Here is a 57671-nt window from a genome sequence, read left to right on the forward strand (position 1 = left end):
TCGAGCGTATGGGCTCGATGCTGCCGATTACGATTACCGATATGCGCGCAGTTGGTCACGACTGGCGCATTACTGCAACAACCGATATCGAGCGCTGATGTTTACCGGAATTATTGAAGCCTTAGGCGAGATTGCAGAGTTAAAACCCCAGGGCGGCGACCTGCGTGTGCGTGTGCGCAGCGGTAAGCTGGATCTGGGTGATGTGCAACTGGGGGACAGTATTGCCACCAATGGTGTTTGTCTCACGGTTGTTGACCTGCCCGGTGATGGTTACTGGGCGGATGTCTCTGCGGAAACCCTGGATGTGACAACGGTGGGCCGCTGGAAAAAAGGCGACCGGGTCAATCTGGAAAAAGCACTGACACCCCAGACCCGCCTGGGTGGACACATTGTCAGCGGCCATGTGGATGGTATTGGCGAGGTGGTATGGCGCAAGTCCGAGGCTCGCGCCGAGCGGTTCCGCCTGCGCGCACCGGAAAATCTGGCTCGCTATATTGCCCATAAAGGGTCTATCACCGTCGACGGCACCAGCCTCACGGTCAATGCCGTGGATGGGGCTGAGTTTGAACTCACCATAGTGCCACACACGTTGCAGGAAACGATTATGGCCGGCTATACCGCCGGTACTCGGGTCAACCTGGAAGTGGACCTGATTGCGCGCTACTTGGAGCGGCTACTCCTCGGTGATGAGGCAGCCAAGCCTAGTGGTGGGGGCATGACCCTCGAATTTTTGGCCCAGAACGGGTTTTACAAGCGCTAAAGATGGGCCGTGCACCACGGCGAAAACAGCAGCGATAGCCGCTCTATTTGCAATTGATAAATTTATCCAGAGTTAACCATGGAACTAAATACGGTTGAAGAACTGATCGACGATATCCGCCAGGGCAAAATGGTAATCCTGATGGATGATGAAGATCGCGAGAACGAGGGCGACCTGGTGATGGCTGCGGAGCAGATTCGCGCTGAAGACATCAACTTTATGGCCACTCATGCCCGTGGCCTGATTTGTATGCCCATGTCCAAAGAGCGCTGTGAGCAGTTGGACCTGCCGCTGATGTCGCGGGACAACGGAGCCCAGTTCAGCACCAACTTCACCGTATCCATTGAGGCGGCAGAGGGTGTCACCACCGGTATTTCCGCCGCCGATCGCGCGCGCACGGTTCGCGCCGCTGTGGCCAGAAATGCCAAGCCCAGCGATATTGTACAGCCCGGCCATATCTTCCCCATTATGGCCCAGCCCGGAGGTGTATTAAGCCGCGCAGGCCACACCGAAGCCGGTTGCGACCTGGCCCGCCTGGCGGGTTTTGAGGCGGCTGCGGTGATTGTTGAGATCATGAATGAAGACGGCACCATGTCCCGCCGCCCGGACCTGGAAAAGTTCGCGAAAGAGCACAACCTGAAGATCGGCACAATCGCCGACCTGATTACCTATCGCGCCCTGAATGAGAAAACCGTTGAGTGCGTTAATGAGCGCAAGGTGCGCACCGAGTTCGGTGAGTTCAAACTGCGCACTTATCTCGATAAGGCCCGCCGCGAACGCCACTTTGCCTTTGTTAAAGGCGACCCCACCCCAGAAGAACCGACCCTGGTTCGTGTGCATGTAGGAAATACTCTGCGCGATGTGCTTACGATTCAGCGCGGCGATGAAAAATTCACCCCGTGGACCTTCCGCCGCGCGATGCAGCGTATTGAAGAAGAGGGCAAGGGTGTTGTGGTACTGATCTGCCACAACGAAACCACCGAAGAAATCGAAGAGAGTATTGATTGGCTGATCAGCGGCAAGCAACAGCGCCCCAGCCAGGACCTGGTGTACAAACAGGTAGGTACCGGTTCGCAAATTCTGCGGGATCTCAAGGTGCGCAAAATGCGCCTGATGAGCGCACCGTTCAAATTCAGTGCTATTTCCGGGTTTGACCTGGAGGTAGAGGAATACCTGAACGTGGAAGCGCCGCAACCCTAGTAAAAGAGTAACAATACTGAAGCGCCGCTACTGTCCTGATAGCGGCGGCGATGGACAAGAAATACGGATTGAAAATTATGAGCAATATTCAAGTGATCGAAGGGGACTTTGTCGGCAGTACGGGCAAATACGCACTGTTGGTGAGCCGCTGGAACAGCTTTGTGGTTGAAAGCCTAAAGGATGGTGCACTGGACACCCTGCGCCGCAAGGGTATCAAGGATGAAGATATCACTATCTACTACGCCCCGGGCGCATTCGAATTTCCCCTGGCGGCACAGAAGTTGGCTGAGACTAAAAAGTTCGATGCCATTATTGCCCTGGGTGCGGTTATCCGTGGTGGCACCCCGCACTTTGAGTATGTGGCTGGCGAGTGCACCAAAGGCCTGGCTCAGGTATCCATGAATACTGGTATTCCCGTCACCTTTGGCGTGCTGACAGTGGACTCCATTGAGCAGGCTATTGAACGCTCAGGCACCAAGGCTGGCAACAAAGGTTGTGAAGCCGCCGAAACCGCCCTGGAAATGGTTTCCCTACTCGGCAAGATTTAATTGCCGGCGCGCCGGCACAAAAGGTGTGTCGGTGCAGCCCATTCTGTGAAGTATCTACCGGAAAAGACAATGACCGTAACTGCATCCGCCCGCCGTAAGGCACGTCACTACGCCATGCAGGCGCTCTATCAGTGGCAGATGGCCGGCGCCAGCCTTAATTCCATTGAGGCCGAGTTTCACGCCGATAATGATATGAGCAAAACCGACGTGGAATATTTTCGTGATATTTTCCACGGCGTAGCGAAAAACCTTGATGAGGTAGAGGGCGCTTACACGTCGCACCTGGATCGCAAAGTGGAAGATCTGGACCCTGTATCCCGCGCGCTGTTGCGCATGGCCACTTACGAGCTGAAAAACCGTATCGATGTGCCTTACAAGGTTGTCATTAATGAGGCGGTGGCACTGGCGAAAAAATTTGGTCCCACCGATGCCTTCAAGTTTATCAATGGCATTTTGGATAAGACCGCTGCGGACCTGCGCTCGGCAGAGGTAGCCGCAGACAAGAAGGGCTGAGCCAGCAATTATGTCTAAAGCGCCGGGGGAGTTTGAGATCATCCGCGATTACTTCGCCCGCGCTCCCCAGGGCGAAGGTGTAGCCCTGGGGATTGGCGATGACTGCGCGCTATTGCAAGCACCTGTCAGCGGGCAGTTGGCCACTTCTATGGACACCCTGGTAGCAGGCCGTCACTTCCCCGCAGGTGCTGACCCATTCATGGTTGCGAGCCGTGCACTGCGTGTGAATATCAGTGATCTGGCGGCAATGAATGCCCGCCCCCTCTGGTTTACCCTTGCCCTGACCTTACCCGATAGCGACTCCGTTTGGCTGGAGAAATTCGCCAGTGGCCTGCTGGAAACTGCTGGCAAGTTTGGGGTTTCCCTTGTGGGTGGTGACACCACCGCAGGCCCCTTGTCCATTACGATTCAGGTGATCGGCCATACCGAAAAGCCCCTCCGGCGGGACGGCGCTTCTGTCGGCGACAATATTTATGTGAGCGGCCCACTGGGCGCTGCCGCGGCAGCCCTGCCCGTTGTTTTGGCAGAGCGGAATGTGACTGAGTCAGTGCGGCGGGAAGCGGAGCAGGCTTTCTATTTTCCCGAGCCGCAATTAGAAACTGCCAACGCGATTGCAGGCATTGCTACCAGTGCGTTGGATATTTCCGACGGATTATTGGGGGATCTGGGCCATATCTGCAAAGCGAGCGGTGTGGCAGCAGAAATAAACCTGGAATCTCTGCCCATAGCACCCCTGGCCAATCGATTGGCAGCTGATACTGCCGTAGAGCTGGCGGCCTGTGGAGGGGATGACTACCAGCTCTGTTTTACTGCTCCGGCAGCCGCTGTTGAGCAAGTTCGTCAGCTGGGTTTCACTCCCATAGGGAAGCTCGTTGAGGGGGAGCCGCAGGTACGCTGCTCCTATCACGGGAACCCCTGGGTTGCTCAATCGCCAGGCTATAGGCACTTTTAATACCTTGTGTAAACCATAGTGCCTTTGTGAGAATTCAATAACATGAGCATTAACAACCCGACATTTTCCCAGCTGTTGCGCGATCCCACTCTTCTGTTGGCGTTTGGATTCGGCTCCGGGCTGGCACCGAAAGCGCCGGGCACTTTTGGTACCCTGGCAGCGATTCCTTTTTGGTGGCTGATGAAGGATTTGCCTCCATTCTGGTATCTGGCCATTGTGTTTGTTACCGGTGTGGTAGGTTGCTATCTATGTGGTGCAGCTGCCAAGAAAATGGGAGTTCACGATCACGGCGGTATTGTTTGGGATGAAATGGTGGGCTACTGGCTCACCATGTTTATGGCTCCTGCAGGTTGGGCTTGGGCGCTATACGGCTTTGTCCTCTTCCGGATATTTGATATTGCCAAGCCCCCGCCCATTGGTTGGGCTGATCGCAAGGTGCAAGGTGGCGTTGGAATTATGCTCGACGATATACTGGCCGCCGTTTACGCGTCACTGGTGCTGCAATTAACCGCATGGGTACTGGGTGTCTAGGTTGGATAGGGAAGATCAATGCGTAGCTATTTTGTATTTATAGTTAGCTTTTTATTTGCACTGAATGTCAATGCACAGCAGGTGCAGCTAAAAGGCCTGTTTGGTGATAGCGCCATGCTGGAGATTGATGGCCGCCAGAAAATCCTTAAGGCGGGACAAAAATCCCCAGAGGGCGTCACCCTACTGGAAGCAACTACTCGTTATGCGCGGATCAGTGTTGCCGGGCAGGAGCAAAAGCTGACCTTGGCGGCTCCTATCGCAACCAGTTTTGCCAAGGCGGCAAAAGCTGAAGTACGGCTTTCCGCTGATAGCCGGGGTCATTACATGACGGATGCCTGGGTTAACGGTATGAGAGTGCCGATGATGGTGGATACCGGTGCTACCAGCATTGCCTTCAATTATCCCACCGCTCGCCGTCTCGGTTTGAATTTGGATACTGCACAAGAAATACGGGTTTCCACTGCCAATGGAGTTACCAGGGCTTACAAAGTGAGCTTGAACAGTGTAACCATTGGCGGAATCAAGCTTCACAATGTTGACGCGACCGTACACTCAGATGATTTTCCCAGCGTAGTGCTTCTCGGCAATAGTTTTCTCAGTCGGGTTGATATGGAACAGCAGGGCGGCGTGCTGCTACTGCGCGCTCGACACTGATTTAAAGAGGTATTAAGTTGACCATTCGTTTTGTGGAATCCTCAAAACTGCCCACCTCTTGGGGTATGTTTGAGATGCACGGTTTCGAGGAAGTGGAAACCGGAAAAGAGCACGTGGTACTCACCATGGGCGACTTCGATACCGAAGAGCCTCTGTTGGCCCGTATTCATTCTGAGTGCCTGACCGGAGATGCACTATTCTCCCTGCGCTGTGATTGTGGTGCCCAGCTACAACATGCTATGCATCGTATTGCGATGGAGGGGCGTGGAGCTATTTTCTATCTCCGCCAGGAGGGCCGCGGTATCGGTCTGTTAAATAAGATTCGCGCTTACCACTTGCAGGATTGTGGTGCGGATACGGTGGAAGCCAATGAGCAGTTGGGCTTTGGCGCGGACATGCGGGATTACTCGATTCTGAAAGCAATGATCGAACACCTGGGTATCCATGCCATTCGCTTGATGACCAATAACCCGCGCAAAGTTAAAGCGCTGGAGGACTTGGGCATCAATGTGACTGAGCGCCTGCCGCACCAGTCTGGGCGCAATCCCCACAATGCCAAGTATTTGTCCACTAAAAAAGGCAAACTTGGTCACCTGATCGAAAATGAGGATGAAGAAGGAAAAGAGGAAAACTAACTTTCACTTTTCTTTAAGCACCCCAATAAAAAAGGCCGGAGTTATCCGGCCTTTTTTATTTTGTAGAAATTAATTAAAACTGGGTTCGAATATTTTAATTTCGCTATTAAACTATTCAGAGGCTTTTAATTCTTAAAGACCTTGCCCCCTTTCATCACAAAATCCACATCTAAAAGTTCATCGATATTATCCAGTGGCGAGCCATCGGTGGCGATAATATCGGCGTACTTACCGGACTCAATGGTGCCCAGTGAATCGCTCATATCGATCAGGTCGGCGGCGTTAACGGTAGCGGATTGCAGGATGGCCATATTGTCCATACCGGCTTCACTCATCAGTACCGCCTCGCGGGCATTGATGCCGTGCTTGGATACACCTGAGTCGGTACCGAAAGCAATTTTTACTCCGGCATTGACCGCTTTACGGAAATTGCCGCGCATGTCTGTGCCAACACGAATGGCTTTTTCCTTCTGAGCCTCAGATAAGACATCGGTATTTTTTGCCAGCTGTACCACAGTATCGCCGGCGAGAAGTGTCGGAACCAGATAAGCGCCGGTTTCTTTAAATAACTTATGGGCGCGGGGACCTGCGTAGGTGCCGTGCTCAATACTGTCTACACCAGCCTCCAGTGCGGCGATAATGCCTTCTTCCTGATGCGCATGACTGGCCACCTTGCGGCCCATACGTTTGGCTGCAAGGACCACCTCTTTTAACTCATCCATTTCCATCTGCTGACCAGTTCCGGTAGCGCGATCGGTGAGCACACCACCGGTAGAGGTAATCTTGATAAAGTCAGCACCATATTTGATCGCATGGCGGGTCGCGCGTCGGCACTCGTAGGGGCCGTCGCATACAGTTTTGGTCTTGTCATCATGCAGCTCCATTAGCTCTGGACTGACCCCGCTGATATCTGCGTGGCCACCAGTTATTCCCACCCTGCCGGCTGCAACAATTCGCGGGCCATCTACCCAACCTTTATTGATCGCATCGCGCATCGCATACATTTCTTCACCACTGTTACCAGCATCGCGCACAGTGGTAAAACCAGACTCCAGGGTTCGCATGGCAAACATTTGCGAGCGCATCTGGGTCAGCGGCATGGACATCTTGAGAGCCTCGGTATCATTTTTAGGGCCCAGCTCACCTTGTAAATGCACGTGCATATCCATTAAGCCCGGCATTACGAAACTATTCTTAAGATCAATGACTTCAGCGTTATCCGGGCTTACATAACCGGATCTGACAGCACTGATCTTGCCGTCCTCGATAATTACACTTTGCTCTTGCAAAGGTTTCTCACCGGGAACGGCGAGGAGTGTGCCTGCATGGATAACAGTAGTTTTTGCCAGTGTCGCGGATGAGAGAAGAGTTGCGATGCCGCAGAGAAGGAGACGCTTCATGATTTGTACACCTATTTATTATTTAGGTACACGCTAAATCAATCTGCGGAATATGACAATTGCGAGTTGATTACTTGGTGAGAGCCGGGAAATAGTTTCTAAAAAATGAAAAAAAGGCCGGAAAATCCGGCCTTTTAAAATTTATGAAGAATTAATATCTACGGCGTGGCTGCACAAATACTGCGGTAGTTCGGCCGGGCAGAGTAAAGGTGCCGCTGCTCCTATCAAATTTTACTTTGTGCAGGCGTGAGTCTACTGATCGGCGCTGACGTGGGTGCTTGAACAGGTACTCACCAATAAGGTTTTCGCTGGTAAATTCCAATGATTCGTCATCGCCATTAAACAGCACCACAATACGTTCAAAGCGGCGATCGATGCTGCCACTGGAATCGGATAACTCCATCACAATCAGCCCAGGAATCTGGTCGGGTCCGGTGTTGAGGAAATTGAGATGTGCTTCTACGGACTCTGCATCAGACAAGCGGAACAGGGGAGAGCTGTTGCGAATCGCCAGCTGCTCGCGGAATAGAGCAGAGCTCCACAAGCGGTGCCGGCGCTCGGGAGCCAATTCCGGGTTTGCCAGTAAAGGTTGCATCAGGGACCAGTTATCTTCGTTTTTATCTGCGATAGGTAAACCCGCACCCCAATTATCGGTGGCGAGGCTGAAGTCCAGTGCATTAAACCAGTCACCGGAGTTGTAACTGTCCCGATCCATCGACTTTGAGCGCAGGAAATCCTGGCCTGCGTGGATAAACGGCACTCCCTGGGCGAACAGAACCAGGGAATTACTGAGTGCCTGGATACGCACTCGTTCAGCCAAGTCGGCGCTGTCGCTGGCTTTGATCTGTACTCCGTCGAACAGCGTCTCGTTGTCGTGGGCGGCAATATAATTAATGGATTCCTGCGGGTCGGCGGTATAGCCGGTGGGCTGGCCGTTATAGACTAGCTCGCTGCCGGTAATGATATTGCCGTTGGCATCTTCAAAAGGATAATCCGCCAGGTTGCCGGCGAGGGAAACGCGGACTTTATCTGCTAGGGTTAGCAGTGTGGCACGCTCATCTTCTCCCTCAAATTTACCGTTGCTGTCGGTGAACAGACCGGTACCAAAGCCCTGCTCCTCAAAGCCTCCGAAGGGGTTGCCACCACGCACGGAATCGCGCAGGCGATCGTTAAAGGTGCCGATACCGCTGCCGGCCATATTGCCCTGGCGGGCCTGTACAAAGCGAGCATCGTCAGCCACCTCGCCAAAATTCCAGCCCTCGCCGTACAGATAGATAGCGTTGCCATCGACACCATCGGCTGCCGGGGTCAGTGATTGCAGTGCCGCTTGCGCTTTGAGGATATTGTCGAGGCTGTGATGTCCCATCAGGTCGAAACGGAAGCTGTCCACCTTATAGGCCCGGGCCCAGGTGACCAGGGAATCGATCATCAGCTTTTCCATCATGGCGTGCTCACTGGCGGTATTGGCGCAGCAGCTGCTCATTTCCACACCGCCCTCCAGATTGCGGCGATGGTAATAGCCGGGGACGATTTTATCGAGTACGGAGTTGTCGTATTGGCCATAGGAGCTGGTGTGGTTGTAAACCACATCCATCACCAGTCGCAGGCCGGAGTGAGATAACCCTTGCACCATTTGACGGAATTCGCGAATGCGCGCAGGTCCATCGGGAGCGCCGCTATAGCTGCCTTCGGGGACCGTGTAGTGCAATGGATCGTAGCCCCAGTTAAAGCCATCGGTATCGCGAATAGCATCTACCTGGGCCTGCTGCTCGCTGCTGTCCGGCGCGTAGTCTGAGAGGTCCGGGGTTTGCTGCTGCTGGGTGCGATCCTCATTGACTGTGGCAAAGTCAAAGGCCGGCAGCAGGTGGATATGGGTGAGGCCGGCGTGGGCCAGTTTATTGAGGTGGCGCATGCCGTCGCTGTGCTTGCGGGTGAAAGCCTTGAAGGTGCCGCGCTCTGCTTCGGGGACAGTTTGATCCGCAATACTGAAATCGCGCACATGCAGCTCGTAGATACTGATGTCTTCCGGCTGGGTTAACTTGGGCTTGCGCAGACGATCCCAACCGCGCGGCTTCAGGTCCCGGTCATTCAGGTTAATGATCTGGCTTTTGCTACTATTGATGGAGAGACTCAGGGAATAGGGGTCGGTGACCAGGTTGGTTTCAATCTGGCGGCTGAAGTAGGAGTACACCTCGACCTCATAGAGATAAAAACTGCGGTCCCACTGCTTGTCGATATCGGCACTCCACACCCCGGTAGATTCATCGCGCAGCATGGATACCACCTGATCGGCGCTATCGCTGCTGGAGTTTGTAAACAGGTGCAGCTTTACTGCCCGTGCGGTGGGAGCCCAAAGATCGAGCTGGATATTCTCCTCGCCGACACGGGCACCGAGTTCACCGTCGTAGTAGAAGCGATCATCGAGCGCGCCTGCCATCTGCACACCAGTCGCATCCAGTAACGTGCCCTCCGCATCGTAAGCGGCGAGGGCGAGTTGCTGGGTTACCAGATCACTAGTGGAAGCCTGCCCCGGCAATTGCCAGGCACTGAAACTGGCCAGGTGCGGGAATTTTTGTTGGGCGCTGTCGGGCAGGGTGGCGAGAGGGGTGAGATCGATGGTGCCACCGGAACGGATATCACCGTCCTCCAGTTTTAGCTCGGCGCTGTTGCTGTAGTGCAATTTAACCTTGGTGCCTTCCTGTACCTGGATATCCCAGGCAAAGCTGCTGGTATCCACCCAGTGAGCTTTATCGCTGCTCAGGTCACCCTTGGCGAAGCCGTCACTGCTGACGGTGACTTCTTTACTATTCGAGTCAAAAGCAAAGTAGATTTCGTCGTAATCGGCGACCACGGTAAAGCTGACGTTGGCTCCATTGTTGCCGTAGCTCTCCTCCCAGCCTTCGTGAAGTGCTACTTTGAATTCATAGGAACCGGCAGGCAGCGCTGAGGTGATAAAGGTGTAGGTGCCATCTCCATCGGCATCCTGCATCCAGCTGCGCAGGCAACTGGGTTGCCAGTTTCCCGGACACCCCAGCAGGGATTGGAAGTTGCCGGCTACAGCGGCGACCACGCTACTGTGGTTGTCGGTGATCCAGTGAGTCTCGTGGTCGTAGATAAATTTAACTTCGCGGGCCTCATCCAGGCTGAGGGAAATATTACCGCCGTCCCGCTGGCCGCCCCACCCATAATTTTCATCCCAGCTGTTGTTGAGAGCGGCTTTGTACTCCCAGTTGCCGGCGGGTATCCAAAAGCTGCCTTGCCATTTGTCGTCTTCGCTGTCATAGCTGAGCAGGGTGGCGACACAACCTGGTTGCCAGTCGCCATCGCAGCCCAGTTGGCTTTGTAGGTTGCCGGGAATATTGACCTCTGTGGGGTCTGGTGTGTCAGATGCCCACACCGGTATTTGGATGGAGCAGAAGACTGCCCCCAGAATCAGCCCGGCCTTTGTGCCGGGCCCTGTAAATTTTGTTGTTGGCATAGCGCTTCCCATTTTTTGTTGTACTTGTTGCGGTTCTCTCAGTTGGTATTGAATCGCAGTCACGCATTGACGGCCTCCCACCCCGAGGAGGTGGAGGTCTGGGGGAGGTGGTTGGGGGTGTCATAAAACCTTTATAGATTCGTCACTTGGTGGAAATACCCGCAGGAGAAGATGCTTCTCGAGTAAACGCGATGGCGAAAGAAAAAGCCGGATCTATACTCAGCTGATCGGGTTATGGTGAGTCGAGAAAGGTGATGCACTCGCTGTAATCGGATTCGAAGGCCGGCTTTTGCCGGCTTTGCTTTTTATGGCGGGGCAATTACTAAGAGGCTTCCCGGGATTATCCTTGCTCCTATCCCCGGGTAGTGCTAATTTGCCCATAACCCGCCAGGTACTTTGGCGGAATCCAGAACTCAATGACTGCGGAGGATGATTGATGATTGTTGCAACCCTCCGTCGGGTCCAGTAGCAGCCTCCAGCTGCCCACGCCCGGCGATAGATTCCTAGACGTCGGGCTTTCCCTGAGAAAGCTCTGTTGGCCGCGCATGTGCGGTCGCTTGGTGCTTTATTGCGCCCAGAGGGTTTCAATCTTGAGTAAATCTCGCTTTACCCGCCGGTCTGTTAATAGATTCGGCACTAAATCCCCATCTATCAAAATTGAGCGGGAAGCTTCTCCGCTGCAAAAACTCGGTTGGAAGCCTTTTTTCCAACAGCAGCTGACGCTCGAAGAACTCGAGCAGTGTTTGCCGCTGCGGGTTATGGCTGTACACCGCAGTCGCCTGGAGTTGGCCGGCGAGCAGGGGGCTGTGTCCCTTCCGCTAACCGGGAGTCTTGTGGCTAATTTGCCCGCAGTGGGGGATTGGCTGTTGTTAGAGAAGAGCAGTGGATATTTCGTGCGTTTGTTGAGCCGCAGCAGCCAGTTTGAGCGCATGGCACCTGGGGGGCATCAGGTGCAGATGATCGCCGCCAATGTCGATAGTGTTTTTATTGTTTCCTCCCTGAATGATGACTTTAACCTCTCACGTATTGAGCGCTATTTGGCTCTGGCTCGGGAGTCTGGTTGCAGCCCACACCTGATACTGACTAAGACCGATCTGTGTGAAGATACAGCCCCTTTTCTTCAGGCATTGCGTCCATTCGGCGAATTACCCGCTGCAATGGTAAATAGCCTGGATCGAGAAAGCGTGGCACAGCTGCGCCAGTGGTGCTTACCTGGGGAAACTATCGCGCTGTTAGGTTCTTCTGGAGTGGGTAAATCCACTTTGCTAAATGCGCTGTCTGGCGAACCCCTGGCTGAGACTGGGACCATTCGCGAAGCCGATAGTAAAGGGCGTCACACTACACGGAAACGCTCTCTTCACTCCCTGAGTTGGGGAGCGCTGTTACTCGATAGCCCTGGAATGCGGGAGCTGGGGTTGGTGCATGTTGAAGATGGCGTGGCGGAGACTTTTTCTGATATTGAGGCCTTGTCCAGAGAGTGTCGCTTCTCTGACTGCCAGCACCAGTCAGAGCCAGGCTGTGCGGTACAAGAGGCAATAACGGGCGGTTCGTTGGATGATCGGCGCTTGCGCAATTGGCAAAAACTGCAACAGGAACTAAGCCGTAACGGTCAAACTCTCGCGCAGAAACGGGCAGGGGAGAGAGCGCTATCCCAGATGTATCGATCTGTGCAAAACCAGGCACGTAAACCCAAATATTCAGAGGATTAATAGAACTGGCGCCCGGGAATTTTCCCGGGTGCTTCTCAATTAATGAGAGAGTTTTAACGTGACAACGCCTAAGATAATGAGCAAAACTCCCAGGTAGCGTCCAAGGCTGGTGGAGTCTCCAAAGAACAGCACTCCTACCGCAAAGGCTCCGGCGGCACCAATTCCTGTCCAGACCGCATAGGAAGTACCAATAGGTATCTCTCGCTGCGCCAGCCACAGAAGAAATCCACTGACCCCAATAAATACCACAGCCATAACCACACCCAGAAGGCGGGTGTTACTGCCCTGTGAAATTTTCAGTCCCAGCACCCAACCAATTTCGCATAGTCCGGCGAGTATTAAGTAGAACCAGGCCATGATATTCCTTTAAAGAGACTCGGCGATTTGCTTCTAGCGGAGAAATCAATGTTGACATGTCAGTAAACAAGTCTTTCCCGTATTAGAACAGATATAGTTGAGAATAGCTGAGATAGCTTTATTGAAAGTCAGGTGGATAGCTGTGCCTCGCTCCCATCCAGTAATTAATCTCAAAGTGCAGTCGGACCTGTTTGAGCTCTTAAAACGCAATCTATTAGTTACATTGCCAAGTGCATTGTTTCGGAGGAAGTTGGAGCATGCTAAATAAATAAAATCTTTACTGAGAGGGCTTTGCATTGTTTTCCAGATGAAATCAGGAAAACGATAAAACTGTGCGAAAGTCTATTTAAATCCGAGCCCAAACTTGCGCGAAATGAATTTTTCTATATTATTGTAATGATAATTATTATCATTTGGTGCTAGTTCAATACCCCTGTAAATTTAAAATAACTATCAGATAAAGTAATTAAAACTTATGTCAAATAGATTGCCACCTGAATGGGCAAAGCAAGATGCAATAATGCTCACTTGGCCTCATGCGGATACTGATTGGAGACCGATACTAAGCGAAGTAGAAGCGGTTTATGTTTCTATTTGCGAAGCTATAACTGCTCGACAAAAACTGGTAGTCGTTTGTCATGATGAGGTTTTAAAAAAACATATTAGCCAGCTATTACATGTGGCTAATGTAATAATTCAAAATATTCAGTTTGTTGTTGTTGCCACAAATGATAGTTGGGCGAGAGATCATGGCCCAATTTCAGTAGTGAACAGCCAAGGAGAAGTTGTTGCTCTCGATTTTACGTTTAATGGATGGGGAAGCAAATACCCGGCTGATTTAGACAATCAGATTAACCAGGAAATGTTTAAGCAATTGGGTATCTGTAATTGGCGGAAAATTGACGTCGTTCTTGAAGGTGGAGCAATAGATATTGATGAAAAGGGCAATCTTTTAACGACTGAGCGCTGTCTGCTAAATAAAAATCGTAACCACCGCATGACAAGAGCGGATATCGAGGGACTGCTAAAAACTGAGTTAGGTGCAAAGAATATTCTATGGCTGGATCATGGCGCATTAGAGGGCGATGATACAGATAGTCATATCGACACTCTTGCACGGTTCGCACCTGGCCAAACTATTGTCTATCAGGGCTGTAATGAAAGTGGTTATCGTTTTTTTGATGAACTTGAGAAAATGAAGCAGAGTTTAGTACAAATGCGCTCGCTTGATGGGAAACCATTTAATTTGCTGGAATTACCATGGCCTAGCGGACAAGCAAATGCAAGTGGCGAGCGTTTACCTGCCACTTATGCCAACTTTCTAATTATCAATGATGCGGTACTAGCTCCTGTATATGATGTTGAAGAAGATACTGAGGCGTTACAAACTCTCCAGATGGCATTTCCGGAGCATCAGATAGTTGCGGTTAATTGCCGGCCCATTATCGAACAGTTCGGTAGTTTGCATTGTTTAACTATGCAGCTGCCGAAAAACCTCTTGGCTAATTAGGCGTTAAAAAAATTTTTTGCATCTAATCTAAAATTAAACAATCTAGCGAATTTATTAATGAGTAACATAGTTAAAGTGGCACTTGTTCAGCAAGATAACACTGTTGATTGCCAACAAAATATTGATAGGTCAACTCAGGGAATACGTGCCGCAGCGAGTGAAGGTGCTGATTTGGTAGTGCTGCAGGAGTTGCATCGTAGTCTGTATTTTTGTCAGTCAGAAGATGTGAGTTTATTCGATTTAGCTGAGACGATCCCTGGACCCAGTACGGATTATTTTGGAAGGCTTGCAAAAGAACTCGGCGTGGTCATAGTGACCTCTTTATTTGAAAAGCGTGCTGCAGGTATTTATCACAATACTGCAGTGGTATTGGATAAAAATGGCTCTATTGCCGGAAAGTATCGAAAAATGCATATTCCGGACGATCCGGGATTTTACGAAAAATTTTATTTCACGCCTGGTGATTTGGGCTTTGAAGTTATAGATACGAGTATTGGCAAGTTGGGCATATTGGTTTGTTGGGATCAATGGTTTCCTGAAGCTGCCCGACTGATGGCAATGGCTGGAGCAGAATTACTGATTTACCCAACCGCAATTGGATGGGACCCGCGCGATGATGCGGCTGAGCAGCAACGGCAACTTGAAGCCTGGAAAATTGTACAAAGGTCCCACGCGGTAGCGAATGGCGTACCAGTTATTAGTTGTAATCGTGTGGGCCATGAAAGTGATTCCAGTGGAAGTTCTGCCGGCATTGATTTCTGGGGTAATAGCTTTATCTGTGGTCCACAGGGCGAGCTACTTGCCTGTGCAAGTGAAAGTGATGGTGAGATACTAATTGCGAATATAGATATGGAGAAAAGTGAACAAGTACGTCGTATTTGGCCATACTTGCGAGATAGACGTGTCGATCATTACCAAGACTTAACGAAAATTTACCGTGATTAAGAGTTGATAGTTTGGGTCTGCCAGATTTCCTAGAAATTAGCAGACCCAATTTACTAAATGGCTAGTGGTTCGCGACACTGCTGAAGTTGTTGAATTAGGTATCTATCTCTAGCTAGTGTTTCTTTACAGTCATCACCAAACCATTCCAGTGAAGCTTCAATGTTGCGGACTCTCTTGTCTGGATGTTGACTAATATGACTTACGAATTCCTGATAGTTAACAGCGCCATCAAACAGCGGGACAATACCTTCCCGCGAGCCAGAAGCAGAATATACATTAGCAGGCGAGAACACATTCAGGAATTCTGCAGAACTTACATTTTTTAAGTGGATATGATTAATATTATCTTTTAAAGCCTCAAAAGCTGGGATCACTTCAGTTTTTGATTCCCAGACATGGAGTACGTCAAAATTGATTTGAAGGTTGTCACAAGCAACGCTCTGTAATAAATGCTTTGTTGCTGGGACGGAATCCGCATATGTATTGGGATGTGTTTCAATAATCAAGTTGAGATCATGTCGGGACATCCATTGACAGACCTTGCGCAACGTCTTTGTTAATCGTGCAAAGCCATGCTCAGATGTGTTTGCGCTTGCCTCGGAGCCGGCAAAAGTCCTAATTTTCTTAGCACCCCAATGTTTTGCTAAGTAACATAAATGTTCTACTTGTTTATGTAACTCAGCTTCAGTGGCATATAGTGCTAAATAATCACTTAACATCGTGATTTTTAGGCCGTAGTCCGCCAACCAATCTTTATTATATTCTGGTTGAGAGGCGAGGTTTTTTGCGTGAGTTCCCCACAATTCAATACCCTGAAAATGATTATGCTTCGCCCACTTTGCCAAATGATCAATTGAAACCAGTTGATGGCGAAAAGAGATTGTACAGATAGATAAAATCATATGCACACCTCATTGGAACGTTCTTTGTTAGTAATAGCTACATGGTTTTGCCATTGTTGAAATAATGTATGTAGCTGACCTTTGATTTTAAATTCTCGCTGATCTTGTTGATCCAGTAGCTGCATGATTTCTGTTTTAATATCTGTCGATGATTCGGATGGATAGTTTCCTTCAGTAGCGTAATTCGCGATTTTCATAGAACGAAATTGAATCTGCTTATAAGTGGAAACTAACTCTTCAATAATGTCGCACCATGTTTCAAATTCATCAAAATCCAAATTCAGCTGCAACATAAAATATGCTAAGCCATGTTCGTAGGCATACTTTCGAATAGCCAATACGGGAAGCTGAGTGAGAGCACGGCTTAAATTAGAGGGGCTTAGCTGACTTTCAGGAGCCAAATGTGCCTTGACAATTTTTCGCACAGCATCCGTCATCGGATTATTGTTTAAGTTCAAACAGGTAGTAAAATAGTCATGGATTGCCTGATTGGAGCTTGGTTTAATTTGGCTGCTATCAAAGATATAACCGCCAGCAACAGCATCCGACTCAATTGCGTGTAATACTTGTTTTTTATTTTGCTCTCCTTCCCAGCGAAAATCAGGATCCCACATAAATAACATTTCTGGATTTTGGCTATTTTCCAGCATTACGTAGTGAGGGAATGGATTCTGGTTAAACTTATTTTCGCGTTCTGGCAACCTATACATATCTAGCATTACCATTATGTTCTGACTGGCAGATTTATTGTCTAGTAATGTTAGTAAGGTGTTAATATTGTCGCTTTTGGATAAGCCTTGGTTGTACCAGGACTTTACCTCGACACCATAAATTTTCTCGAACCAGTTTCGAAAGAAGTCATGGTTCAAATTCTCAGCGTGATAGTTGATACAATAATCATTATCAACTACAACATCGGCGTCCCATACACCAAAATAAAATGGTCTATGGTCAACATGATCATTTGCTTTGATACACTCGCATAGACAACTCACAAAACAATGTACTTTAATATCCTCAAACTCTTCTGTCTGCTCTTCAGCTTGTTCTGCTGGAGCTATTTCGACTCCTGATTTCTCTTGAGGATCGGTATGTTTGGGAGAAGCGCCATTCTCGCTCTTATAGTTAACCCGGCCTAATATAAACTCACTAAAGCTATCGACTGTATCAAAATCCTTCAAGTTCAAGGCTTCATCGGGTATATCAATTCCCAGCTTTAATTCCAAGCTAATAAGTACTTGCAGGATCAGTACGGAATCAAGGTATAAATCTTCATTTAGCTTGGAGTGAAGCTGAACATCTTCTATATGTGTTAGATTCAACTCATTAGTAAGTATGCTCTGAATCGAATCTACTATTTCAGTCTTTTGCATAATTAATATATTGTTTGTTTGCTCAATAGATAGCCCCTACTTACTAGTTGGCTCTTTCAGCTTGTTTTCCTTCACTACTTTTATTTGTTCTGGTTAGTATGTTCTGTTGATAGTTCAGCGCAATCTGCTTACGGTTCACTTTACTGTTAGCCATTCGCATTATCTCATCGACCGGCTGTAATATTTGCGGTACTTGAAATAGTGCTAAGTGTTGACTGCACCATTGGCGTAGTTCGGAGGGGTCTATTGCTGGGGAAGCGACATACTGTAGGCAAACTCGTTGGCCCGCAAATTGATCATCTATCTTAAATACCACTACATCATTAACTTGCGGGTGTTCAAGTATGATATCTTCTACTTCTGCAGGATATACATTTAGCCCTGATACGATGATTGTGTCATCCATTCGTGCAAGAAAATGCAGCCGACCATTTTCACTCAAATAGCCGACATCCTGTGTTTTAACAGTTTTAATTCCTGATGCAGTTTTTACATAAGCAACTATCTCTTGCTGTTTATTGTCGAGATTACCACAGGTAATTTCGACATGAGGTAATGGCTTTCCTTGATCGTTAGCAGCAGATAAATCCTGTCCTATACTAATACAGCCCGCTTCAGAGCATCCATACTGTTGATATAAGTTTTCTACACGTGCCTGAATCTGCTCAAATACCTGTTGTGGCATAGTGGAACCTGAAGTCATAGCAGCAAATAGTTTGCTATTGGCCGGCCATAAACGTAATAATCCCTGCAACATTACCGGAGAAGAATACAAAAGCGGACGCTGACAACTCTGCAGCTTCTTGATAAGGTATTTAGGATTGATATTGCTAATTATCAGTGGTGACTGACCCCGATTCAGAGCAACCATTACGCCACAAATTAATCCATATGAATGGGTAACGGGACAAGCGACAACTGGAGTCATGCTGTCCGGGTCGCTGAAAGCCTGGCAATAACTCTTTACCTCAATATCAATATCCGCCCAGCTTCGCAATATGCATTTTGGCTCACCTGTGGTGCCGGAGCTCATTTGAATAATACCTGCTTCAGATTTATTCAAATTAGTTGCCGGTAGCTCAATTAATCCTGCTAAGTCACCATAAATCAGCAATTCGCAGCCAGCTTTTTCTGCCATACGCTTTGCAGTATCCTTTGGAACACTGGGGTGGATAGGCATGGCAGATATTTTCTTTGACTTTAAGTAATAACATAGAGTCAACCAAATAAAATTATCTTCAACACATACCGCAACAGCGTTACTCTCATTAATAGTATTTATTGAGACATAGGACTGCTGTTGCTCGTTAAAGTCTTCTTTACTATAAAACTTATCATTTATTGTAAGCATAGGATTTTCCTGGTACTGCTGGCACTGATATTGATGTCTTGGAGGTTTCCTTTTGGGTATCATGTAAAGCAGCGTCTGCTAACGGATTTCTTATGTGATGATGAAATTCTGTTTCACGATTCCCGCGAAATTTCTTATCCAATAGTGATTCGGTTTTAATTTCCGGTTGGAATAAATCGATTTGGGCTATGCGCTTTTGATCAGTTAAGTTTGATTGCTGATATTTTCTAAAGCTGTGATAAACTGATTTCCAGAATTCACTTTCTGGAAATTGGTAGTAATCTTCAAGTAATACGGCCAAGTCAGATAAATTAAAAACCAATAAGGTATCTACTAAAAGTTCGCGCAAAGCTTCGACACTTTCCATCCAATAATATTGGTTTGGCCCGCCAAAACTATATTCTTCCTCGAAGTCAGTAAAAGTAGGCGCTAATTCCGGTTGTGCTAAGTAATTGTGAACGTACTCCATGCTTTCATGAAAATCGCGCACTATAACTTTTTCAGGCCAACCATCTTTATGTTGCAATAAGATATTTTGCCCGTGCGCCTCAATTGCAATACCGTGATGAACTAGTAAGTGCCATATGGGAATAATCACCTTTTCGAGCAGGTTCTCCAGCCAACTATGACAACCATATTCGGCAATCCAGGGCTCGATAAAAGGGCTGCCATCTTGTTCTATTATACTTAGGGCTACAAAAGGTATTACAGTTTTCTCATCACAGTATGAGTGCAGGCTCTGTCGAAAAATTACACCCAATTGACCATCGAGATTCTCAATCCATTCCTGATGTTCAGTGCCATCATTTGTAGGCCTTATTCCGGCGTACTCCGCCAGCAAAATCATATTTTGCTTCAGGTAGTTATCCGACTCCAGAATTTGTATTAACCAGTTTGATATAGCAGGTGCAGTACAAATGGTGTGACTTTCTATAGTGCGTAGTGAAGAAGTATTAATTATATTCAGAGGTAGTTTTATATTAGCTTTTTCAGGATGGCTAATATTTAATAATGTACGAATAGAAATGCTGGCTTGATATTGATCGCCAGCCTCTCCAAGGTAAAATACTTGTCCATCATCAATAGCGGGCTCAAGTTTATCTTTTAAAAACTTCCACTGCCATGGATGGATAGGCATCAATGAAAATGCAGTACTATCGGAAGTTAGATTTTTAATTTGTGTATTTAACTGCTGGTAACATTGTTCACCAAGCTCAGTTTCCCAAAATATTTTTTCAGTTACAGAGTTAAATCGACGCTTCAAATAGCATCGTCTAATCGCCAACCAATGTAGTTGAAAATTATTGCCAAACTCTGGACCATAAAGTTTATGATCAAGCTCACTAAACCCAGTTCGTGCCTTGAAGCATGGATGATAAGGGTGCCCTTCATCAATTGCAGACTCTAACTGGGTATATGTTAATTCACGACGGCTTATATGGCGGTTTAAATGCTTATTGTTCCACTGGCAAAGTTTAACAGTTTGTTCGAGCTCAATTGCCAGATTTTTCTTTACTACTACTGAAGTAGGCAAGTCCTCAACAAGGGCATTTAGTGTTATTGGTTGCCAATCAATGCTTTGAGATATATTTTTTATCCATTGTGCCTGAAGTTTTGTATCTACATGCTTTTCATCTCTTTGAGAAAAAAACATTTCTTCTGCATTGATTCTAATTCGACTAAAACCAGAAATTCTTCCTGAAGCACGATAAAAAGATCTTCCTAATGTAAAATAGAAAAAACCATCGTGATAAGAGTAATCACAAAGATGCTCGAACAACAATGCTTCCAAGAGCTGGCGAATCACTCTTTTTTCTTCAGCTAAGTGGCTGTCAGAATTTTTATAAGGAGAGATTTCTAAGTCTTGTTGAGATAAATGCTGCTGTGGGTTAACTGTGAGCAAGAGTCACCTCGTTAACTTGCTTATGGGTAGTCAAGCTTTCTTGATGCAGGTCGAAGAAAGGATTTCGTATATTAGTGTAAACAGCTAATTCTTTTTCCGCTTCCAGCTCATCAACATCTTCAACGCGAGTTAGAAGGTTTCCCTTGCAGGGAATACTAGAATTATTAAATAATCTATCTGTAAAGTTTTTGCCGACGCTTATCAGTACCCTAGAATTTAGAAAATTAAGCTTGCTGTAACTTAATTGTAATAGTTTATTCTCATCAATAAGGTCATCTTGTCCCATACGGCCAATAATTGAGAATAACTGATTGACAAAAAGATAGTATCCAAACCGGTCTGCAATCATATTGTCAGGATAAAATAAGTCAGGATTATTCCTCAACTCAGGTACAGCTTCGAGCAACTTATCCTGCATTTTTTCTGACAAGTAGAAACCTTGATTGTCTCGGTAGTAGTATCTAATTGGACAGTCATCATAAATAGTTAATAGAGAATTTTGTTGATGAGCTTCTAAACCAATACCCTGACTATCGTAAAGTCTAATTGTTGGTTCAATTGCACATTGCCAATAACAATTAAACCATTTTAACGCTGCTTCCTCTACGCTAATGCCCTGCTTGGAAGCCAAGCTTAAAACTTGCTGCGCTAATTTAGACTGAGTTCCGGATAAGATAGGGTCTTGTACCAATGCAGCGATTGAAACTGTGGGTAGTTCTAGACTGTTTGTATCTTTACTGAATGGATTTTGCCGTATAATAGTTTCAAAGCCTGTTTCCTGCATATTAGGTAATTTAACAGTAATAAAGGCAGGATCTTCAATTAAAACAAACTGTGGAAATTTTTGCTTGAAGTTGCTTAATGAGAACAACTTTCCAACATTTAATCCCGGATCTAATTCGTGAGCCATATTTTTTCTTAGCGAATTAGTTATTTTTACAGGGATCGAGAGCTTAATCATATAATTCAGCTCACTGCAGTACAAAGTGCGGACAGAAGAAGTGGGCGTAAACATCTTACCCATAAGACCTAAGTCGACAATTAATCCGTCACGTTGTAAATGCTGAACATAGTCCTGGTGTAACAGCCACTGTGCTTGTAGGGGATGTACAGGTATTAGTTGTTTATCGATATCAATATCAATATCGATATCGGCCCCTAATATATTATTGATAATTTCCTCAACGCTCTCGTCGAGTAAAGAATCTTGCTCCAGAAGATCTTTTGACACGGCAAAAAAGTGTAATTGAAATTTAGATTTCAATTCCGGCGTATACTTTTCATGTTGCCAAGAGTGAATGCCTTGGCGTGACTTGGGTGTTGGATGAAGCCAATGTCCAAATAACAGAGACTGTTCAGAACAAATATAATCGGAGCTATTAAGTGTAGGATCATCTAGTCGCTTAGTAAGATAATCCTGCATGATTTGAAGACTTTCTAAAGTGCGATTTAATAGTTCTATTTTGTTGGCTGGAGTATTTGGCTTATTGTTTTGGTTATTATCTTTTGCATAAATGTTATCTATTAACATCATAATCGCAGAAGTAAAATCTATGGGTTGCCAATTCCATTGATTTGCTAATTTGCGATAGCTTTTAGTAAATACATGTCGGCCGACAATTGAACGATAAGAAGCCTCTAAAGCAAGTGTAACTCCAGTTCCGTTCAAATAAAGTTCTAGTGCATAACCATTTTCTTCTTCAAGGGCCACACCAGTTTGTAATTGCCAATCAGAGCTTGTATGCCAAACACCGGGGTCAACTTCTCTTATATATGCATTAGCAAATGCTTGAAAAGAAGCCTTTTCCGCCAGCTCTTTTGCGGTGAATGGCATGACGATATTCTCCTGGAGATACTAAGTAAAAGAACTTACCCAGATGATAATGATACACATTCTCACCAGCAAGTAAGTTTACAATTGTTACTATTGTTTTAGAGCTGTATCTCACTTGGCGTTACTTAGACTGAAGTTTGATTTACTTTCAGCTTCGTAGGCCTGTACTGGTAGCAAAAATAGGCGGCCAACAAAAAAGTGCACCATTCTGCTAATGGCAGTGCAACAATAAATGATAAATCACTTATTGCTGCTGGTAATAAGTGCCAGCTGGGCAACATATAATAAAAGGCAATCAAAAATACGGCGGGGAATAATAAGCTGCGGTTAATAGCAATTAAAGCTGAAGGTTTTGGTTTGTGTATTGCTGTTAAGTAACAGGTTAAGACGATGTTAGTCCCATTAATTAAAAATAGTGGAAGCAACAATGGCAGCAATTGCATGCTGACTCGGGATATTTCCTGATCTTGTTCATTGGTAAACCAACTCAGAACAGTTTCTGGCCAAAAAACGAGCAGCGCAACGATTATGATACCCAGGCAGATGGTACTTAATATTGCAATTGACAAAAAAGATTTCACTCTAGTTAAGTGCCGAGCGCCAAAATTTTGACTGACAACGATATGAAGTGCATCAGCTAAACCATAACTAAGCATGACACTTAAGAAAATGAAGTAATTGACCAAAGTAAATGCCGCTACACCATCTACGCCTAGCCGCATTATCATTAAAGTATTTAGAATGAAAAAAATAATACCAACAGATATCTCGTTTATAAACTCTGATATACCGTTATAAGCTGAGTTAAGAAGTAGTTTCCAGTTTCTTTGTTGTAATTCGAACTTAAGTGTTCTTTTCTTACTAAAAAAATAACGGCTCAATACTAAAAATTGTATAACTTGTGCTATTGCAGTTGCATAAGCAGCCCCAGCTAATCCGAATTCCAAGTACACTATAAACCAGGCATCGAGAATAATATTGAGAACAGCGCCGATTACTAATGCACATGTGGCTAATATCGGATGGCCATCAGCACGTACAAAATAATACAGCACCATTGTGGTTAACTGTAAAATGAACACCCAGCGAATGACGTCGAAATATTCCCTTGCTAATACAGCAACCTGGGCTGAAATATTGAGTATTTCAAAAAGTAAATCGTTGAAGGCTAAGCTGCCCAGCGCTAACAGAGTGTTAATAACCACAGCAGCAATAAGGGATTGGCTGAAGATGGCGTTTGCTGTTTTCGGATCTTTCTCACCTATGGCTTTACCTACGCTCACAGCCCCGCCTATTGCCAGCATGATGGCAATAGCTATCAACAAGGTGAAGTACGGGATCATTAGAGTGATTGCAGCGAGAGCGTCTGTACCTATGGTGTTGCCGACAAAAAAGCCATCAATCAGGTTGGCGCTTGTTATTGCAACTAAGCCGACTATTGAAGGTAGTACATAGTAAAAAAAAGTCTTGACGATACGACCGGAAAGCGCTGGATTTTGGGCTGACATTAAAGTGTCTCAAATCATGAGAAAATAGGTTCTGAGGCAGTATTATATATTCCACTTGTTGCAAATGATAGTGATTATCATTAATATCGGTGAATTTAGGTTGATACATAAAGCTGCATCGTGAAGTTTTGATGTTCTAAATGTGAACAGATTTGTGTTATAGCCAATGCAATATTGTGTTGGGCACTAAGCATGCTAGTGGCGTGTCCCGTGCAATGGTTGTACAGGAAGTGCGCAGCAGTATTAATGTTTTGCAGTGCTAAATGTCCTGGTAAGTCATATGTGTATCCATTGAAAATAGTTTAGAAAATGTACTATTAAAATTACTGTCAGACGTCAAAAGTAAGAGCTATGTGTAGGTTCCAGTCGGGTTCCTCCATATTAAGGTCGTCGGTGGGCGAGAGTATTTTTGCGCTATGAATAATTTTGGATTCAAAAAATTCAAGTTTTAATTTGGTTGTGGATAAGAGGCTGTTGTGGCAACTGCGCATATTTTAATATTGGAAAGTGATACTAAAATAAGCAGACAATTGAGCGGCACTTTGCAAAAGCAAGGATTTAATGTCACTCAATGTCAAGATGTTAGTGAAGGGTTGATGGTAATGCCCGCAGACTATTTTGATCTTATTTTAGTTAATGCGTTTTTGCCCACCAATGATGATTTATCACCTTTACAGGCTATACGTAGCTGGGGGCAAACGCCTGTAATTGTTCTCTCTTCAATTAATACAACGGCAAAAAGGATAGAGAGCTTTCAGCAGGGGGCTGATGACTTTATATCCAAACCGATTGATTCCACTGAGATAGTGCTGCGTGTAAACGCAATATTGCGTAGGACTCACAAGGGGGAAAGTAACATTGAGGGTGAGATTGATATCGATCATTTAAGGTTATTAAAATCAAGGCAGCAGGTTTTTTATAGGGGAGATAATTTAGCGTTTACACCTATTCAATTTCGATTACTTTGGATACTCGCTGAGAACCGATTCAAGGTAGTTAGTAAGCAATTTTTATATCGTGCGGTACTCAATAGGCAATTTTCCCGTTATGATCGAAGCCTTGAGATGCATCTTAGTCGTATCAGGAAAAAGTTTATTGAAGTTGGTATATCGGCTGACCGCTTTGCTACGATTCATGGCAAAGGTTATAGATTTTCATAATAAAAGACTAGCTTAAGTTAAACGGTAAATTTAGGTGTACTAAGTATCGGTTTAGGCATTATTCAAGTATTTTCTCCTTTCTAAAATTCTAATCAGGCTTGTTTAACATTAGCAAGCTTAAAGCTGTCTTTGAGTTCAAAATGTTTTAATTATCGACGGTTTTTATTAGCTATTATACTGCCGTAACAATTGTAAAAGTGGTTTTTTTCGGCCATGAAAGCAATTAACATCTTTGATAATGATTATCATTACCAGAGATGTTAATTGCTGAATACATCTTTTCGTTTAAAAGTTGGCTCGGCATAAAGTGATTTAATTAAGAAGTGGGGATATGAGCACTATTAATAAAGTTGAGGCTGAGCATGATAGCCAATTTTTAGCTTTTTCAACGGTAATTCATATTGACAGCGAGAGGATGATTAGGCGTTTATGTAAGCACTTCGCTCACAAAGTTAATGCCCACTGGAGCAGCGATTGCGGCCATATTGAGTTTGATATGGGTTTCTGTGATATGAACGGAAGTGGTGATCAATTGGATTTGCGTTGTGGTGCTAACTCTGACGCGGAGTTAAAAGAGATCATAGATTGCATTGATTCCCACTTCTTACGATTTGCGCAAGGTGTGGAATGTTCACTTCAGTGGAATCTAATGAATTCTTAATGGTAAAAAGATGTTAGAGAAAGATAAACTCAAGAGTGAAGTTAATACTCAGTGGAATATGGCTGAGGCAGGGAATATTTATGGGGTTAACCAGTGGGGCAATGGTTATTTCGATATAGATTCACAGGGTAATGTTGTCGTAAAAAATCCTAGTGATGATGAGGCAGACGCTGTTCCCTTGATGAAAATTATAGAGGGTATGCAGGACCGCGGTTTACACATGCCTATTTTACTGCGTGTCGAGAATATTCTTGATAAAAGTATTAGCTCACTTAATGAAATATTCCGTCAGATAATCGAAAAACTGGATTACCAGAATAAATACCAAGGTGTTTATCCAATTAAAGTAAACCAGCAGGCCCAAATTGTCGATGAAGTAGCTCAGTTTGGTTCTCGCTATCAACATGGATTTGAAGTTGGTAGTAAAGCCGAAATGATTGCAGCTTTATCCACTATCGAAGAACTAGATAGCCTAATTATTTGTAATGGCTATAAGGACCAAGAATTTATAGAATTGGGGTTAGAGGCAACAAAACTTGGATTGAAATGTATCTTTGTTATTGAAACCTTAACCGAACTGCCGATTATTGTAGAGCGAAGTCAAGCGTTAGATATTTTCCCTCATATTGGCGTGCGCGTTAAAATGACGACTCAAGTGAGTGGGCATTGGAGTGCTACTAGTGGTGAGAGAAGTGTATTCGGACTGTCATCAAGTCAACTTATACATGTGGTTGATTACTTAAACGAGCATCAAATGCTCAATTGCCTTGAGTTACTACATTGCCATTTGGGCTCTCAGATTCCTAACATCCGCGATATCCGCGGTGGTGTACTAGAAGCCTGTCGCTATTACTCCGATTTATGTAAAGAGGGCGCGGCATTAAAGTATATTGATTTAGGTGGTGGTTTAGCAGTTGACTACACTGGTAGACAGTCAAGTACTGGACAAAGCCGAAATTACTCACTTGAGGAATACTGCGAAGATATCATTGATACAATTAAGAGTACATTAGATAGTAATAACTTACCCCACCCGATAATTGTTACGGAGTCTGGTCGTGCTACTGTAGCCTACACATCAATTTTGCTCTTTAATATCCTTGATGTTGTAAGTTTCGACTCAGAAGAGTTAAAAGAAGCTGAGGAAGATGAGCATCAATTGCTTCAAAATATGCGTGAAATTCTGACTTATTTGAAGCCTCAAAGATTACAAGAGTGCTTCAATGATGCGCAGTTTTATCGGGACGAAGTTCGCGAATTATTCAAGCGTGGCCAAATAGATCTTCGTGTTCGTTCTGTATCAGAGATAATTTATTACAATGTTTTGCATCGTATAAAAGAGACTCTTTCAGAAATGAAGCGAATACCTGAAGATCTGGAAGGCTTGGTAGATTCACTAGCTGATATCTATTATGGTAATTTTAGTTTATTTCAGTCCTTACCTGATAGCTGGGCTATTGATCAGTTATTTCCTATTATGCCTATTCATCGACTAAATGAGACTCCAAGTCGGCGTGCTATCTTGGCCGACATTACCTGTGATTGTGATGGGAAAATTGAGCGATTCGTAGTCAACCAGGAAGTCGAAAAAACCTTACCTCTGCATTCAATAAAGCACGGCGAGGAGTATTATCTCGGTGTTTTCCTAGTGGGCGCTTATCAGGAAACTCTAGGTGATCTGCATAATTTATTTGGTGATACGAATGTTGTCAGTGTGAGACTGAATTCAGATGCCAGCTTTGAGTTTGTGAAAGAGGTTCATGGGGATACTATTGAGGATGTTTTAAGTTATGTCGAGTATCAGCCGCATGAAGTAAAGACGCGTTTTCGTAATAAGGTTGAAGCGGCTGTTCGCAGTGGGCGTATTAGTGCTCGTGAACGTCAGCAAATAATTAAGACCTTCAATGCAAGTATGCAAGGTTATACCTATTATGAAAGAGATTAGAATAGAGTAGAAAACAGTGAGAGACATGACCTGTTTAAATCTTTATCTGTATATATGAAGGCTTAAATCTAAGTATGTCGACGATGCCAGATCTTCGATCTGGCTAAAATATTTAAGCCCTACTCTGTGAAGCTAGCTCCTGACCACGTTAATAAATTCTTTGTTTTTATATAGTTATGCTGTTAGCGCCTATCCTGATTTAGTGTTTTAGGTTTATATTGGTTACTTTAGCGCCAGATAATTTTCTATAGTGATAGTATATACAATTATGCAGAATCTATTCTTCTTTATGACTAGTGCAGAACTCTGAATATACTTACTTTTATACTTTAGTGTGCTTGTACTCGAAAGATGATCTCTCTGTAAAAATTGTTAAGAGTTTTGATCTTTTTTGTTTCTTTGTCTAATTGTTACTTGCATTTTTTATTGCGTAAAGAGTAACGAGAAGTAAAATATTAAATTCTACGCCATTTAGTAAGGAAGCTAGAGCTAGCTAATATTTATAAGGATTATGAATATGATTTTCTGATATTATCTGGTCACAACATAAGATATTCTATCTTTTAAAGAATAGGGATGTGGACTTGAGGATCATAAATAAGATCACTTTGGGTTATATTGCACTGGCTCTGCTTCCGATCAGTTTTTCACATAGCAGTGAAACTCAGATTGAAACTATCGTTGTGACTGCGGGTAGATATGAACAGGATATTTCACAGCGGATGGAGAGTATTTCTGTTGTAGATAATGATGTACTCAGAAAAAGTGGTAATACCCATATTCAACAAAGCCTGGTGAGTGTACCTGGAGCAAACCTAGCAAGAGGGAATGGACAGGAATACCTGCCAGCCCTACGTTCTCCAGTACTGACTGGTGCAGGAGCCTGTGGTGGTTTGTTGACAGCAGAAGATGGGATTCCATTGAGAGCAAATGGATTTTGTAATATCAATGAGTTATTTGAATCCTTCAGCGAGACAGCTCGGCATGTCGAAGTGGTTAGAGGGCCTGCTGGTACCCTCTATGGCTCTAATGCAATGCATGGATTGATCAATGTTATCAGCCGCGATCCTGTAGAAGGAGAGAATGGATCTCTCAACACTGAAGCGGGGCCCCACGATTACTATCGATTGGGTGTATCAGCAGATCATCGCCTCAGTAGTGAAGGTGATGTGATCAGTGCAGATTTGTATTTGATGACTGATGGAGGATATAGGGATCAGTCAGGATTGGACCAGCAAAAGGCTAGCATCCAGTATACCCACCAGGTCGGTGATAGCAGAGTTCGAACTCGTCTAGTAGCGACAAGCTTAAAGCAGGAGACGGCTGGTTACCTCGAGGGTGACGGAGTTTACCGCAATCGTCGATTGAGTCGTATCAACCCTAATCCAGAGGCGTTTCGAGATGCCAATTCTCTCAGATTTTACTCTCTGATTGATATACCTGTGAATCAAACTAGTCAATTACATTTGGCTCCTTACCTCCGTAAAACTGACATGCGTTTTCTGCAGCATTATTTACCGGGGCAACCAATGGAGGAAAATGGCCAGGAGAGTGTTGGGATAAGAAGCGGTTATTATCTGGAGCTGGGTGAAAAGCTTAATCTGCTAACCGGTATTGATACTGAATTAAGTAAAGGATATCTCCTGGAAGCCCAAGAGAGTGTTACCGAGGGCTCTGAATTTCTGCAAGCAACCATACCAATGGGAAAGCACTACGATTATGAAGTCGTAGCTTGGAATGTCGCCCCCTATGCATCGGCAACCTGGAAGGTTAATGATCAATTGGAAATCACTGGTGGAGTCAGGATTGAATCTGCACACTATGACTACGACAATCAAATGCTTCCCGGGCGCACAGATGAAAATGGATTACCCTGTGACTTTGGAGGCTGTCGGTTTAGCCGGCCAAATGACCGAAAAGATAGCTTTAACAATATATCCCCCAAGTTGGGAGCGCTATTATGGTTAAGTAATGAACTACAACTCTTTACTCAATTGGCCCAGGGTTATCGTGTACCCCAAGCGACAGAGTTATATCGATTACAGCGAGAGCAGACGGTAGCAGATCTGGATCCAGAGGAAATTAATAGCTTTGAAGTAGGGCTGAGGAAAATAGGCGACTCTTTGTCATATGAGTGGGTGGCTTATACGATGAAAAAGGAGAATGTAATATTTCGTGATGCCGACTATTTTAACCAGTCCAATGGCAAAACCCGGCACTGGGGAGTTGAGTTGGCTGTAGATTATGAATTCACTGAAAGCTTACGGCTAGAGGTGAGTACCAGCTATGCAGAACATCGCTATGCAGATCAAAGGGAGTTGCAAGGTGTAGAACTGGATGGAAAGCTTGTAGATTCTGCGCCAAAGACCTTTGGTAATTATCGACTTCACTGGTCCCCGAATTCTTTGGTATCAGCGGAGTTTGAATGGTTACATCAGGGTAGCTATTTTACAGATCCTCAAAATGCTTATCGGTATCCAGGACATGACTTACTGAACCTCCATTTGGCCTGGCAGTGGAAACAATATCAAATTTCTACTCGAATACTGAATATTACCGATAAAGCCTATGCTGAGCGCGCGGATTACAGTAGTTTTAGTGGTAGCCGCTATTTCCCTGGAGAGCCTCGTTCAATTTACTTTGGAATCAATTTTGATTGGTAGTGTAATAAGGCCTTACTTTTTGCTTTCGGATTTCATTTGAGCGTCCCGAATCAACGCTGCCATGCGATAAAAACCATGAGCCATTTTAGTGTAGGGCGTGAGTAAAAAAAATGCGAGAACTGCACCCAAGTGTAAATCCAATAGTAGGGGGAGTGCGGCTGTCCCCCCGAGGGAAAAAAGTAATAGACCGCTGAGTGCGATGAATAACAGTAGGCCAACAAACCCCATCTCCCCGCTCCAAACCCTTGCTGAGCCAAGTTCTGGATCAGCCTTGAGCTTTAGCTGAATAAGCTTGCTACACCCCACTAATATGAGTAATCCACCAGGTATACCAAGTAATTTGGGTACAGAAAAAATCGAGTATGGCCCTGGCATGTTCAGAAAGTAATACATTACTGTGCCCGAACAGGTAGCTGCAAAGCACAATAAGAAGCCGTATAGAACAGCTTGGTGTGCGTATCGTCGCTGGTTGCTGAATCGGTCTTCCTCTTCGAAGTTACATCCATCCCCGTGGCCCCCGGATAGATTCTTTAGTTTTCCTGCTGAAATTAATGCACTTCTAAATTGACCCCAGGTAATTTTTTCCCCGTCGATTTTCCTCCAGTAGCGACGTAAACTTATCCCCAGGCTAAACAGCGGATAAAGAAAGGCCGGTAAAAAAATACTGGTCATAGTGGCGTGAGAAACAATTGCGTAGAAGCCCTCACCACCACTGGGTTTCAATACTCTTATTACATAAAAGATGATGGCAAATCCGATGATAGTAGCCAGGGCGATCAGACTGCCGCGTTTTTGGAACATTCTAGCGATACCTCCCGGCCAGGCAAAAGTCTCCCAGCTTTTCTGTCGCGCTTCGGCCATGACTTGGGGAATATTAATATTGAATTCGTGGGGATCGGTATACTGGCAGGCATAGTAACAACCTCGGCAGTTGTGGCAGAGATTGGCCAACTGGGTGATGGTTCCCTCTGAGAAAGAGCGGTGTAGTTGAAGTGCTGGAAAAACGGCGCAGTAGCCCTCGCAATAGCGACAGGCATTACAGATTTCTGCTTGCCGCCGTGCCTCTTCCAAATTATCCATTTGCATAGTTAGCGGCTTCCCTGCCAGCAATACGCCCAAAAACGGTGCCGATCATCATACCCAACCCAGCCAGATATCCCTGACTTAGGATTGACCCGGCCATGGTTTCTCCTGCAGCCCACAAGTTTTTTACCGGCCCTGTGGCAGTGCTGCACTGGGCATTCTCATCAATCTTGAGCGCCAGATAAGTGAAGGTAACCCCGGTGCGCAAGCTATAGCAGTAAAATGGTGGCTCGCTGATGGGGCGGGCCCAATTAGTTTTTTCTGGTGTCAGGCCGGTAGTGGCGACACTATCCAGCTCGGTGGGGTGAAAAGCGTCACTACTGCCACAAGCAGCATTAAAGGTTGCTATGGTATCGATCAGTTTTTCAGAGGGTAAACTGGTTTTTTCCGCGAGTTCCTCCAAGGTGTTCGCTTCGGTCGGAGGAAATGCTGATGGCATAAACATTTTTAAAGACTTGGAGTCGATAATTGCAAAAGCCACCTGGTCTGGCTGTTGTGCGACAAGGCGGCCCCAGATGGCATAGCGTTTGGGCCAAATATCTTCTCCCTCGTCATAAAAGCGCTGGGCCTCCTTGTTAACGACGATGGAAAAGGGGACACAATCCAGGCGGGTTACTATGCCCCCATCAAACTTCGGCGCTCGCCCATCAATTGCCACTGCATGGCACTGGGTGGGATCTCCGACGGACTGCACGCCTTGCTCCAGTAAATCTTCCAAGACCACACCCCGGTTATAAGGTGTTCCGCGTATCAGGAAATTTTCAGCAGCTGGGCCCCAGGCTTTTTCCAACCACTCAAGATTGGCTTCGAATCCGCCGGAGGCTGCTACAACTGACCTGGGTTCAATTTGGTATTGCTGTCCCTCGTAAACATAGTCGACACGAGTAATATGATTGCCCTCTAGCTGCAGGTGCTTAACGTGTGCCCGATACAGCACATCAACACCTAATTTGCCTGCAGTTCGGTAATAGGCGTTAACCAGGGACTTACCGCCGCCAAGGAAAAAAGCATTTGTGCGCGTGAGGGATAGTGTGCCGGACAGAGGCGGCTGGAAATGAACGCCGTGCTTTTGCATCCAGGGAAGCGCTTTTTCTGATGAGCGTATAACCAGCCGAGCTAACTGCTCATTGGTTTTACCCCCGGTAACTTTTAGCAGGTCTTCATAGTACTCGTCTTCACTGTAATCACCTTCCAGTGGACCCAGGGGGCCTCGGTGCATACAGCGTATATCCCTGGTGTGGCGGGAATTGCCGCCTCGATAGGGCTTGGGGGCAGTTTCCAGGATAATCACCTTGGCCCCAAGTTCGGCAGCAGTTATAGCTGCGCACAGAGCGGCATTGCCACCCCCAATTACGGCGAGGTCGTAGTGAGTGTTCACCGATAGAAAACCCTTTTGCAATGGATCAGTGTTCCATTGCAAAAGGTAGGTGAAAATTGAGAATAAATAGGCGGGCAGGCAATCCCTGCCGCAAAAAATCGTTAGCTGGTGGCGGGTTGTTCAGCTTGCTGCATGTCGATGTGAACAGATACAGAGGCCTGGCTTTCCAGCCAGTTGTCCATGCGCTCTTCAAGAATATTCAGTGGCAGTGCTCCAGATCCCAACAGAGCGTCATGGAAACTGCGAATGTCGAAATTGCTATCCAGGGTTTCCTCCGCCTCTTTGCGCAGCTCTTTAATTTTGAGCTGCCCTAGCTTGTAGGCCAGGGCCTGGCCGGGCCAAATTAAGTAGCGGTCTATCTCGACGGTTACATCGTGGAGCGGTTTGGCGCTGTTTTCCATAAAGTATTCGATCGCTTCCTCGCGGCTCCAGCCCAGCTGATGCATACCGGTGTCCACAACCAAGCGCACTGCACGCCACATATCGTAAGAGAGTGCACCGAATTCGCTGTAGGGGTTTTTATACAGGCCCAGGTCGTAACCGAGACTTTCGGAGTAAAGGCCCCAACCCTCTACAAATGCGGTATAGAGAGCCATACGGCGCAGTGGGTGAATATCAGTTTGCTCTTGTGCCAAGGCAATTTGCAGGTGGTGACCCGGCATCGCCTCGTGCACTGTGAGCGCCTCCATTTCCCATTTTGGGCGGCTGGGCAGGTTGTAGGTATTGGCAAAGAAGATACCTGCACGGCCAGCTTCGTTGGAGCCGGGCAGATAATAAGCTGTGGTTTGGGATTGTTCTGAATAACTGGGTATAGGTTTCACGCCATAGGGCAGGCGTGGCAAGGTGCCGAACAGAGCGGGCAGCTCTGCATCAATGCGCTTGGCAATATCGCGGTAATCCCGCAGTAACCCCTCCCGGCTGGTGTGGTAAAAGCGCGGGTCGGTACGCAGAAACTCGGTGAATGCTTTGAAGTCTCCCTGGAAGCCTGTCTTCTGGATAACTCTATCCATCTCCCCGCGAATTCGCTTCACTTCCGCAAGCCCAATGCGGTGGATCTCCTCGGGGCTGAGGTCGGTGGTGGTATTCTCTTCCACTTTATGGGCGTACCAGCGCAGACCATCAGGGCGGCTGGTTAAAGCGGTATCTATCTGGGCCTCGGGAATATATTTGCGCTCAACAAATTCAGCCATACCCTGCCAGGCCGGTACCAGTTGTTTGCTGTAAATGGCATAGGCACGTTGCTGCAGGCTTTTCCGCTTAGTTGCTGGAATGGCCTCAGGCATTTGATTAAATGCTGTCAGCAATGGGCTGTGCTCCGGCGCGGCAGGTACCAGTGCGCGTATTTGACGCGGTAGGTCGCGCAGGGTGATTTGTGGTGGCGTGACTCCTTTGCGCAGACCCCGGCGCATCAGCCCCTGGGTTTGTTCAATCAGGATTGGCAACCTTTCCAGACGGCTGATTATCGTCTCATAATCGGTTGCAGTGCGCTTGGGCATGCTGTTGATTACTTCCGGTATACTGCGTTGGATGCCGCTCATATGGGTAAGCGGTTGCAGGTGGTCCGGGAACTGGAAGCCTTTCACTTCTCCCAGCAAGTCCTGGTAGAGCAGCTGGTAATCCAATTGTTGTTCGGCTGGCAGATCGCTTTGATCGATATTACGTGCAGCCCCTAAAAGGATTCTGGTCTGCTTTTGACGCAGTTCCACAGACTTAAGAGAGTTATCCACCCAGCGATGATTTTGCCCGGGATAGCCCTCGTAGGTTGCCTGGCTGGGATAACTCTCCATGATCCAGCGATAGCGCAAATCCTGCAGGGCGATGAGGCGCTCGGAGGCGCTGCTCTCAGGAAGGGATTTGTAAGCTTTTCGGAAGGTGTCCTGGTCCATCGCTGAGGCATTGAGGCTCACAACAAGTCCCAGGGATGTAAATAGGGCTTTTCTGATAAACGACATAATCCCCTCAAGTGAAAACGTGTGGCCCCAATAGTGGCCGGATTTAGTCAATGGGTGGTTTGTTACCACTGCAGGCAATTTATTGCCGGGCATTCGAAGAGCAGCCAGCCGCATTAGCTGGCTGCCAAAGGCGGGCTGGGTCAATTGGCTGCCGCTGTGCGACTGCCAAACTCCTGGTGATTGATCAGTTGCAAGCGCCTGCGAATCTGTTCCTCAATACCGGAGGCATTGAGGCCGATGGCCGCCAGCAGGTCTTTGTGCTTGCCGTGCTCAATAATTTGATCTGGAAGCCCCAGTTGCAGCACCGGTACCGACCGCGCAGTGCTATTAAGGTATTCGAGTACGGCACTGCCAGCACCACCAGCAATGGTGTTCTCTTCGATGGTAACTAAGAGTTGGTGACTCTCGGCAAGTTCATCGATCAGTGTCTCGTCCAGGGGTTTTACCCAGCGCATATCGGCTACGGAGGCCCCCAGCTGCTCTGCAGCGGCCATAGCGGGGCCGAGTAAGGTTCCGAAGCTGAGGATGGCTACACCACTGCCCTGGCGCAACAGGCGCCCCTTGCCGATCGGTAGCTCTGTCATTTCCTTGTTGATGGCGGTACCCATACCAGTTCCGCGTGGATAGCGCACAGCAGTGGGGCCGCTGTGTTTGTAGGCGGTATAGAGCAGCTGGCGGCATTCGTTTTCGTCACTGGGCGCGGCGATAGCCAGGTAGGGCAGGCAGCGCATAAATGTGAGGTCAAAACTACCCGCGTGCGTGGGGCCGTCTTCCCCAACCAGGCCGGCGCGGTCGATGGCGAAAGTGACATCCAGGTTTTGGATTGCCACATCGTGCACCATTTGGTCGTAGCCGCGCTGTAAAAATGTCGAATAAATAGCAACTACCGGCTTCTGGTCTTCACAGGCGAGGCCCGCAGCGAGAGTGACGGCGTGCTGTTCGGCAATGGCTACGTCGTGGAAGCGGTCCGGGAAGCGCTTGGAGAACTCCACCATACCGGAGCCCTCACACATGGCCGGGGTAATAGCAACCAGGCGCTCGTCCTGCTCTGCGGCATCGCACAGCCACTGGCCAAAAATATCCTGGTACTTGGGCAGTTTCTTCTTGCCGGGTACGGCTACTTGCACCTTGGCTTCCGGCTCCAGCTTGTTCAGCGCGTGGTAGCCCACCGGATCTTCTTCAGCAGGGCCGAAGCCTTTGCCCTTGATGGTGGCAATATGCAGGAGTTGCGGGCCCGGCTGGCTGCGCAAGTTGCGCAGGGTGTGGACCAGGTCGTGCATGTTGTGGCCATCCAGGGGGCCCACGTAGTTAAAACCCAGTTCTTCGAACAGGGTACCCGGCGTGATCATACCTTTGACATGCTCTTCGGTGCGTCGCGCCAATTGCCAGGCTTTGGGGATGGCAGACAGTATCTTACGGCTGCCCTCGCGCATATTCAGGTAGGTTTTACTGGCCAGGATTTTGGCGAAATAGGTAGCCAGGCCGCCGACATTTTTTGAGATAGACATACTGTTGTCATTGAGAACAACCAACATGTCCTTGCCGGTATGTGAGGCGTGGTTCAGGGCTTCGAAAGCCATTCCCGCCGTCATGGCGCCATCGCCAATCACCGCCACTACCTTGCGATCGTCAGGGGAGCCCAGGGCCATACCCAGGGCGGCGCTGATCGAAGTGCTGGAGTGGCCAACACCAAAGGTATCGTAGGGGCTCTCACTGCGTTTGGGGAAGCCGGACAGGCCCCCTTGCTGGCGCATGGACAGCATCTGCTCGCGGCGACCGGTGAGGATTTTATGGGGGTAGGTCTGGTGGCCCACATCCCAAACCAGCCGGTCCTCCGGGGTATTGAATATGTAATGCAGGGCGATGGTCAGTTCCACCACACCGAGACCGGCACCAAAGTGCCCGCCGGTCTGGCCGACACAATACAGCAGGTACTCGCGCAATTGGCTGGCGAGTTCCGGCAATTGGCGTTCATCGAGGGCGCGCAGCTGCGCCGGGTCGTCGATCGAGTCGAGTAGCGGTGTCTGCGGGCGTGTGCGTGGAATTTCTTCGAGCATCAAATGTATCAGTTGCAACAGATGGTGATATTGAGGGGGATTGTATGCCCGTGGCGGGCATATTGCATCCCAAACCCCACAGGCAAGGCTGTGACTTAGTGTCCGCGCTGCACGATATAGTCTGCGAGCTGCTGCAGTAGCAGGGTATCGCCATCGAGACTTTGCAGTGCCTGGGAGGCCTGGGCGTGCAGTTTTGCCAGCTTGTCCCGGGCGCCGTCGACGCCGAGCAGAGAGACATAAGTGGGTTTGTTGCGCAGGGCATCGGCGCCCTGGGTTTTGCCCAGAACCGCGGTTTCAGCAGTGATATCGAGAATATCGTCCTGAACCTGGAATGCCAGGCCAATAGCTTGGGCGTAGCGGGTAATAATCTCCAGCTCCCTCTCGCTGGCACCGCCCAGCAGTGCGCCCATACGAGCGCTGGCACAAATCAGAGCCCCGGTCTTGAGGCGGTGCATGGGCTCCAGCTGATCCAGGGTCAGGGTTTGGTCAACGGAGTCCAGGTCGATAGCCTGGCCGGCGACCATACCTCGGGCCCCCGCCGCAGTGGCGAGCTCACGCATAAGCTGTAACTGCAATTGAGGGGCGAGGGGTTCAGCGAGGAGCAACTCGAAAGCCTGGGTTTGCAGTGCGTCGCCGGCGAGAATGGCTATGGCTTCGTCATAGGCGATATGACAGGTGGGGCGACCTCGACGAAGGTCGTCGTCATCCATTGCCGGCAGGTCGTCATGAACCAGGGAGTAGGCGTGAATGCACTCCAGGGCCGCCGCTGTGCTATCGCAATAGGCCAAGTCAAAATCGACTCCCCGAAAAACCTGGGCACAAGCGTAGACGAGAGCGGGGCGCAGGCGTTTGCCGGGGCCCAGTGCGGCATAGCGCATTGCTTCGAACAGCTTTTCTGAGCCGTCGATCGGGGTGTTGAGCGCCTGCTGGATTCGGCTTTCGACGCGTGTGGAGGAGGCTTGTAGGAAGGCTTTCAGCTCCTCTGGCAGGTTTGCGGAACTCACTTAAACTGGGTCCCCGGAGTTGTCGTCGGCATCAAAGGGGAGCTCGCGGATATTGCCGCTCTCTTCAATTAACAGCTTCACTTTCTGCTCGGCTTTGGCGAGCTTCTGTTGGCACTCCCGGGTGAGTTTCACTCCCTTTTCGAAATCAGCGAGAGCCTCCTCCAATGGGAGATCTCCGCCTTCGAGTCGCTCAACCAGCTGTTCCAACGCCTCGAGACTCTCTTCAAAAGTTGATGTTTTTTTCTTTGCCGCCATAGCATCGCCTCTTAATTGCGGGGCAACCTTAGCGGCTGGCGCTGCGGGGGTCAATTCCATGGCCCCCTCATCCGGGAGCCTCCTCTCAGTGTCGTTTAGGAGCGCAATTCCTAGAGGCTCGACTCCCGGGATAAAAGATAGTGCGCCAGGGCTTTTTTCTGCACCGCCGTAAAGTTGTAGTTAGGCATTGGTGGTGTTGGGGCGTCGAAGTAGTCAGCCAGGGTCTGCGCTGTGTATTTAGCGGACAGGTTGCGCAGGGGAAACTGGGCCTGATGGCAGTGGGCACAATCGTTAGACCGATAGAGCTGGGCGCCCAGTTGAACCACCTCGGCATCTATTGAAAGCGCGTTGGCCGTGGATGTTTTTTGCAGTTGTGGCTGCTGTGTTGTCAATACAGCTTGGCGAGGGGGTCCTTGGCTTACACGATAAACTGCACCGGCGTAGTCATCGGAAATATAGATGTTGCCCAGTTTATCCTCGGCGATGGCGACAGGGCGGCCGTAAACCGTTTGGCGGTCATCGCTGAGAAACCCCCACAGGAAATCCCTCTGTTGAATTCCCCCGTCGTTACTCCAGTGCAGGGAGACAACTTTATAACCATCTTTCACGCTGCGGTTCCACGAGCCGTGCAGGGCGACCAGCGCTGCATGGCGATAATCCTTAGGCTGTTCCACACTGCGCAAAAATTTAATCCCGAGTGGCGCGTTGTGAGCGCGAAATTCGTACACAGCAGGAATTGAGTCAGCAATCTTTTGCTGGATTTCAGGGCTTGCATCCACCCCAAGATCCGGATCGGGAACCCGGTCACCGTAAGCGTAGGGCCATCCGTAGAATTGGTCTTTGCGAATCAGGTTGAGCTCATCTGGCGGCAAGTTGTCGCCGAGCCAATCGCGGCCATTATCTGTTGCGTAAAGTCCGCCATCTTTTGGAGACCAATCGAACCCCACACTATTACGCAGGCCGGTGGCGTATATTTCAAAATTATCCCCGTTTGGTTTCATTCTCATGATGGTTGCGCGGCGAGGATCTTTTTCAATACAAACGTTGCAGCTGGAACCACTGCTGAGAAAAAGCCATCCATCGGGACTCATATCAATAGTTTTTGTCCAGTGTCCATCGTCCTCAAGATTTTCAATAATTCTCTGGTAGCGCCCTGCCAGTCGCCCATCGGAATGATCAAAGGGAACCCGTCCAACTGCGTCGCTTTCGGCAATATATAACCAGCCGTCGTGTAGCAATAATCCGTGGGGCCGTTGAAGATTATCAATTAGGGTCTTTTGCCCGTCGCTGCGGCCGTCGCCGTCTTTATCTTGTAATAAAAGTGAAACTTTGCCATGTTTAGTCTGAGAGACGATGATGTCTCCATTGCGGGTCACTGTGAGCCAGCGTGCGCCGGGAACATCCCCTGCAAATAACTGGACCGAGTATCCATCTGCTGCGGTCAGCCGGCCTGTCACTTCTTTTTCTGTTGTTTTGACACCACCGACCAGTTGGCGCCAAGGCACACTGACGCTGGATTTAAAGGTGGCTAAGGCGGTAGAAAGCACCGCGCCGAGGGCGATAAAAAATATTAGCGTATATTTCAACGTTTTCTTCATGGTATCGATTGAACTTGAAATAAAGATGTTTATAGTTGCCGCGCTTATCTATTTACCCCTATAGTTAACACGGGATTAATTTCCTGTCTCCCCTCCCTTTTGTAACAGGTAACTCAGTTTGTGAGATATCTCTTACACAAAATTCAGCAGATTTCCCCTACTTTTTTCTCCCTTGATGTCCATAATTAACTTGCAAGGACGCGAAAGGGACTGCACTACTGCGGCAATGGATAAATGGATTGCGCCGCTCGCCCTAGGGATATGGGCACCATCCTGTGAGACGCACCGCCCGGGCCGGATTGCCTGGGCGGTGTTTTACATTCTGCTTTAACCTGCCTGTTGCTGCCTGCAACGCTTTCCACAATTTACACCTTTCTTTTGTAATTTGCTGTTATTCCATCAGCGGCATGTCGCTGTCTGGAATTTGTAATAGTTATCCGCTTTAATGTTGATAGGCCGGCCAAATTACCCATGGGCCGGCGGAGGGTGGCGCATTCAGTAATCTACCAGCAGAAGTGCCCGTATTACCCAAGGCAAAACTACGCCTGTGGGCATCTGTATTTTCGTTGGTAAAAAAGCTTTCAGACTCCTCCATCTTGTCTGGGAGCAAGCTTTTACTTTCGAAGGTGGCAGTTTTTTCTAATGCTGCGAATCGCGCCAGCTTCTGTCATCGTCATCCAGTCCCTTCGATCTGTCACTCCAAAACTTCTTTTTTCTTCTTTATAAAAACCGTTGTGATTACACGGAAACAGTTCCGGGGCTGCCTTGTTCTATTCGACTGTGGGGAGGCGAGGTTATGCACGCGAGAATATTGCGTTTAAACCTGGCGGGACAACCGCTGGAATGGCTGAGTTGGCAAGAGGCATCCTGTCTGTACGTGCGGGAGCTGGTTACATGGTCGCTGGGAGGTGTTGTCCAGCGGGTGAGAGGAGGCTTTAATCGCAATGGCGATCGTTCCAGCCTTGATCTGGCCGCTATTATCGCCTGTGGCGGTGCACGTATGGCCCGTCCGCGCCGGCGCCCCCCCCTAACAAATCGAGCACTGTTTTTTCGCGATTCCCATACCTGTCTTTATTGCGGTAATTTCTTTAAAAGTGTGGATTTGACACGGGACCATGTTATTCCTGTTTCCAAAGGCGGAGTTGATTCCTGGGAAAATGTGGTCGCGGCCTGCAGGCGCTGTAACCAGCATAAGGGCAATCAACTATTGGAAAATATCGATATGGAGTTGTTGGCCTTGCCCTTCTGTCCCAATGCAGCCGAATACCTAGCCTTGATTAACAGTGAGCGGATTCGCGGCGATCAGATGGAGTTTCTGCGCGGTCAGTTTTCACGGCGGCGTCAACAGGGGTGGTTGTTGCACTAGCCCGTCGGATCGAAATGAGCAAAAAAGAAAAGGGGCCAACAGGCCCCTTTAAATTATGTCTTGTTGTTAGGTGAAGATACCGCAGAGCGGATCAGGCCGGCCAGGTATTCGGTGAAATTGTGCCCGTGGTTTTCCATCATTTTGGGGAACATGGAGTTTGGCGTCATACCGGGAAAAGTATTGACCTCATTGAGGTAGAGTTCGCCGGTCTCTGTCAGGAAAAAGTCTATGCGGGACAAATCCTTCAGCTTTAGGGCCTTAAAAGTGCGCAGGGATACTTCGGCTATCCATTGAAGCTGTTTTTCGTGAAGATCAGCAGCTTCGATAAAGGTGACCGCGCGGCTGCCCTCGGCATACTTTTCCTTATAAGTGTAAAAAGTATCCGTTGGGGCGCGTACTTCTCCCGGGCGGGTTGCGATCACATCATCGTTGTAGTGGTAAACCGCAACTTCCAGCTCTCTGGCTTTCAATGCTTTTTCTATCAGCACATAAGGGGAGAGTTTAAAGGCGTCCTCGATCGCGGCCTCTAAGCCCTCCTTGTCACGGACCTTAAAGCAACCTACGGAAGATCCCTGATTGGAGGCTTTAACAAATACTTCACCCCAGTTCTCCAGGGCATCATGAGCTTTTTGTAGTTCCTCGACTTCAGTGCTGTGCAAAAACTCGTAAGGTGTGTTTTCAATACCCAGAGCGCTGAGCCACATCTTGGTTTTAATTTTGTTAAAGCAGATTTTGCTGGGCTCAGGCGCAGAGCCGAAATAGGGGATGCCGAACATATCTAGTTGCGACTGCAAATCGCCGGTCTCTCCCGGGTAGCCATGAATTGCAGGAATTACGTAGTCCACATCCCAGGAGTTACCTTCTTCATCGCGAATTTTGCGATCGTAAAAGATATGGTAAACCCGGCCCTGGCTGTCGGTAAGGCAGCCACTGCTATCCATTTCCACTCGCAATAGGGCGATGTCCTCTGCCGCTGACAACTTGTCCTCGATAAAATCAGCAGTTCTGAGGGATACGTCGTGCTCGCTGCCGCCACCGCCGCAGATAAGCAAGGTGTTAATCATAAAATTATTCCGTCGTAGTGCCTGCCGAAGGTGCGGTTAATACCTGTTCGCACTGTTGAGGCAAGGTCTTTGGTTTCGGCTTTTTCTGTTTCGGCTGGGGTTTAGTGCCATTGAGAATTGCATAGAAGTCATCGCTAAACCACCAATCCAAGTCACTGCCACAGGCTGCAGTGGTCACTGGTGCCTGGGGCTTACAGTTGGTGCTTCCCTCTGGGCAGGCCAGGCGCACATGAAAATGGTAATTGTGCCCCCACCAGGGGCGCACTTTTCGCAGCCACTCGTTATCTTCGCCGGATATTTCGCACAGGTGGCGCTTGATGGTCGGGTGTACAAAAATTCGTTCGACCCGCTGGTCCTCTGAGGCCAAGCGCAGGATTTTGGGAACCCGGTCGTCCCAGTTTTCAGGGATTAGGCGGTGTTTGCGTTCATCAGCCAAGGCAACAGCAGAAATATTATCACGCTCCCACGGGGTGAGGGGACGCTCTGCGGCCCGCCGATCCTGGGAATACCAGATGTCTACGTCCAGGCCGGTTTGGTGGCTGTTGTGCCCACCACTGCCGAAAGGGCCCCCTCGAGCCATAGACATGTCACCGATCTGGATTCTGCCCAGATCTTTCTGCGCCACGCTCTGGGAAAACTCCTTCAGGAAGTTAATGGTCTGGGGGTGGGCAAAATGTCGGTCGCGGCCAGTCCTAACCAACTGATAGCCCTCTCCCCTCAATGGCAGGGTCTCCCCGCCACTCAGGCAGCCATTGGTGTAGGTGCCAATACTCGATGGTGTCTGTGCACTGGGCCCTTCGACCTTATCCCAGTCGTTGGCACTTGCGGCGCCGCTCGCTAGGGCCGAGGCGAGAATCAGGGTGTGGGTTAATTGCCGTAATAATCCCGCTTTAAAGGGGCTGACGGCCTCGGTAGTGGATACTGAATTTTGAGCTTTCGGGTGCATAGGTCCCTGGATACCAATAAGTCACAGTTGTCGGGCCACCTCAAGTGGCGCCCGACGAGTATAGACAGACAGAGTGCTAGCTCTGTGACGCAAGTATCTCTTTGCAGTTCCGTATCAGCTGCTCCATTTCTTCATCGGTGCCAATAGAGATACGCAAGTACTCACTGATCCGAGGCTTGTTGAAATAACGTACGAGAATATTACGCTCCCGCAGTGCCAGATACAGGGCTTCTGCGCCGGGCTCCGGTGGTTTGGCCAGAAGGAAATTGGCTTGGGAGGGAATCACTTCGAACCCCAGGTCTGTAAGCGCCCGCTCACAGCGCTCGCGGGTGGCGATGACCTTGCCGCAATTGTCGCTGTGCCAGGCGGTATCGCGGATCGCTGCGGTGGCCACACGCTGGGCAATGGCATCAATGGGGTAGGAGTTAAAGGAGTTCTTGGCTCTCAGCAATCCTTCAATCAGGTGCTTCTGCCCCATGGCAAAGCCGAGGCGAAGCCCTGCGAGGGCATAGGACTTTGACAGTGTGTGTATCACCAACAGGTTGGGGTAGCGATCGATGAGTGTTGCTGCACTCTGTCCACCAAAATCGATATAGGCCTCATCAATAACCACCACTCTTTCAGGCTGTGAGCGCAAGAGCTGTTCAATTTGCTCTAGCGGCAGGTACCGTCCCGTGGGTGCATTGGGGTTGGGAATAATTACACCGGCTGCAGGAGCTGCATAGTCCTCAAGCTGGATAGAGAAATCACCGTGCAGGGGAACAGTGCGGCTTTTGATATTGAAGAGCTGGCAATAAACCGGGTAGAAACTGTAGGTGATATCCGGAAATAGCAGGGGCTCGCTGCGGCGGAAAAAACTGTAAAAACTCAGAGCCAGCACTTCATCGGAGCCATTGCCCACAAATACTTGCTCAGCAGAGAGATTGTGCTTATCGGCAATAGCGCGGCGCAATTCACAGGACTCCGGGTCGGGATAGCGGCGCAATGCATCGGCAAAGTCGTGTTGCTCCAAGAGCTTTAAAGCTTCGGGAGAGGCAGGGTAGGGGTTCTCATTGGTATTGAGCTTTATCAGGGTTTCACTCTTGGGCTGCTCCCCGGGGGTATAGGGTTCCAGCTGGTCGAGCCCTGGGCTCCAATAAATCTTGCTCATGATTCTACCTCTGCGGTACTACTTTGATTGTCGCTGGAGGAGCCTTCAGCGCCTTCTTTAGTTTCTTTTTTCTTGATGGGGATATCAAACAGGTCGGCCGAATTTCCAATAAATTCCTGCATGGGAACAGGGTTGCGGAACAGCATATTATCGTATTTCAACTCTGTGGATATCGGCGGAACCTCGCTGAATTCGTCCATGTTGTTAACGCTTTCAGCTAAGCCCAGGCCGAGGAATGCCAGTGGCAGTGTCAGTGCCACTGTCCAGCGCCAGCCCCTGGCGAGGTTGGTGGCCAAATAGCAGGCGGACCAGAGCATTGCCGGTAATATGATGGCGAGTACCAGGAAGTCCAGGACCTGAATAGTAGTGCCGATGGCAAAATTGAAATTGATCAGCCCCCTCAGCCACTCCCAAAAGGTGTAAGTAAGTGCACCTATGGCGGCGATGGATAGATGAGTGAAAAAGTGCGTTTCATGCCTGACTACCCTGCCGATAAACGCCCAGACTCCGGCATAAATCACCATGCCAATAATGGCCGTGGCAAGAATATTGACGGCAATAGTCCATTGATAGTTTCGGGCGTAACCGAGGTAGCTCATCAGTACGCTGGCGAAGCCAAAACACAACAGCAGCAGTATTGCTCCCAAGGGGTGGGACAAGCTGGAAAACAGGTTTTCCAGTGAATGGAGAGGGGTAGCTTCAGGTACCGGGTCATCCGTATGGAAAACCCGGAAGCGTGACTTCCCACACTGCAGCAAGTCACCGGAGGAAATCCTGTGTTGAGCGATGGTATCTGGTTTAACGGACTTATCTTTCAGGTTTCCCAAAAGCTGGCAGCCGTTGGTCGAATTGAGGTCGTGTAAGACGTACTGGCCGTCCTCTCCCCGCTTGATTTCGGCATGGTGGGCATCGGAATGGATGTCCTCCAGAATTGCATCGTTGTCGTAAGCGCGGCCCAGGGTAAATTTATCCCCGTCCATTCGGTAGCGCAGCTGCACCCGGTGGGCGCGATTGAGTTCTTCAATAATCAGGGCCATTGGATCTCGCTCGTAAACTTCTGGGTAAAGGCGTCGGCGGACTCCTGGGTAAAGCCGGACAAGGTAAAGTGGCTGACCAGTGCGCGGTTTTTCTGATCCACACTTAGGCTCAGGAAGAAAATATCGTAGAGGTCAGGAAAGTCCTTGTAGCGCCTGACACAGTAGCTGGTGCGCGCGATCAGGGGCTCGCGATTGCGATCCGGCTTCGATACCGAGGTTTCATTGCCGCGCTCCTGAGAGGTAAATCCTTGCTGGCAGCGGAAATTGGTTACATCTTCTTCTCCAGCGCTATTGCCTGGGTAAAAGGAGTCCATCTGCCCTTCGTACTCGGCATAAAAGCGCGCGGGCAGAAGATCCTCGGCTTGCAGCCAGAAAAATTCGTACTCTACCCGCCCGGTGTTGAAGTCGTCGGACAGGAAAATAACATCTTGTCCGGTGCAGCCTTTATCAATTCGCTTGATCGGATTGGTTTCGCTCTCTTGGGTGTTTCCCCAGCATTTAATGGCTGGAATTATTTCACCGACAACCTGGGCCTCACCGAGGGCGCGACGCTGCCAGTCGGCCCTGAGTATTGAGTCGATAATTTTTTGCTGGTTATCCAAAAGCTGTTGATAAGTTACTTGCTTAAGGTTGAGAGTGCCGCCTTCGGCGCGATAGTGCTTTAAAAGCGACGACAGTTTATCCACTGGCACCAGGAAGCTAACCTGGTTGCCCGCAGTTGCCACATTAATGCCGACTACCTGCCCCTGGGTATTGATCGCTGGCCCGCCGCTCATTCCCGGATTAATAGATCCGGCAAAGTGAATACGATCGTAGAAGCTACCGCCGGCAATACCGTTATAGGTCCCGGGAATCAAGGTCATGCCCAGGTCCAATGGGTTACCCAGGGAGACAATGGTTTCCCCTTTTTTGGGGGTGTCTGTCGCCAATTCCAGGTATTCGTCTCCCGGTTTCTCCTGGCGCAGCAGCGCCAGGTCATTGACGACGTCAATATCCAGTAGAGTTAATTTTCCCCGGGTGCCATTAACTGCAAGATATTCCAGGGAGTACTCGTCTGGCTCGCTAACCGCTTGAGCCACTACGTGGTAGTTGGTGGCGATCAATCCATCGGGGGAGATTTGAAAGCCTGACCCCAGGCCGGCTTTTGAATTGGAGGACTTTTCGATAAGTCGAATTTGATAAAGGCTGCCGCGATAATCACTGTAGAGCTTTTCATAGCCTTGCGCCATTGCAACAGTGGATAAGCAGCACAGAATCCAGGCGAAGAGCCACGTGGAAAGTTTCGGCATTTTGAATTGATTAAATTGTGGACAGGAAGCGTGATACTACGGGATATAGGATAGTGCAACAAGCGCCCATCACCGGCGCTATCTACCAGTGATGGGTTTGTTTTGGATGGTTAGAGATAGTCCACAATTTTTGGCTGTGTCTCTATCACTTTCTGGTGCGACTCGAGATAAAAGCGACTGAAGAGTTTGTCAGCTTCTTCCGGGGCGATAAAGCCCTCGCTAAAACCAGGGCTAACTGGATCGAGATGCAGGCGCGCGCAGTTGATCACATGGGCGGCCATCTGCGCCATATTTTCATCCCCAACAGAAATTCGGATAGTGGTTGGGAATATACCCGCCGCTTCCATCGCTTCAGGTGATAACTCTGAGTGAGATGTCAGGGCGGGGCAGAGCACCATGGTATTTGTCTGGCCCAAGCTCACCATCTGCCCGAACGCGGGCTCCAGCGCGTCAAAGAAACTTTTAAAGGCCTCGGTGGGAATTTGCGCAGCTTCCATATCAATGCTGAATAATGGTGTGGGGAACTGGTAACGCATCAGCGACTCTCGCAGCCCGGAGTTGGGATGGGTTTCCACCGCATGGCTGTTGACACGGATCTTGCTGTGACTGGCGAAGAAATGGCTGAGGCTCAAAGTATTAATGCACTTGGTGAGCATGCGCATTTCGAGGGTGCGCATACCGCAATGCACTTCCCAGGCCTTGTCTGCATCCAGGAAAGCCCCCTTGATGTAATAAACATCCCAGAACATGCACTGATCCCAATTAAGGCCTTTTGCGCTGTCGCCTTTAGGGATAAACATGCGGTGGTTTTCGCCGATAACCACACCGGCAGTGGCAGCACCGGTGCCACCAATATCCTTGGTGTAGGAGTGAACAACAAAATCCGGTCTCTCTTCCCTATCTTTGCGGCGCAGTGGTTGATATAGGAAAGGGGTTGCCAAGGTGGCATCCAGGCTTACCAGGATATTTTCCTGGTGAGCGGTTTTACAGATAGCCGGTACATCCAGCATGATCCCGTGGGGATTACATGGCGACTCAATATAGACATGTATTTTTGCTCCGGCACTGATTGCGTCTGCGTGTGCTTGCTGAATATCGGCCAGTAGCTTTTCGAACTCTTCACCGGTAGTGCCATCAAACCAGGCCAGGTTGATAGACAGCTTATCTTTGCGCGCGTAGAAATCCTGTAATAGCTGGTGAGTGCCGCCATAGACATTCCTGGAAACAATTAAGATATCCCCGTGGCGCAATTGATTTGATAGGAGTGCATCGATTGCAGCCATACCGGAATTAAAATTCCAGGCCATATATTCACTGGCTTCAGGTCCGCATTCCAAATCCACAATAGCATTGGCCAGGGAAATGGAAGTGGGGTTGAGTAAACGTGAATAAATATCGTGGCTTGGCTCGCGCCCACGGAAAGCATCGTCCACCCACTCGGTGCAGGCATAAATGTAAGTTGCTGTGCGAGCAATTACCGGGGTTGCAGAAAAAATAGCGGGAATATTATCGAACAGGGGATAACCACCCCGTGTGGTGATATTAAAGTCGTCCCCCTGTAGGCTTTGAAAGCTAGCTCGCAATGGGTTTTGTAAGGTGTCCAATAATTTAGCCAGCTGGAAACTCATAAATCGCTTGGCATTGAAATAGGCAATCTTGTCAGACTTGTCTAAGCGTTGGAGTGTGTCCGTTACCTGGCTCCACAGCTGGCTTAGATTGCCCTGTGCCTGGTAGAGCAGGGTTGCGGTCTGTTCTAACAGTTTTCCATGTTCTGATTCACTATCAATACAAAAGTGCTGCAATTGCTCTTTTGCTAGTTCATCAATATTTTTTGCCTCGGTGCTGTTGCGGCGGGGAGAGAGAATTTTTACATCTTCTAAGTTCGCTTCCATTGTGTCCTCACTATGTGATGCTTTTTGTTATATGGCGACTCTAACAGTCCTGTGCGGCGCATAAAACACTTGGCGGGCAATTAGTATGTAATTTGCTGTGTTTTGGCGTGATCGATCTGTAATTTGGAAATCTGTACAGTAGCTTCCAGTTGAGGGGGTAGGTGGCTGTGGTAATGGTTGCCGGCCATGGAAAGGCAGCCCCCACAACATTTAAACAGGATTTAATTTCCTCGTAGCCTTAGGTGGTGCGATGAAATAAAGGGATTCAGCGCAAGCTGAACGGTCAAGCTGGAATCGACAGGTGTAGAGTCTTAGTCGATTCTCTTGGATGAGCTTGTCCGGGCATGGATGCCAAATTTTGCTCTTGATAGTGTTGTTGTAACCGTCGATGGTTGGGACCATCATTTCGGGCCGGCAGTTTTATTACTGCCGGCTTTTTTTAATTTGGACTCCATTTTGAAAGCTATTACCCATACAATATTTTCCAGTCTTCAAGCCTGCCGTGTAGCACCCAATAAAGTTCTGTGACGCAATTCAAATTAGATTAAATTGGCGAATGGGATCATCGATTGATTTCAGCAAGTTCCAAGAACAGTTTTATATTTATTTTAAAAAATATGGCCTGATTTTGGTCTCGGCGTCGCAATAATGGAAAAGGAATGATCCTTCCGCTCTAGCTTCTGCTTGAGTTAAGCGCTGATTAAATATTATTTTTGGCGTACGGTGACTCTGTGTGCTCTATGTGTCCCTTTTAAATATTTGGTGTGTGATTGCCTGTAATGAGGTGTGATCGACCTGTAGTCCTTAAGTCTGTACATTGAGGCCCAGTTGAGGGAGTACAGGTGGTTGTGGGAACAGTTACCTCGCCATGGAAGGGCAGCTCCCACAATAAAATTTCGGATGGATTTAATTCCCCTATCGCCCTGTGCGCGTTAGGGAGTAAAGGGATTCAGCGCAAGCTGAGCGGTCAAGCTGGAACCGACAGGTGCAGAGCCTTGGTCGATTCAACTGGATATGCTTGTCCGGGCACGGATGTCGAATTTGCTCTTGATAGAGTTGTTGTAACCGTCGATGGTTGGGACCATCATTTCGGGCTGGTAGTTTTTGTTCTGCTGGCTTTTTTTAAAGCTGGAGCCGGTTATGATGACGCAGTCACGGATGTATTTTACAGAAAAAAATCGTCCTTTGGTGACACGATATAACAAATTCAGATATAGGGATGAAACAGATGAAAACTTGTGCTGAGCGCCCCCTGCTTAATCTTGAGGTGCCCAAAGAGGGGCTGACCGTTGAGCTAATGTTGCAACCGCAAGAGCAGGTGAACAAAGAGCCGCAGTACTGGCCTCTTTATAATGTTGGTAATGATAATGAAGAAGAGTACTTTGGCAATTGGAATATAGATATCCACAAGGGTGGTGTGCTTACTTTAAAAGTTACTTTAGACTTATCCAAAGTGCCAGGTAGAAATTTGGAGTTTGTTCGCTATCGCCAAAACCATAAGTTAGATGGTTTGATCGCACTCACTCCGGATTTTCGTCATCAGTTCCGCGCTAGAGCAAAGGAAGTCGATGGCGAGTACACGACTTTGATTATTAAAGTCAAAGATAAAGAAGATATTCCCGATAGATTCTCCTTCTTATGGATGTGTGTAGATGCAGAAACAGGTATGCATTTCGTGTCTGGGGACCCTGATACATCGATAAACCCAATTCCTTAATCGCATATTGCTTCATGTACCACTTTGGATACATGAGGCTGTGTGCATAGTGTTTGATATTCGGGAAAAAACAAAAAGTCAATGCTCATGCCCTGGTTAAGTAGTTCCTCAAGGTGGTAGTTGGCTGATTGCCACTCTTCAGCCAGGGCATAAATATTGGCCGCTGTTTTATTAATGTAGGTACTTTCCGGTGAAATATGTATTAGCTCTTTAATAAGAGATATAGACTCAGCTATTCTGCCAATATTGGCTAAAGCTTGGGCTCTGTATTTCCTACTTTGGATATCATCACTGTTTTCAGTTAAGGCGACAACTTTTGAAAAATATTTTTTAGCTGCTTCATGGTCGGATAGCATAATATAGCATTCAGCGACCTGTATATTCATTTGAATATTATCTGAGAACTCCGCTAAGATATTTTGGTACTCAGCTAGCGCTTCGGTATATCTTTTTTGCAAAAAGAAAATTGTCCCTAGGTTGGATCGAGTGGACCAATCACGAGACTCTACAGGTACCTTACCGATTAAATCCTCGGCTACTTCCAAATTGCCATTTTCAATTTCAATTACACTCAAAAGGTTGTATGCCTTCCATCTACCGGGATAGGTCTCTATCATCTCCTGCAGTATTTTTCGTGCAGCATCGTAGCGGCCTAATTGAAGTGTATTGGCTGCTACGTAGTATTCATTGTTAAAGGATGGGTTGAGTGCCGCAGCTTCTTTGGCGTATTCTAAGCTCTGCTCGTAATTTCCTTGCATATATTGGTAGCGAGTGAATTGTGTCAGTAAGTGAGCTGAGGGATGATCTTCGGCTTCAAGCTTTTTCAAAATGAGAAGGAAGCCTTGCCTATCATCACTGACGGATTTAACGGCGAACTTGGCTTCGAGGATAGCTGTTTTGTCTACGCCAAAACCATCAGCACTTGTCAATATACCTAGAGCTCTAGATAACAACTTGTTATCGCTTGTAGCTCCCCAAATAGCCATAGCTGTTGAAGTGTAAGATGTATATAAATTTGTGTTGGTAGGGTATTTGCCTATAAGCTGTTCAAGGACTGCGAGGTCATCACTGCCAACATTATTTTCACTGTCGAGTTTGGCAAGTACAGCCAAGTAGCTATTATAATCTTCTGGCTCCATCTTTGACTCTTTGTGGGATTCTCTCCTATAACTTTGCGCAAAAAGCTCTACAGCGTTATTTCCTATAGTGTATTCAGCTTGTTGCCGTTTATCGCTAAGAAATAGAAAGCTAGTTTGGTTCCGGATTTGGCTATCAGTAGGATTGATACGTTGAAGCTCTATATTGCAGCGTAACTGAATGCAGTTTACATTTGCGAGTAGTGCATCTGTGACACCTTTATTGCTTAGGACTTGAAGCTGCTCTTCATGGCTTTCACCTAGTGAAGGTGTAAAACTTACCAGTGCGCTGGATTTTAGTTGAGCAGGCGCGCTTTGAAGTCCTTGGCGTATCATGGCCTCAACCAACATTTTTTCGTCCGCACCACCAGAAACCGAGCCGTTAAATTCTACTGGAAGAACGGCAATATACTGTGGTGGCAATTGTGTAAAGGTGTTCCAGGCCCAGACAATTGCTGCGCAAGAAATGGCTAGAGCTGAAATCAGGAAAGTAGCATAGCCTCTCTTTTTTTTAGGCTTGATCAGTAGTTGGGTGACGGTTTCTGAATACTGTCGCGTGTTGGCATCAATTCCATACTTGTATACAAGTTCAAAAGCCTCGTGAACTTGTTGTGCAGAATCTGGGCGTTGCTCAGGTCGCTTACTTAGCAGCCGGTCTAAAAGTGCAGCAAGTGGCTTAGGTATTTCGGGCCATGATTGTTGTGGAGGAATATGAGGGGTTTGAGTAATTTGCTGAGCAAAGGCTAAAGCGCTTTTGTCTCCACGCTCAAAAGGCTTTGAGTCGCACATCAGCTCGTAGGCAATGGCCCCGAGGCTAAATAGGTCACTGCGAGCATCAAGTTTGGTCCCTTGGAGTTGCTCTGGGGACATAGCTTGAACACTACCGGCTATATGGTCTTCCCTAGTTAAATCTTGATCGCAGTCCAGGGCCTTGGCAATACCAAAATCACTGATCTTGGCTGTGCCATCTACCGTGACTAAAATATTTTCCGGTTTAAGATCTCGATGAATAATACCAAGGCAGTGGGCCTTACCCAGACCTTGGCAGATCTGCATCAGTAGATCGAGCTTTTCTGCTAGCGTTGGTGAATTTTCACGCATCCATTCCTTTAGAGTAACTCCCTCAACAAGCTCCATTACCAAAGCAATGCTGTGGTCTTCCTCGATAACATCGTACAATCGTACAATATTGGGATGGTTTAACCGTGCAAGTAACTGCGCCTCACTGCGGAAACGAGCCTCAGCGGAGTTGCCGGTCATATCAGATCGAAGCTGTTTAATGGCAACCTTGCGCCCGAGTTTTATATCCTCAGCCAAGTAAACAACACCCATACCGCCGGCACCCAAGGTGCGCTCAACCCTGTAACGGCCTTGATATTCCTCAGTTTTCTCCAACGCAACTACGTCCATTGTATTGTATTCTTCTCGGATGGATGTGGGATTTTACCTGATAGTACAATTTCGTGAAGGCATCTGTCCCCTCCTAAAGGGAAATGGTTCACGTTATTCCATTCTGTTCGACTTGCTTTTGACTGTTTAGCTGTCAATTCTACCAGAACATAGAGTTGGATAGCTGGTGCGTAAATCATCGAAATTTGCCAAGGTGCAAATAGGTTGGAAGCCAATTGTTGTGAACCACACTGGAGCCATGCCTAACTCCAAAGTTTTTCGTATATAGGCTTTGGCGGAAAGTATATCGCCGCTGGCCATGTAAACTTGGGCGCGGCTGTAATTGACAAATAGGCCGTCTGGAGCGGTGTTATCCATCTTTAATAGTGTCTCAATGGCTTGCTCACCCTGACCAAGCTCTGAGTATGCCCTTGCCCGCAATAACAGTCCAAGCCAGTCCTCCTGCTCTTGTGCTAGGACTAGAGCGCGCTGAGCAAACTCTTGTGACTGCAGTTGTCTGTTTTCTAAGCGGGCAATTTCTGCCAGTAGTAGATATACATGGGGATCGTTAGGGGCTCGTTCAGCAACATGGCTCAGGCAGTTTTTCGTATCCTGTAGCTGATGTTCGATGTAATAGGACAAGCAAAGGTTGAAGGTATCCCGATCCCCTAAATGCTTTAAGCCCACCTCACTAAGGAGCCGGATAGACTCTTTGGGGTGGCCGGAATCCAATTCATTGGCTGCAAGCAAGGAGATAGCATCAATATATTGATTATTGAGACGGATAGCATGTAAAAGGTAAGGCCTCGCTTTTTCCATTTGCCCCATCAGGGTCAAGGTCAGAGCCTTTTGACGAAGATAAAGAGGGCTGGTACGAATGTTGAGTGCTTTGTTAATGACTTCAAGCGCACGGTTGTAATTCCCCCCTCGCTGGTGGGCTTTCGCGCGCAGGAAGTAGTAGAGAGCCTGATCAGGTAGTTGCAGCTTTAGTTTTGCAAGTAAGGACTCTGTAAGCTCTGTATCTGCCAGGAAGATGGCAATACGCAACTTAGTGATCAACACCGTTGGGTGGTTAGAAATCTTTGTTGGTATGTTGTTGAGAAGCCCTGTGAGTCGGCCGCGTATTTTGGTATCCCGCGAGTGATATAGGTGGGTGGCTAATAGATCCGCTAACAGTTCGTAGTAGGAGGGGAAGTAGGGATTCCTTTTTAGCAGAGCCTCAACTTTGGTAATTGCCTCGGCAACATTAGCTTCATTATTGCGCTGTTCGAATATCTCGAGGTATTGCTGGTAATCTTCAGGGCTAAGGCTGAACTGAACTCTTAGGCTTCCTGTTGGGTAGTTGGGAAGTAGATAGTGCAGTTGCTGCAAAACACGTGCGCGGCTCTCCAGCGGTGCATCCAGGTTCAGCATGGCACTACGGTTGGCGACTTCAGCAAACCCCTCGGTTTCTATAAGGGCAAATGAAGCTTCACAGGCGGTGGCTTCACAGTTTAGGGCAAATTGGAGCAGCAGCTGTGCGTTGAGCGCTTGCGCCTGCTCCCGCAAAGGCTTGCCTTTTAGTTGCTGGGATTCCGAATAGGGCACCAGTAGTAGCGCTGGTTGATCGGAAAGCCCCTGTTTGATGGAGCTGAGAAGGTTATTGGCCAGTAGCTTTTCCTCTCGGCTGCGCAGGTTTGATAAGTCTGGCTCAATAATCGCAATGTACTTTGCCGAGGGTTCTTTACTTCCCCATAGAGAAAGTTCAGGAAAAACAGCGGCGGTTAAGCCGAGTAACATCGCACCGGATGCCAGGAGTATGCCGGCTAGAAGCTTGTGTCCTTTGTTTTTGCGTCGATGTTGTACATGGAAGTCTTCAGTGGTGATCGTGATGTCGTGGTCATCGGCGGCTTCCTGATCCGATGTTAATTGACTCAATATCACATCCAGATCGGTGGCTACAACGGCAGCACTGACGGGGCGTTTGGCCGGGTTTTTGGCCAGCAGCTTATCCAGCAACTTGCACAGTGCCGTAGGAAGTCCGGGGTTTATGGCCCCTGCGGGAGGGTGCGGGTTGTTGATGATCCGATCGATAATAACGTATGGGCTTCCGTGCTTGCCGAAGGGGGGCTGATCACACAGTAGGTGATAGGCGAGCATTCCCAGGGCAAATAAGTCACAGCGGTTATCCAGTTTCTCGCCGAGGGCCTGCTCGGGAGACATTGCGTGCCAGCTGCCGGCGATATGCTGCTCGCGGGTAATTTCTCTCGTCTCCTGCCAGCTCCGGGCAATTCCAAAATCAGCAATTTTTGCGATGTTATTGCTGTCAATAAGGATGTTGTCCGCTTTCAAGTCGCGGTGAATAATCCCGGCAGCATGGGCCCGGGCCAGACCGGTAGTGATTTGCTTGAGTAGCTGGATTTTCTGGCGGAGGCTGGGGTTAAACTCCCGTGCCCAATAGGTGAGTGGGCGGCCATCGACATACTCCATAACCAGGGCTACATCGTTTTGCTCTTCCACAACATCATAAATTTGTACGATATGGTTGTGGTTTAGTTGTGCGAGCAGCAATGCTTCCTGGCGAATTCGCTGAGAGGCCAATTCATCTTCAGGGTTGTTGAGCAATCGCTTTACGGCGACCTCTCGGTTAAGTCGCTCATCTTTGGCGAGGTACACAACCCCCATTCCCCCGGCTCCAAGCTGCCTGATGATCTTGTACCGGCCGATATAAGTGGGTGGTTGCGCTGACATTGTAATTCTTGCCGAGGGATAAGGGATTCAGCTCCGCCACCCTGGCAAATAACTACTGAATAGGTAATGAAGGGGCTTAGCCTTAAGCCCCTTGCTGGAGATGAAGCTATACTGCTTCCGGCTCAGTTTTTGCTTCGAGTTGGTTGCCTTTATAAATTTCGAATTGTGGACAACCAATACGGATTTCCCAGGATCGACGCTCTACCAGGCTCGAAGTATCCACTGCATCAGGTAGGGATTCAGAGATTTGTTTGCGGGCGCGGAAGATTTGGGTGTTCAAGTGGTTAACAGTGATACCCAGCTCGTGAGTGGCTACCTGAATAGAAACCCAGCCCTGGGAGTCAGTGTCCATGCCGCTCTGCATATCTTTGTGGCGGGCACGAGCAAGGTACAACAAGAGATAGTTGTGGATTCTTGCTGGTAAGGATTGCTTCATGCCTTCCCGCTGAAGTTGTAACTGCACATGCTCTTCGTGGGAACTCACAGAGAACTTCAGCTCAAAGTCGACAATAGACAGCTGCTGCAGTGACAACTCTTTCGTTGCCCCTTGGTTGTCCGCCAGGAATAGCTGCCAGCTATGCAGGCCGCAATCGATGCGATCGCCATGATTTACCAGGATCTTATCGCCGTCTTCAGCGGATGGGCCTGTGAACTCGTACAACCACTGCCCTGTTAGGGGGCTGTACTGAAGGCTGGCGAGAGGCTCATTTTCGTCGGGCAGCAGGTGGTATTGTTCCAGTGGCTGTGCCTCGCCGGAGTGAATATCGATCAACAAGTTCTCGGGAGCGTCGAGGTTTTCGACGATCCAGGCTGGGTTATTAGCCCGACCAAAAGCGATCTTATCACCGGTTTGGAGTGGGTAGCTCTTAGCTGGTACCAGCTGCTGGCCATTTAGCCAAGTGCCATTGCGACTCAGGTCGCGGATATTCCAATGAGTACCGGTCCACTGCACTGCGGCATGGATGCCCGATATTTCAGCACTTGTGATTCTTGTGTCTACTGCACCCTGCCGGCGCCCAATGGTGTGGTGTGCCATTAAGTAAACTGGTTGTTCCCTATCTGGATGCTGCAAGCAAGCCATATTCCTACCCTTCTGCCGTGGCCAACTCAAGTTGTGGCCTGATTGCGACAAAGTTCATTCATACTGGTGGATGCCCGCTGTGCTTGTCCTGCGAATACCTCAGCAGTACGGAGTCTTGGCTTACCATCTGCGGCGATTATTTCCCTTGAGCTGAGACACTACTTGTTGTGATTGGCGCTGCTCTGCGCCGCTGTCTCACTGATAGTCTCGGAGAGGATTGCCCCAGTTCTGAATGATTTAGTCACTACGATTTTTGGAAATTGTTCTATTTTTGCGCTCCCTTGATAATTGTCTCTAGAGGGAGTGCAATAATTGTCAGTAATTGCTTCCATTTTCGCTGAAAAGTTGTGCCGCCGTCAAAAATCTTAAAGACCTTTTCGTACTTTTACTTGTGACTTGGTTAATGTTCTCCAAATACACGGCTGCACACTAGTTTAATGGATACTTGCCTGTATCTTTGTCGACCGGATCTTCTTTAATCGATGGCTACACAATATATTTCACAGTTGTGCGCCAGTGCTAGCGGCATTACTGCTAATTTGGTAAATGGATACCACTTTTACTGTTATTGAAAATAAGTCTCAATTGTAAAAGAGAATATATATTATTAACTGTTAAATTTGGCACTTTTGACGGCTTGTATGTCATTGTTGAAAAGGCTGATTTGAAGTAGCTGCTTTGGCGCGCTATTTATCAGATGCACTTAGGTGACACTTTGCAGCTAAAGAATGAAAATTTAGCGGTGGTGAAGCCCGAAGCTAAACGCTGGGGCACTCTGACGATATTTAACCTTTGGGCCAACGCTGCACAAAGTCTCGCTGGCTATACCCTGGCGGCAACCCTATTCCTCGGCCCCAATACGAATGCTTGGCTGGTTCTCGCTGGGATCGCTATTGCAGCAATTTTAATTATCATCTTGTTAAATTTAATCGGTGAACCGAGTGTTAAATGCGGTATACCGTTTCCCGTATTGGCCAGGGCGAGTATGGGAATCCGAGGTGCTAACGTCCCTGCGCTGCTTCGGGGGAGCGTGGCAATATTTTGGTACGGTGCGC

The 57671-nt window shown here is 48.0% G+C and carries 45 protein-coding genes (2 of these 45 cut by a window edge); 20 read left to right on the plus strand and 25 right to left on the minus strand.

All coding sequences use genetic code 11. The annotated features are described in order from the left end of the window. From ribD to ribA, 9 genes are all read left to right on the plus strand, one after another. Positions 1-98 carry the 3' end of a bifunctional diaminohydroxyphosphoribosylaminopyrimidine deaminase/5-amino-6-(5-phosphoribosylamino)uracil reductase RibD gene (ribD, locus tag ACJJIZ_RS05590; protein WP_444915484.1) on the plus strand. The gene continues 1048 nt to the left of window position 1, outside the view, so only the last 98 of its 1146 coding nucleotides appear in the window; its start codon lies beyond the left edge, outside the window; it ends in the stop codon at positions 96-98. After that, positions 98-760, plus strand: coding sequence for a riboflavin synthase (locus ACJJIZ_RS05595; RefSeq protein ID WP_108734575.1), 663 nt, complete (start codon positions 98-100; stop codon positions 758-760). The genes ribD and ACJJIZ_RS05595 overlap by 1 nt, the downstream gene beginning before the upstream one ends. A 78-nt stretch (positions 761-838) precedes the next feature. After that, a complete protein-coding gene (gene ribBA / locus ACJJIZ_RS05600; RefSeq protein ID WP_413663385.1) occupies positions 839-1960 on the plus strand; it encodes a bifunctional 3,4-dihydroxy-2-butanone-4-phosphate synthase/GTP cyclohydrolase II in 1122 nt (373 codons plus the stop codon). A gap of 77 nt (positions 1961-2037) precedes the next feature. Further along, positions 2038-2508, plus strand: a complete 471-nt coding sequence (gene ribH / locus ACJJIZ_RS05605) for a 6,7-dimethyl-8-ribityllumazine synthase (protein ID WP_108735355.1) — start codon at positions 2038-2040, stop codon at positions 2506-2508. A gap of 69 nt (positions 2509-2577) precedes the next feature. After that, positions 2578-3021 (plus strand): transcription antitermination factor NusB, encoded by a 444-nt coding sequence (nusB, locus tag ACJJIZ_RS05610; RefSeq protein WP_282931196.1) that lies wholly within the window; start codon positions 2578-2580, stop codon positions 3019-3021. Between the two features lie 10 nt (positions 3022-3031). Continuing rightward, on the plus strand, positions 3032-3973 hold the full coding sequence (thiL, locus tag ACJJIZ_RS05615) for a thiamine-phosphate kinase (protein WP_444896052.1): 942 nt from the start codon (positions 3032-3034) through the stop codon (positions 3971-3973). A gap of 42 nt (positions 3974-4015) precedes the next feature. Continuing rightward, positions 4016-4504 (plus strand): phosphatidylglycerophosphatase A family protein, encoded by a 489-nt coding sequence (locus tag ACJJIZ_RS05620; RefSeq protein WP_413663383.1) that lies wholly within the window; start codon positions 4016-4018, stop codon positions 4502-4504. Positions 4505-4522: 18 nt separating this feature from the next. After that, positions 4523-5158 carry a retropepsin-like aspartic protease family protein gene (locus ACJJIZ_RS05625; RefSeq protein WP_444915485.1) on the plus strand — a complete coding sequence of 212 codons (636 nt, stop codon included), beginning with the start codon at positions 4523-4525 and terminating at the stop codon, positions 5156-5158. Between the two features lie 17 nt (positions 5159-5175). Beyond that, entirely contained in the window at positions 5176-5793 is a 618-nt protein-coding gene (gene ribA / locus ACJJIZ_RS05630) for a GTP cyclohydrolase II (RefSeq protein WP_108734569.1), read from the plus strand. Positions 5794-5918: 125 nt separating this feature from the next. On the opposite strand, the gene ACJJIZ_RS05635 is transcribed toward ribA, so the two are convergent. Together ACJJIZ_RS05635 and pulA are read right to left on the minus strand one after the other, a co-directional pair. Further along, complete coding sequence (locus ACJJIZ_RS05635; protein WP_413663381.1) at positions 5919-7193, minus strand: amidohydrolase family protein; 1275 nt, start codon at positions 7191-7193, stop codon at positions 5919-5921. Between the two features lie 151 nt (positions 7194-7344). Further along, positions 7345-10671, minus strand: a complete 3327-nt coding sequence (pulA, locus tag ACJJIZ_RS05640; RefSeq protein WP_444915486.1) for a pullulanase-type alpha-1,6-glucosidase — start codon at positions 10669-10671, stop codon at positions 7345-7347. Positions 10672-11261: 590 nt separating this feature from the next. Between pulA and rsgA the strand changes: the two genes are divergently transcribed. Further along, a complete protein-coding gene (gene rsgA, locus ACJJIZ_RS05645; protein WP_444915487.1) occupies positions 11262-12380 on the plus strand; it encodes a ribosome small subunit-dependent GTPase A in 1119 nt (372 codons plus the stop codon). 39 nt (positions 12381-12419) lie between these two features. Here the strand turns inward: rsgA and ACJJIZ_RS05650 are convergent, their stop codons facing one another. Beyond that, positions 12420-12737, minus strand: a complete 318-nt coding sequence (locus ACJJIZ_RS05650; protein ID WP_108734565.1) for a DMT family transporter — start codon at positions 12735-12737, stop codon at positions 12420-12422. A 475-nt stretch (positions 12738-13212) separates the two neighbouring features. On the opposite strand from ACJJIZ_RS05650, the gene ACJJIZ_RS05655 reads away from it, so the two are divergent. Both ACJJIZ_RS05655 and ACJJIZ_RS05660 read left to right on the plus strand, forming a co-directional pair. After that, positions 13213-14247, plus strand: a complete 1035-nt coding sequence (locus tag ACJJIZ_RS05655; RefSeq protein WP_444915488.1) for an agmatine deiminase family protein — start codon at positions 13213-13215, stop codon at positions 14245-14247. A 57-nt stretch (positions 14248-14304) separates the two neighbouring features. Further along, positions 14305-15192, plus strand: a complete 888-nt coding sequence (locus ACJJIZ_RS05660) for a carbon-nitrogen hydrolase (RefSeq protein ID WP_413663377.1) — start codon at positions 14305-14307, stop codon at positions 15190-15192. A gap of 53 nt (positions 15193-15245) precedes the next feature. On the opposite strand, the gene ACJJIZ_RS05665 is transcribed toward ACJJIZ_RS05660, so the two are convergent. The 6 genes from ACJJIZ_RS05665 to ACJJIZ_RS05690 all read right to left on the minus strand — a co-directional run bounded on the left by ACJJIZ_RS05665 (position 15246) and on the right by ACJJIZ_RS05690 (position 24063). Beyond that, the gene (locus ACJJIZ_RS05665) at positions 15246-16094 is read right to left on the minus strand and encodes a sugar phosphate isomerase/epimerase family protein (RefSeq protein ID WP_444911554.1); all 849 of its coding nucleotides are present in this window, start codon (positions 16092-16094) and stop codon (positions 15246-15248) included. Further along, complete coding sequence (locus tag ACJJIZ_RS05670; RefSeq protein WP_413663375.1) at positions 16091-17467, minus strand: DUF6005 family protein; 1377 nt, start codon at positions 17465-17467, stop codon at positions 16091-16093. Before ACJJIZ_RS05670 ends, ACJJIZ_RS05665 begins: the two co-directional genes overlap by 4 nt. A gap of 43 nt (positions 17468-17510) precedes the next feature. Further along, a complete protein-coding gene (locus ACJJIZ_RS05675) occupies positions 17511-18818 on the minus strand; it encodes an AMP-binding protein (protein ID WP_444911553.1) in 1308 nt (435 codons plus the stop codon). Next, positions 18802-20721 carry an IucA/IucC family protein gene (locus ACJJIZ_RS05680; RefSeq protein WP_444915489.1) on the minus strand — a complete coding sequence of 640 codons (1920 nt, stop codon included), beginning with the start codon at positions 20719-20721 and terminating at the stop codon, positions 18802-18804. Before ACJJIZ_RS05680 ends, ACJJIZ_RS05675 begins: the two co-directional genes overlap by 17 nt. Next, positions 20708-22555, minus strand: a complete 1848-nt coding sequence (locus ACJJIZ_RS05685; protein ID WP_444915490.1) for an IucA/IucC family protein — start codon at positions 22553-22555, stop codon at positions 20708-20710. The genes ACJJIZ_RS05680 and ACJJIZ_RS05685 overlap by 14 nt, the downstream gene beginning before the upstream one ends. Before the next feature lie 125 nt (positions 22556-22680). Further along, positions 22681-24063, minus strand: coding sequence for an MATE family efflux transporter (locus ACJJIZ_RS05690; protein ID WP_413663371.1), 1383 nt, complete (start codon positions 24061-24063; stop codon positions 22681-22683). Between the two features lie 476 nt (positions 24064-24539). Between ACJJIZ_RS05690 and ACJJIZ_RS05695 the strand changes: the two genes are divergently transcribed. The 4 genes from ACJJIZ_RS05695 (at position 24540) to ACJJIZ_RS05710 (ending at position 30492) form a co-directional block, all read left to right on the plus strand. Further along, a complete protein-coding gene (locus ACJJIZ_RS05695; RefSeq protein ID WP_444915491.1) occupies positions 24540-25223 on the plus strand; it encodes a response regulator transcription factor in 684 nt (227 codons plus the stop codon). A 331-nt stretch (positions 25224-25554) separates the two neighbouring features. Beyond that, positions 25555-25884: a DUF2218 domain-containing protein gene (locus ACJJIZ_RS05700; protein ID WP_444915492.1), complete on the plus strand. Its 330-nt coding sequence runs from the start codon at positions 25555-25557 to the stop codon at positions 25882-25884. Positions 25885-25894: 10 nt separating this feature from the next. Next, a complete protein-coding gene (gene speA, locus ACJJIZ_RS05705) occupies positions 25895-27829 on the plus strand; it encodes a biosynthetic arginine decarboxylase (protein ID WP_444915493.1) in 1935 nt (644 codons plus the stop codon). 584 nt (positions 27830-28413) lie between these two features. Further along, positions 28414-30492: a TonB-dependent receptor gene (locus ACJJIZ_RS05710; protein WP_444915494.1), complete on the plus strand. Its 2079-nt coding sequence runs from the start codon at positions 28414-28416 to the stop codon at positions 30490-30492. A gap of 12 nt (positions 30493-30504) precedes the next feature. Here ACJJIZ_RS05710 and tcuB read toward each other — a convergent pair whose 3' ends face one another. The 7 genes from tcuB to ACJJIZ_RS05745 all read right to left on the minus strand — a co-directional run bounded on the left by tcuB (position 30505) and on the right by ACJJIZ_RS05745 (position 39819). Next, positions 30505-31578 (minus strand): tricarballylate utilization 4Fe-4S protein TcuB, encoded by a 1074-nt coding sequence (tcuB, locus tag ACJJIZ_RS05715; RefSeq protein WP_444915495.1) that lies wholly within the window; start codon positions 31576-31578, stop codon positions 30505-30507. After that, a complete protein-coding gene (gene tcuA / locus ACJJIZ_RS05720; protein ID WP_444915496.1) occupies positions 31565-32974 on the minus strand; it encodes an FAD-dependent tricarballylate dehydrogenase TcuA in 1410 nt (469 codons plus the stop codon). The genes tcuB and tcuA overlap by 14 nt, the downstream gene beginning before the upstream one ends. A gap of 80 nt (positions 32975-33054) precedes the next feature. Next, positions 33055-34905 (minus strand): DUF885 domain-containing protein, encoded by a 1851-nt coding sequence (locus ACJJIZ_RS05725; RefSeq protein ID WP_444907238.1) that lies wholly within the window; start codon positions 34903-34905, stop codon positions 33055-33057. 140 nt (positions 34906-35045) lie between these two features. Beyond that, the gene (dxs, locus tag ACJJIZ_RS05730) at positions 35046-36962 is read right to left on the minus strand and encodes a 1-deoxy-D-xylulose-5-phosphate synthase (RefSeq protein ID WP_444915497.1); all 1917 of its coding nucleotides are present in this window, start codon (positions 36960-36962) and stop codon (positions 35046-35048) included. A gap of 95 nt (positions 36963-37057) precedes the next feature. Then, positions 37058-37951 carry a polyprenyl synthetase family protein gene (locus ACJJIZ_RS05735; protein ID WP_444916194.1) on the minus strand — a complete coding sequence of 298 codons (894 nt, stop codon included), beginning with the start codon at positions 37949-37951 and terminating at the stop codon, positions 37058-37060. Between the two features lie 15 nt (positions 37952-37966). Continuing rightward, positions 37967-38281 carry an exodeoxyribonuclease VII small subunit gene (locus ACJJIZ_RS05740; RefSeq protein ID WP_444915498.1) on the minus strand — a complete coding sequence of 105 codons (315 nt, stop codon included), beginning with the start codon at positions 38279-38281 and terminating at the stop codon, positions 37967-37969. 50 nt (positions 38282-38331) lie between these two features. Beyond that, positions 38332-39819 carry a PQQ-dependent sugar dehydrogenase gene (locus ACJJIZ_RS05745; protein ID WP_444915499.1) on the minus strand — a complete coding sequence of 496 codons (1488 nt, stop codon included), beginning with the start codon at positions 39817-39819 and terminating at the stop codon, positions 38332-38334. 796 nt (positions 39820-40615) lie between these two features. On the opposite strand from ACJJIZ_RS05745, the gene ACJJIZ_RS05750 reads away from it, so the two are divergent. Continuing rightward, entirely contained in the window at positions 40616-41185 is a 570-nt protein-coding gene (locus tag ACJJIZ_RS05750) for an HNH endonuclease (protein WP_282931208.1), read from the plus strand. Between the two features lie 53 nt (positions 41186-41238). Here the strand turns inward: ACJJIZ_RS05750 and ACJJIZ_RS05755 are convergent, their stop codons facing one another. From ACJJIZ_RS05755 to ACJJIZ_RS05780, 6 genes are all read right to left on the minus strand, one after another. Next, positions 41239-42249 (minus strand): D-alanine--D-alanine ligase, encoded by a 1011-nt coding sequence (locus ACJJIZ_RS05755; protein WP_444915500.1) that lies wholly within the window; start codon positions 42247-42249, stop codon positions 41239-41241. Between the two features lie 4 nt (positions 42250-42253). Next, positions 42254-43195, minus strand: a complete 942-nt coding sequence (mepA, locus tag ACJJIZ_RS05760; RefSeq protein ID WP_413663359.1) for a penicillin-insensitive murein endopeptidase — start codon at positions 43193-43195, stop codon at positions 42254-42256. 76 nt (positions 43196-43271) lie between these two features. Then, entirely contained in the window at positions 43272-44345 is a 1074-nt protein-coding gene (gene hisC / locus ACJJIZ_RS05765; RefSeq protein ID WP_444915501.1) for a histidinol-phosphate transaminase, read from the minus strand. Further along, positions 44342-45382, minus strand: a complete 1041-nt coding sequence (locus ACJJIZ_RS05770; protein ID WP_282931212.1) for an FHA domain-containing protein — start codon at positions 45380-45382, stop codon at positions 44342-44344. The genes hisC and ACJJIZ_RS05770 overlap by 4 nt, the downstream gene beginning before the upstream one ends. After that, entirely contained in the window at positions 45373-46671 is a 1299-nt protein-coding gene (locus ACJJIZ_RS05775; protein WP_413663356.1) for a S1C family serine protease, read from the minus strand. Before ACJJIZ_RS05775 ends, ACJJIZ_RS05770 begins: the two co-directional genes overlap by 10 nt. Positions 46672-46781: 110 nt before the next feature. Next, positions 46782-48563, minus strand: coding sequence for a trans-sulfuration enzyme family protein (locus ACJJIZ_RS05780; protein ID WP_444915502.1), 1782 nt, complete (start codon positions 48561-48563; stop codon positions 46782-46784). Positions 48564-49411: 848 nt separating this feature from the next. Here ACJJIZ_RS05780 and ACJJIZ_RS05785 point away from each other — a divergent pair. Beyond that, entirely contained in the window at positions 49412-49765 is a 354-nt protein-coding gene (locus ACJJIZ_RS05785) for a hypothetical protein (protein WP_444915503.1), read from the plus strand. A 17-nt stretch (positions 49766-49782) separates the two neighbouring features. Beyond that, positions 49783-50280, plus strand: coding sequence for a hypothetical protein (locus tag ACJJIZ_RS05790; protein WP_444915504.1), 498 nt, complete (start codon positions 49783-49785; stop codon positions 50278-50280). Here ACJJIZ_RS05790 and ACJJIZ_RS05795 read toward each other — a convergent pair. The 3 genes from ACJJIZ_RS05795 to ACJJIZ_RS05805 form a co-directional block, all read right to left on the minus strand. After that, positions 50277-52826 (minus strand): protein kinase domain-containing protein, encoded by a 2550-nt coding sequence (locus tag ACJJIZ_RS05795; protein ID WP_444915505.1) that lies wholly within the window; start codon positions 52824-52826, stop codon positions 50277-50279. The two genes, ACJJIZ_RS05790 and ACJJIZ_RS05795, sit on opposite strands and share 4 nt — an antisense overlap. A gap of 126 nt (positions 52827-52952) precedes the next feature. Continuing rightward, positions 52953-55535: a protein kinase domain-containing protein gene (locus ACJJIZ_RS05800; RefSeq protein WP_444915506.1), complete on the minus strand. Its 2583-nt coding sequence runs from the start codon at positions 55533-55535 to the stop codon at positions 52953-52955. Between the two features lie 106 nt (positions 55536-55641). Further along, the gene (locus tag ACJJIZ_RS05805) at positions 55642-56616 is read right to left on the minus strand and encodes an FHA domain-containing protein (RefSeq protein ID WP_444907248.1); all 975 of its coding nucleotides are present in this window, start codon (positions 56614-56616) and stop codon (positions 55642-55644) included. A gap of 715 nt (positions 56617-57331) precedes the next feature. Between ACJJIZ_RS05805 and ACJJIZ_RS05810 the strand changes: the two genes are divergently transcribed. Then, positions 57332-57671: the start of a cytosine permease gene (locus tag ACJJIZ_RS05810; protein WP_444915507.1), read on the plus strand. It continues 1055 nt past the right edge of the window; the window shows 340 of its 1395 coding nt (coding positions 1-340); its start codon is at positions 57332-57334; its stop codon lies beyond the right edge, outside the window.

This window comes from Microbulbifer maximicatervae (SeqCode), from assembly GCF_052467225.1.

Excerpts from the sequence above, each read along its gene's own strand:
- ACJJIZ_RS05595 (WP_108734575.1), top strand. The coding sequence starts at position 98 with ATGTTTACCGGAATTATTGAAGCCTTAGGCGAGATTGCAGAGTTAAAA.
- ribBA (WP_413663385.1), top strand. The coding sequence starts at position 839 with ATGGAACTAAATACGGTTGAAGAACTGATCGACGATATCCGCCAGGGC.
- ribH (WP_108735355.1), top strand. The coding sequence starts at position 2,038 with ATGAGCAATATTCAAGTGATCGAAGGGGACTTTGTCGGCAGTACGGGC.
- nusB (WP_282931196.1), top strand. The coding sequence starts at position 2,578 with ATGACCGTAACTGCATCCGCCCGCCGTAAGGCACGTCACTACGCCATG.
- thiL (WP_444896052.1), top strand. The coding sequence starts at position 3,032 with ATGTCTAAAGCGCCGGGGGAGTTTGAGATCATCCGCGATTACTTCGCC.
- ACJJIZ_RS05620 (WP_413663383.1), top strand. The coding sequence starts at position 4,016 with ATGAGCATTAACAACCCGACATTTTCCCAGCTGTTGCGCGATCCCACT.
- ACJJIZ_RS05625 (WP_444915485.1), top strand. The coding sequence starts at position 4,523 with ATGCGTAGCTATTTTGTATTTATAGTTAGCTTTTTATTTGCACTGAAT.
- ACJJIZ_RS05635 (WP_413663381.1), bottom strand. The coding sequence starts at position 7,193 with ATGAAGCGTCTCCTTCTCTGCGGCATCGCAACTCTTCTCTCATCCGCG.
- pulA (WP_444915486.1), bottom strand. The coding sequence starts at position 10,671 with ATGCCAACAACAAAATTTACAGGGCCCGGCACAAAGGCCGGGCTGATT.
- ACJJIZ_RS05650 (WP_108734565.1), bottom strand. The coding sequence starts at position 12,737 with ATGGCCTGGTTCTACTTAATACTCGCCGGACTATGCGAAATTGGTTGG.
- ACJJIZ_RS05655 (WP_444915488.1), top strand. The coding sequence starts at position 13,213 with ATGTCAAATAGATTGCCACCTGAATGGGCAAAGCAAGATGCAATAATG.
- ACJJIZ_RS05660 (WP_413663377.1), top strand. The coding sequence starts at position 14,305 with ATGAGTAACATAGTTAAAGTGGCACTTGTTCAGCAAGATAACACTGTT.
- ACJJIZ_RS05665 (WP_444911554.1), bottom strand. The coding sequence starts at position 16,094 with ATGATTTTATCTATCTGTACAATCTCTTTTCGCCATCAACTGGTTTCA.
- ACJJIZ_RS05670 (WP_413663375.1), bottom strand. The coding sequence starts at position 17,467 with ATGCAAAAGACTGAAATAGTAGATTCGATTCAGAGCATACTTACTAAT.
- ACJJIZ_RS05675 (WP_444911553.1), bottom strand. The coding sequence starts at position 18,818 with ATGCTTACAATAAATGATAAGTTTTATAGTAAAGAAGACTTTAACGAG.
- ACJJIZ_RS05685 (WP_444915490.1), bottom strand. The coding sequence starts at position 22,555 with ATGCCATTCACCGCAAAAGAGCTGGCGGAAAAGGCTTCTTTTCAAGCA.
- ACJJIZ_RS05690 (WP_413663371.1), bottom strand. The coding sequence starts at position 24,063 with ATGTCAGCCCAAAATCCAGCGCTTTCCGGTCGTATCGTCAAGACTTTT.
- ACJJIZ_RS05700 (WP_444915492.1), top strand. The coding sequence starts at position 25,555 with ATGAGCACTATTAATAAAGTTGAGGCTGAGCATGATAGCCAATTTTTA.
- speA (WP_444915493.1), top strand. The coding sequence starts at position 25,895 with ATGTTAGAGAAAGATAAACTCAAGAGTGAAGTTAATACTCAGTGGAAT.
- tcuB (WP_444915495.1), bottom strand. The coding sequence starts at position 31,578 with ATGCAAATGGATAATTTGGAAGAGGCACGGCGGCAAGCAGAAATCTGT.
- ACJJIZ_RS05725 (WP_444907238.1), bottom strand. The coding sequence starts at position 34,905 with ATGTCGTTTATCAGAAAAGCCCTATTTACATCCCTGGGACTTGTTGTG.
- dxs (WP_444915497.1), bottom strand. The coding sequence starts at position 36,962 with ATGCTCGAAGAAATTCCACGCACACGCCCGCAGACACCGCTACTCGAC.
- ACJJIZ_RS05740 (WP_444915498.1), bottom strand. The coding sequence starts at position 38,281 with ATGGAATTGACCCCCGCAGCGCCAGCCGCTAAGGTTGCCCCGCAATTA.
- ACJJIZ_RS05745 (WP_444915499.1), bottom strand. The coding sequence starts at position 39,819 with ATGAAGAAAACGTTGAAATATACGCTAATATTTTTTATCGCCCTCGGC.
- ACJJIZ_RS05750 (WP_282931208.1), top strand. The coding sequence starts at position 40,616 with ATGCACGCGAGAATATTGCGTTTAAACCTGGCGGGACAACCGCTGGAA.
- ACJJIZ_RS05755 (WP_444915500.1), bottom strand. The coding sequence starts at position 42,249 with ATGATTAACACCTTGCTTATCTGCGGCGGTGGCGGCAGCGAGCACGAC.
- mepA (WP_413663359.1), bottom strand. The coding sequence starts at position 43,195 with ATGCACCCGAAAGCTCAAAATTCAGTATCCACTACCGAGGCCGTCAGC.
- hisC (WP_444915501.1), bottom strand. The coding sequence starts at position 44,345 with ATGAGCAAGATTTATTGGAGCCCAGGGCTCGACCAGCTGGAACCCTAT.
- ACJJIZ_RS05770 (WP_282931212.1), bottom strand. The coding sequence starts at position 45,382 with ATGGCCCTGATTATTGAAGAACTCAATCGCGCCCACCGGGTGCAGCTG.
- ACJJIZ_RS05775 (WP_413663356.1), bottom strand. The coding sequence starts at position 46,671 with ATGCCGAAACTTTCCACGTGGCTCTTCGCCTGGATTCTGTGCTGCTTA.
- ACJJIZ_RS05780 (WP_444915502.1), bottom strand. The coding sequence starts at position 48,563 with ATGGAAGCGAACTTAGAAGATGTAAAAATTCTCTCTCCCCGCCGCAAC.
- ACJJIZ_RS05790 (WP_444915504.1), top strand. The coding sequence starts at position 49,783 with ATGAAACAGATGAAAACTTGTGCTGAGCGCCCCCTGCTTAATCTTGAG.
- ACJJIZ_RS05795 (WP_444915505.1), bottom strand. The coding sequence starts at position 52,826 with ATGGACGTAGTTGCGTTGGAGAAAACTGAGGAATATCAAGGCCGTTAC.
- ACJJIZ_RS05800 (WP_444915506.1), bottom strand. The coding sequence starts at position 55,535 with ATGTCAGCGCAACCACCCACTTATATCGGCCGGTACAAGATCATCAGG.
- ACJJIZ_RS05805 (WP_444907248.1), bottom strand. The coding sequence starts at position 56,616 with ATGGCTTGCTTGCAGCATCCAGATAGGGAACAACCAGTTTACTTAATG.